Raw genomic sequence first — 56,061 nt, forward strand, 5'->3', positions numbered from 1 at the left:
CCGGGGCGCGGCGCAGATGCGGCACCACGAAGACCCACGCCTGGACGCGCAGCCGGTGCAGGAAGTCCGCGAGGTACGGGTTGCCGAACAGGCCGCTGAGCTCGCGCCAGAACCGCAGGTCGTACCCGATGAGCACATTCAGGTCACCGGCGCACGCGGCCCGCTGCGCCTCCTCGGCCCGGCGCTTCACGGAGACCAGCTGGTCGGCGAGGTGGCTCATGCCGCGCTCGGCGATGCCGCGGAACATGGACTCGGCGATGATGCTGCGGGCCTCGACCATGGAGCGGTAGTCGGCGACCGAGAACTCGTGCACGCGGAAGCCGCGGTGCTGCACGGAGTCGAGGAGCCCCTGCGCGGAGAGGTCGACCAGGGCCTCGCGGACCGGGGTCGCGGAGACGCCGTACTGCTCGGCTATCTCCTTGACGGTGAACTCCCGGCCGGGCTCGAGACGCCCGGCGAGCACTTCGTCGCGCAGCGCGTCCGCGATCTGCTGCCGCAGCGTGCTGCGCGTGACGGCGGGGCTCGCCGGACGGGCCGGGCCGGTGGCGGGGGCCGGGGCGGCCGGGCCTGCGGCGGGGGCGGCGTCGTTGCCGCGGGTGCCGCGCATGGGCGCTTCCCTCCCCCGTGTCGTGGTCGTCGGATGGTGGTGGGCCGGGGTCGTACGGCGGGCACGGTGCGCCCTCGTACGAACCCGTGTGGTCGTCCCGGCTCGCTGGTCATACGCGTCGGGTCATCGGGACACCCTAGCCCGCCCGGCGCGGGACGAGGTCCTGTCGTCAAACTCCCGCCACCCGGAGGGCGGCCCCGCCTCCGGAAACGCCGAGCGCCGGACGGGTGGCCTGGAGACCTCCCGTCCGGCGCCGGAAACGGTGCCGGAGTGGCGTTACACGGTGTGCTCGCCGGCCACCGACAGGGCCTCGTCCAGGATGGCGAGGCCCTCCTTCGCCTCCGCCTCCGTGATGGTGCAGGCGGGCACGGCGTGGGTGCGATTCATGTTGATGAAGGGCCACAGGCCGTTCTTCTTGCAGGCCGCGCCGAACGCCGCCATCGGGGCGTTCGCCTCGCCGCTCGCGTTGTACGGCACCAGGGGCTCGCGGGTCTCCTGGTTCCGTACCAGGTCGAGCGCCCAGAACGCGCCGAGCCCGCGCACCTCGCCCACCGACGGGTGCCGCTCGGCCAGCTCGCGCAGGCCCGGCCCGAGCACGTCGGTGCCGAGGCGGGCGGCCTGCTCGATGACGCCCTCCTCCTCCATGACGTTGATCGTGGCCACGGCGGCGGCGCAGGCCAGCGGGTGGCCGGAGTACGTCAGGCCGCCCGGGTAGGGCTTCTTCGCGAAGGTCTCGGCGATCTCGCCGGAGATGGCGACGCCGCCGAGCGGTACGTAGCCGGAGTTGACGCCCTTGGCGAAGGTCAGCAGGTCGGGCACGACGTCGAAGTGGTCGGCCGCGAACCACGCGCCCGTACGCCCGAACCCGGCCATCACCTCGTCGAGCACGAAGACGATGCCGTACCGGTCGCAGATCTCCCGGACCCCGGCCAGGTAACCCGGCGGCGGCACCATGATCCCGGCCGTGCCGGGGATCGTCTCCAGGACGATCGCGGCGATCGCGCCCGGGTTCTCGTACGCGATGGTGTCCTCGAGGTGCTGGAGCGCGCGGGCGCACTCCTCGTCCTCGGTGGTCGCGTAGAACGGCGAGCGGTACAGGAACGGCGCCCAGAAGTGCACGACCCCGGCGGTGCCGTTGTCGGAGCCCCAGCGGCGCGGGTCACCGGTGAGGTTGATCGCGGCGGCGGTGCCGCCGTGGTACGAGCGGTAGGCGCTGAGGATCTTGGGGCGGCCCGTGTGCAGCCGGGCCATCCGGACGGCGTTCTCGACGGCCTCGGCGCCGCCGTTGGTGAAGAAGATCTTGTCCAGGTCGCCGGGGGTGCGCTCGGCGATGAGGCGTGCGGCCTCGGAGCGCGCCTCGACGGCGAAGGCCGGGGCGAAGGTGGTCATCCGTCCGGCCTGCTCCTGGACGGCCGCGACGACCTTGGGGTGCTGGTAGCCGATGTTGGTGTAGACGAGGCCGCTGGTGAAGTCGAGGTAGCGCTTGCCCTCGTAGTCCCAGAAGTGGGCGCCCTCGGCGCCGGCCACGGCGAGCGGATCGATGAGCTCCTGTGCGGACCAGGAGTGGAACACATGCGCGCGGTCGGCAGCCTTGACGGCGGCCCCCTTCGCAGGGTCGGCAGGCGGAATCTGAGGGCTCAGGGGAGGCTGAGGGGTCATGTGCCGAGGGTAAGTGTCCGAGATCCGGACATTCCATCGGCGTCCTGTCTGTGGACAGGGGCGAGACGGGACAGTGTGTCGGGGTACGTCGGCCTGTCCGGGCGCCGTCCACGGTCGGGGCGTTTCAAGCCCCTAGGCCCGTCTCCGGTCTCGTCTCTAGTCGTCGTCCTCGTCTCTAGTCGTCGTCCTTGTCACGTACGGGCACCGCACCCGCCCGCCCCGACTCCCCGCACCGGATCGCGTACGTCAGGTCCTCGCCGTCGTCGCCGCCGGGCTCCAGCTCGATACGGGCGGACGGGGCGGGCCCCCGGGCGTACTCCTCGACCGAGTAGCCGTCGGTCGGGCTCCAGGACACCAGGTACACCGAGCCGTCGGCCCGGCACTCCGCGGTGGCGGTGCCGCCGGTGAAGCGGACGGTGGAGTGGTGCGGAGGCTTTGCGGGGTATGGCGACTCCGTGGGCTTCGGACCGGCCGCACCGGTGCCGGAAGGCGTCGGAGACCCGTGGCTCGGCCCCGCCGTCAGCGCCTCACGCACCGCCGTGTCGTCGAGCGGCCGGGCCCGCCCCCCGTCACCGTCGGAGCCCGCCAGGGACCACGCCCCGAGCCCGCCCGCGACCGTCACCGCCGCCGCCCACGCCGCGGTGACCGCCGCGCCGCGCCACCCACCACGCCACCTCATGGACCAAGCCTCCCGCACCGTTTCCTAACGCCCGGTTAAAGCCCGGACAAGGTGCGGCCGTCGCCACGGCGGAACGCCCCGCACCCCCTGCCGGGCCGCTGACCTCCCGCCCTACGGTGACTGCATGCCCCACCTACTGGTCATCGAGGACGACTCCCGGCTCCGCGGCGCCCTGGTGCGCGCCCTGCGCGACAAGGGGCACGCGGTGGCCACCGCGCCCACCGGCATGGCCGGTCTGGACGCCGCCGTGACCGACCGGCCCGACCTGGTGGTGCTCGATCTCGGTCTGCCGGACGTCGACGGGGCACAGGTCCTGCGCATGCTGCGGGCCGTCAGCGACATCCCGGTGATCGTGGCGACGGCACGGGACGAGGAGCCGGACATGGTGGCCCTCCTGGAGGCGGGCGCGGACGACTACATCGTGAAGCCGTTCGGCTCGGCCCAGCTGGACGCCCGGATCCGCGCGGTACTGCGCCGCAGCGGCGCCCCCGAGCCCGAGGAGCCGCTGCGCGTCGGCGGGCTGTGCGTCGACCCGGCGGCCCGCGAGGTCACCCTGGACGGCCGCGGGCTCGATCTGACGCCCCGCGAGTTCGACCTGCTCGCCCATCTCGCCCGGCGCGCGGGCCAGGTCGTCTCGCGGCGCGAGCTGCTCGCGGAGGTGTGGCAGCAGCCGCTCGGCGGCGCCGACAAGACCGTGGACGTCCATCTGTCCTGGCTGCGCCGGAAGTTGGGCGAGACGGCGCAGGAGCCGCGCTATCTGCACACCGTACGGACGGTGGGTGTGAAGCTGGCCCCACCAGGAGCGGACGCAGAGGCCGAAGAAGCCGCAGAGGCTGAAGAGCAGCGCCCTACCCCCGGAGGTGCCTGATGCGGCGCTGGCTGCTGCTGCTCACCGCCGCGACCACCGCCCTCGTCCTGGCCGCCCTGCTCGTACCGCTCGCCCTGCTCACCCGCAGCCACGCCGCCGACCGGGCCACGGCGGAGGCGACAGCGCGGGCGCAGTACGTGGCCTCCGGGGCGGGCACGATGATCGGCAGCGGTACGTCCACCGGGGACGAGGCGCGGCACGCCGCGGCCTCCTTCGTGGAGGGTGCCAACAGCCCCGGTGGGCCCGCCACATCCCTGATCCTCGCCGACGGCACCGCGCTCGGCGCGCCCGCGCGGGTCACGGACGCGGTCCGGCTCGCGCGCACGGGCCGGGCCTTCACCTACGCCCCGCCGGACGGCGGACGGACGGTCCTGGTGCCCGTGCAGGGCGCGCGGGGCGGCACGGCCGTCGTCCAAGTGGCGGTGAATTCACGGCAGTTGTACGACGGCATGCTGACCTCCTGGCTGACCTTCGCCGGGATCGGGGTGTGCCTGGTGCTGGCCGGGCTCCTGATCGCCGACCGGCTCGGCGCCCGGCTCGTGGGCTCCGCCCGCCGCCTGTCCGGCGTCGCCGAGCGGCTCTCCGCCGGGGACCTGGAGGCCCGGGCCGAGCCGCAGGGTCCGCCGGAACTGCGGCTCGTGGCCGGGGAGTTGAACCATCTGGCGGCCCGTATCGGGGAGCTCCTCGCGGCCGAGCGGGAGAACGCCGCCGACCTCGCCCACCGCCTCCGTACGCCGCTCGCCGCGCTGCGCCTGGACGCCGAGTGCCTGGGCGACGCCGACGGGGCCGAGCGGATCTGCGCCGGTGTCGAGGCCCTGGAGCAGCAGGTGGACGAGGTGATCCGGCGCGCGCGGCGGCCGCTGCACGACCGGACGCGGCACTCGGGCTCGCAGCGGGCCGACCTCGCGGCGGTCGCCCGGGAGCGGGCCGCGTTCTGGCTGCCGCTGGCGGAGGACCAGGGCCGGGAGGTACGGGTGGAGGTCCCGGACGGGCTCGTCCTGCCCGTCCCCGTACCCGAGGACGAACTGGCGGCGGCGGTCGACGCGTTGATCGGCAACGTACTCGACCACACGCCGCACGGGACCGGCTTCCGCGTGACCGTCACGGCCGCCCGGGACGCCGAGGCCGCCCAGCTCGGTCGGCCGGTCGTGGCCGAAGACGGCTGTCTCGTCGCGGCCGACGACGGCTGTCTCGTCGCGGCCGAAGGCGGCCGTCTCGTCGTGGCCGAAGGCGGCTGTCTTGTCGTGGCCGAAGGCGGCTGTCTTGTCGTGGCCGACGACGGTCCGGGGTTCCCGGTGGCGTACGCGGCCCAGCGGGGCCACAGCGCCGGGGGCTCGACGGGGCTCGGGCTCGACATCGTGCGGCGTACGGCCCAGGAGGCGGGCGGCGCGTTCGAGGTGAGCGGACCCGGGGAGCTGGGTGGCGCCCGGGTCACACTGACGCTCCCCGGCAACCGGCCGGAAACACCTCCCGCACCGGCCGCACCCACCGGTTGATCCCCAACTCCGGGCGCAGCACGGCGAACCCGCACGCGTACTTGGTGAACTCGGACGCCCGGAGCCCGAACCGGTGCAGCACCCGGTCGGCCTCGGTCAGCCGCCCCTTCGTCTTCGTCTCGACGAGGACGAGCCCACCGTCGGCCCGCGCCGAGCCGCCCCCAGCACTCCCGGCACCCCCAGCACCCCCGGCACCCCCAGCACCCCCAGCACCCCCGGCACCCCTGGCACCCCCGCCCGTCAGATCCCGCACCACGAGCCCCGCGTCGCACGTCACCCGCTGCCCGTCCGCCACGAACGTGGCCCGCAGATAGTCCGTCTGCAGCGAGGGCACCAGGCCCTCAGGCGCCTCGAGCCCGTACTCGGAGCGCAGCACACCCGCCAGGAAGCCGCGGCAGCCGTCGTCGAGCGCGTGCTCCGCCCCTTCGAGGCGCCGCCTCCGCTTCACCGTCTCCCCCAGCGGCCCCTTCAGCTTGATCTCGAACTGCCGCTCCCCGGAGTCCCGGTAGAGCCGTTCGCGGATCCGGAAGCGGAGGCGGCGGCCCTGCCGGGCGTCGTGGAAAGTGCGCAGGTCCGGGGTGTCGTAATAGACGGAGTGGTAGTCGAACCAGCGTCGGCCGTTGATGGTGAGCGCCCGGAACGGCCCGCTCGGCCGCCGCGGATCGGTGAGTAGCGCCGCGAACTCCTCGAACACCTCGACCGGCACGAGATAACTGTTGTCGAACCGGGCCAACAACTCGGCCCGCGCGAGGACTTCTGCGAGCGTGACGGGGTGCGCGGCGAGCGCGGCGCGCCCGATGGCACGTACGGCGGGATTCACGGAATCTCCTTCGAGGACGCACACGATCGGGTAAGTTGCCCGTCGTGCGGAGCGAGAACCAAACTCCGTACACGTGCTGATCGAGAACCAAGACAGCACAACCAGAGAGCTTTGCTCTACCAAACCGGGCAGGTTCCGTCCCGGCTGGTGTTGAGGGAGTAAGACCCTTTGAGGTGCTGCCTCGGGAGGCTTCCTGAGCCAGGAATCCCCCTGTTTCAGCTGGGGGAGGGTTCAAGCGAGTTCCTTGTAGGGATGCGGGCGGGTACGCGGGAGGTCCTGCGCGCCCGGCCCGACCCATCCTTCCGTCTCTTTCGGCTGCCGGAAACGCACTTCCAGGACCATCAAGTCCCGTACGTAGTCCACCTCCTGGACGGTCCAGCCGAGCGGTTCTCCAAGCCGCCGGGCCAGATCCGCGCGCAAAGCGGCCGGTTCGCGGTGCACCGCGTCGAGGGTGACGACCGCACGCCGGTCCCGGGCGAACAGCCGCGGGTGGTCGGCCGCGTACACGACCAGGAGCAGCACCCCGGCGAGCGCGGCGGCCGTACCGAGGGCGAGCCCGGGCAGGCCGCAGAGCAGGCCGAGCACGAGCGTCGTGAAGTAGTACGCGACCTCCTGGTGCTGCACGGTGTCCGACCGGAGGCGGATGATCGACAACACCCCGAACAGGCCGAACCCGAGCGCGAGTCCACCCCCGGCCCCGCCCGCCGTACCCCCGCGGGCGAGCGCCGCGACGACGGCGAACAGCGAGACGTTCAACGCCAGATACGCGGGGACGAGCTCGCGCCGACGGTGCCGTGGATAGAAGACCGCGAAGGCCAGCAGGGTCACGGCGATCAGATCGAGGCCGAGGTGGGCAGCGAGCATCGGCAGACTCTGAAGGTTCTCCATGCGCCGGAACGCTAGGAACGAACGGGTTAACACCGCCCCTACGACGGGTTAACGCACCCAGGGCACACATGGCGCCCGCCTCGGCGGCCCGACTCCGTCGGCCCGCTCTATGCTCGAAAGTGTCGGGATGAGGGGGTACGGACCATGGGGGCCTCGGAGTCACAGGAATCCACACCGTCAGAGTCGACGGAGTGGCTGAAGTACCGTGCGGGCGCGCGGAGTTCGACGCCGGACGAACGGAAGCCGGAAACGGATCCGGAGTCCTGGCCGTCACCCTGGGCCGCTCTGGAACCGGCCGACCCACGCGCGGCCGGTCCGTACGAACTCCTCGCCCGCCTCGGCGAGGGCGGCATGGGCCGCGTCTACCTGGCACGCCCCACGCGGCACGGGGACGCCCGGGACAGAGCCGCCCGAGACAAGGCCGCCCAAGACAAGGCCGCCCAGGACGAGTCCGCCCCAGGCATCGCACTCAAAGCCATCCGCCCCGAACTCGCCGACCACCCGGAGTTCCGCGCCCGCCTCCGGCACGGCGTGGCCGGGGCGCGGCGGGTGCCGGGGCCGTGGACGCCCCGGCTCGTCGACGCCGACCCGGACGCGCTGGTCCCCTGGGTGGCCACCGTCCGCATGCCGGGACCGTCCCTGGCCACGGTCGTCCGGTGCGCCGCGGCGCTCGGCCACGGCCCGCTGCCCGGTCCGGCGATACGTGTCCTCGCCGCCGGTCTGGCGTACGCCCTGCGCGACATCCACGCGGCCGGGCTCGTGCACCGCGCCCTCAAACCGTCCCACGTGCTGCTCACCGCCGAGGGGCCGCGCGTCATCGAGTCCGGGACCGCGGGCGCCCTGGAGACGGTCACCGATGGCGGCCTGACCCGCACGGGAACCCTGGTCGGCGCCCCCGGCTTCCTCGCCCCCGAGCAGATACGCGGCGAACCCGCCACCGAGGCCACCGACGTCTTCTCGCTCGGCTCGCTCCTCGCGTACGCCGCCACGGGCACGCCCCCGTTCGGCACTGTGTCCGAAACGGCCCAAGCGGCCCAAGCCGCCCAAGCGGCCCAAGCGGCCCAAGCCGCCCACGGGCCCGACCGGGCCGACGCGGCGCAAGCGGCGATGTTCCGCATAACCCAAGAGGAACCGGACCTGACCGAGGTGCCGGAGGCTGCACTGCGCGACCTCATACGGGCCTGCCTGGCGAAGGACCCCGGGGCCCGGCCGACGGTCGCGACGCTTCTGTCCCACACCGGCGCGGAGGAGCTCGTGCACGGCCACGGTCACCACGCCCGGATACGCGAGCCGTGGCTGCCGGACTGGCTGACGGATCAACTCCGTTCGTACGAGGCGGAGTCGGTCCCACAGGACAGCACCGACGGCAGCCACGGCGACGCCGCGGACCAACAGACACCCCCACACGCACAGCCCGACCCCGACGCCCCGGCCCCCCTGGGCTACGGCCACCCCTCCGGCACCACCGACCGGCCCGACGACCTCAACGGGCCGGACAAGCACCCGGCCCCGCACCTCCCCGGCCTCCCCGGCCTCCCCGGCCACCCCGGCCTCCCCGCACCGAGCTACCACACCCCGCTCTACGACCCGGCCCAGCTGGACCCGCCGCCCCGCCGCAATCGCCGGGTCACCGCGCTGCTGCTCGCGGTCGCGGCCGTCGTCCTCATCGGCGCCGGAGGCTCGGTGTACACGATGATGACCCGCGACCAGAGCCCGGCGGTCGACCAGCACGCGACCCCCGACTCCCCCTCGCCGACGGCCTCTTCGAGCCCGAGCGCCACCCCCAGCGAGAGCCCCAGCGGGAGCCCCGGCCGTGCCCCCAGCGGGAGCCCGACAAAATCGAACTGAACAACTCCCATACACCCCCCGAACCCCGCCCCCGCGCCCGCACACCCGTCCGATCCTGTCTCCGTGGACTGGTTGAACGCCGAAATCATCGTCGCGGTCGTCACGGCCCTGCTCAGCATGGCCGCCTCCACCGCTCTGCTGCTCTACGAGCGCCGCGTGCCGCGCCGCAAGCGCATCGGTTACCGCGTCCAGATGGACACGCCGATCGGCAGCAACAGCGGCAGTACCAACGCGGCCCGCCCGGACGGCCAGGACAACGTGCGCCTGGGCCTGTTCCACGAGGACCGCACGATGCGGGACGCGACCCTCGTACTCCTCCGGTTCGAGAACGACGGCTCGCAGAGCATCAGCATCGACGACTACACGGGCACCGAACCGTACGGCCTGACCGCCCAGTTCACCGGCCGCCAGGTGCACGGCATCTCGGTCACGCTGCCCGAGGGTGCCGAGCATCTGATGGGCCACTTCGCGCCGGGCCGCGGCCTGGGGCACCACGGCGAGACCCTGTACATCCCCCGCGTACGCCTCAACAGCGGCGAGTACTTCAAGATCCTCGTGCTGCTCCGCGGCGGCCACGTCGACGGCGACATCCACGTACGCGGCGGCCTCCAGGACGGCGAGCTGCACAAGAACCACAGCACCACGCCCGACGAGAAGCCGCCGCTGTTCAGCCGCCCGGCCCGCTGGCTGACGGCGCTCCTGATGGTCGGCGTCCTGCTCGTCACCACGCTCGTGATCGTGCAGGCGCAGCAGGACGCGCCGCCTCCGGTCGGCTGCGCGCGCGGCCGTCTGACGGTCGTCGGCTCGACGGCGTTCGGGCCGGTCGCGAGGGAGCTGGAGACGAAGTACGAGAAGGACTGCCCCGGTTCGGACATCGTGGTCGAGACCCGCGGCAGCTCGGCCGGAATCCTGGAACTGGCGCAGAAGGGCGAGGCGTCGAAGAGCTCCCCGCCCCTGGTGGCCCTCTCGGACGGCCCCAAGCCGCAGGGCCACCCGAGGCTGCGCGAGAACCGCCTGGCGATCTCGGCCTTCGCGATGGTCGTCAACGACACGGTGCCGGTGCGGAACCTCTCGCTCCGCGACCTCCGCCGCCTCTACCGCGGCGAGATCCGCGACTGGAAGGAACTGGGCGGCCCGTCGCTCCCGGTGGTCCTGGTGAGCCGTAACTCCAACTCCGGCACCCGCGTGGTCTTCCAGCGCCGCATCCTGGAGTCGTTCGAGCTCGCCGAATCGTCCGCCGACTGCCGCGAGCGCCCCGCCCGTTCCGCCCCCGTCTTCCGCTGCGAACTCGACTCCACGGACCAGGTCCTGGACGCGGTCGCCGACATCCCCGGCGCCATCGGCTACAGCGAGCTCCGCTCCACCACGACCCCGAAGGGCCTGCACCGCCTCAGCCTGGACGGCCACGCCCCACCGGCCGACGACCTGACGGACGTGGAGTACCCGTTCCGCGAGATCGAGTACGCCTACACCTACGGCCGCCCACCCGCCGACTCCCTGGCCTCCAGCTTCCTCAACTACGCCATGCGCGGCAACGGCCAGGACGTGGTCCGCATCCACGGCCACCTCCCCTGCTTCACCCCGGAGGGGTTGACGGCCTGCGCGGCTCAGTGAGCGGGGCACCGGGCCGCCAGCGCCTCACGGACCGCCGCCGCGCCCCTCAGAGCGGCCGCGACGAAGGTTCCTTCCTCGGCGGTACGGGGTGGCGGTGGCCGGAGCGCGTCGGGCATGGGGGCGGGGACGGGCGTCGGCGCGGGGGTGGGCGCCGGCACGGGGCGCTTACGTTCCAGGCGGTTCTTCAGCAAGCCAGCCGGGGAGTACACCGGAGTCGGCAGCCCCTCGGTGAGGGCGGCACGCACCGCCCCCGGCCCCACCCCGGCGGCGAACCACTCCTCGACGAGCGGCGCGAGCCGCACCACCTCCGCGACGCCGAGCCGCAGCCGCCGGTCGCGGCGCCCGAGCGACTGCAGCAACGCGGCCGCGCGGCCGGGGGGTGGTTCTTGTTCCCCGGTACTTTCTCCCAAGGGGAGCGAGCCCGAGGGCCCAGTGGGCTGCTCCCCGGAGGCCAGGTTTCGGCCATCTTCGGGTACGTCGGGCGCGCCGGGCTCGTCGTCGGGTTCACCGTCGGGTTCACCCTCACGGGGCTCGTCGTCGTACGGGGTGTCGAACACCTCGTACCGCGTGAAGAGCCGCCCGGTCTCGCGCTCCTTGTAGACGTCGCGCCGCAGATAACGGGCTTCCTCCAGCTCACGCAGCGCTCCGGCGATCCGGTGCCGCCCTTCCTTGCGCTGCTCGGCCAGCGAACGCACGCACGCGCGCGCCCCGTTGGGGAGGGAGAGGAGGTACATCAGTACGCCTGCCGCACACCACGAGATGCGTCGGTCACGGAGCAGAGCGTTGCCGAAGATGGAGAAATCGCGCACGGGCGCGGTACGGTAAATCCGCATCGGGAGGGTTCGACTCCTGGTGTCACGCCCCCGGATGTTGGCCCATCGCGGGGGCATCTCTATGTCTTGCTCGGTCGCGGCGACACTACGGCGGCGTCATATGCGCGATGCAAGTCAAGTCCCGTTATTTCAACCGTAGTTCACTCGCCAGAGTGACTAGCGCCGTGCGCAGCAGCAGTGTGTGGACGAAGCCGCCCTCGCCCGTCGGCCGATGGCGCCAACTGAGCGGCCAGGTCTGCCCGTTCAGCGCGGGAACCGGGATGTACGAGACGATCCCCGGCCCCGCCGCGAGGCGTGTGACGTACGGCGGCCAGGAGCGGTGCGCCGTACTCCCCGGCGCCACGAGGAAGTAGACCGAGCACCGCCCGTTCTCCTCGACCACGATCGGCCCGGGGTCACCGCCCGTCATCTTCTCCATCAGATCGGCCAAGCGCCGCCCGAGGACACCGTCGACCCGGATCGCGTCGAACTGGACGCCTGCCTTGCGCAGTTGGAACCCGGTGGCGGGGAGCCAACGTGGGGGTTGGTTGCTTTGTGCGTTCATGAGGTGAGTGTCAGTGGGGCGCGTTAGCGTTTTCCATAACTCTCCGTGGAGCGTTGAACACGGTTGAGGGGGCGTTGGGTTCAGTTGAACTTGGTTGAGACCGGTTGAGATCTGGTGGTGTTCGCAATGGCGCGAGCAGAGAACAAGACTGAAGTCGGAGTGGTGTCGCGGATCGTGAGCGACGTCGCGCGCATGATGCGCGAGATGCAGAACCTCTCCCAGGAGCAGGTGGGCAAGAAGGCGGGGTTCACGGGGGCGGCCGTGAGCGCAATGGAGACATGCGCGCAGCCCGCGAGCGACAAGATGCTGGAGAATCTGGAGCCTGTGATTGGGGCGGGGTACGGGTTCTTCGAGCGGGCGCGGGAGTACGTACGGCTGGAGAAGTACCCAGCCCAGTTCCAAAGCTTCGCGCCACTAGAGCAAAAGGCGCTCACGATCAGTTCGTACCAGACCATGGCGGTCGACGGCCTGTTCCAGACAGAGGAGTACGCACACTCCCAGATCAGCGGAAACTTCCCGCCGCTCAAAGCGGAGCGCGTCGACGAACTCGTTGCTGCCCGTATGGAGCGCAAGTCGCTCTTCGACCGCGAGCCTGTTGCGTGGCTGGAGCTGATCCTGGACGAGGCAGTTCTCAAGCGTGGCATCGGCAGCCGCGAGATCATGCGGCGGCAGCTACACCATCTCGTCGAATGCAGCGAGCGGCAAAACGTTGTGGTGCAGGTGCTGCCGCTGTGCCAGGGCTTCAACGGGAAGAACTCAGGGACACCGGGCCCGATGAAGCTGGTTGAGACCCTGGACAACGCCCGCCTGGTCTACCTAGAACCCCAGGACGAAAGCATGCTGATCAGCACTCCCGCAAAGGTGAGTGCGTACGCACACAGGTATGCGAAGATCCGGGCACAGGCCCTGGGCACGCAAGAGTCACTGGGCCTCATCAGACGGTTGGCAGGAGAGCTGAAGTGACCGGCACTTTGCGGTGGTTCAAGTCCAGCTACAGCACCAGCACAGGCGGCGACTGCGTCGAAGTAGCCCAAGAACACAGCGAGTTGGGGGCGGTCCACATCCGCGACTCCAAGCACCCCGAGCTCCCCCACCTCACTGTCCCGCCCGGGGCCTGGGATACCTTCCTCGCGTGGACCCGCTGACCCCACAAGACCCGTACTCCATAGGCCCCTACCGCCTCCTCTCACGCCTCGGCGCGGGCGGCATGGGCCGGGTGTACCTCGCGCGCTCCGAGGGCGGGCGCACCGTCGCCGTGAAGGTGGTGCAGGACGAGTTCGCCCAGAACCCTGAATTCCGGCGGAGATTCGCGCTCGAAGTGGCCGCCGCGCGGCGGGTGGGCGGGCGTTGGACGGCCCCCGTCCTCGACGCGGACACGGACGCGGCGACGCCGTGGGTCGCGACCGGGTACGTACCCGGGCCGGATCTGCACTCCGTCGTCGCCAGGGACCACGGCCCGCTGCCCGAGCGGTCGGTACGGGCCCTCGCGAACGGCCTCGCGCACGCCCTGCAGACCATCCACGGCGCCGCGCTCATCCACCGCGACCTGAAGCCGTCGAACGTACTGCTCACCATCGACGGGCCACGCGTCATCGACTTCGGCATCGCGCGGGCCCTGGACAGCGTGGCCGACGGGATCCGGACCTCCACCGGGGCGGTCATCGGCTCCCCGGGGTTCATGTCGCCGGAGCAAGTGCGCGGGCAGCGGCTCACGCCCGCGTCGGATGTGTTCTGCCTGGGCTCGGTGCTCGCGTACGCCGCCACCGGGCGGATGCCTTTCGGTACGGCGGACAGCGGTCTGCACGCCGTGATGTTCCGGATCGCGGAGGAGGAGCCGGACCTCACGGGCGTACCGGCCGGGGTGGTGGAGCTCGTACGGGCGTGCCTGGCGAAGGCGCCGGAGCAACGCCCGTCCGTGGCCGCGCTGTTGGAGTGGACACCGGACGCGGAGATCCGTCCCGGCGTCCCCTGGCTCCCCGGCCCGCTGCTCGCCCAACTCGGCTCGCACGCGGCCCGGCTCCTCGACGCGGACGCCCCCGCGCACGCGGACGCGTACGCCCGTACGCGCACGCCCGAACCCGCCCCGACACAGGCCCCCGGCACCCCACCCCCGGTTCACATCGCACCGACGCAGGGCGCGGCGCAGCACACGGGCGGCACCCGGCGACGGAGCGCCCGCGTCGCCGTCTACGCGGCCATGGCCGCCGTCATCCTGGCGGCGGGCGGTTTCGCGGCGATGACCCAGCTAGGCGACGAACTGGGAGGTGAGCCGGGAAGCGGCGACGGCAACAAGACCACCGGCTCCGGCGGAGGCGGAAGCGGAAGCGGAAGCGGCTCCGGGCCCACGGAACCCGCGGCCGGGAACTTCGGCGGCACGTGGGAGGGCCTGGTCCAGCGCACCGACAGCTCCGTGTCGGACGAGCACGAGTTTCTGCGGATCAGGGTCGACGGGAGGGGCGGGCCGGGCATGAAGGCGGCCGCCTTCACGTACCTGACCAAGGACGCGTACTGCAAGGTCGACGCGACGTTCGGCGCGAAGCGCGGGAACACGATGACGCTCACCTCGTACAAGGTCGTGAAGCAGGTACGCCACAAGGACTCGACGAGCAGCTGCAACCTGTCCCGCTCGAAGGCGCTGACCCTCTCGGGCGGCGAACTGCGGTGGTCGATGGGCGACCGGACCGCCGAACTGAAGCGGACTCCGCCGAAGCGGCAGCCCATCCACGCGAAGTTCCTCGGCACCTGGAAGTCGGAGACCCAGGGCACGTTGACGATCAAGCAGGGCCCGGCGGGCACGAGGGTCGCCAAGTACACCGGCTGGTCCATCGACTACCGCTGCAACGGCAGCGCGGAACTGGTCTCCGCCACGAAGAACACGGTGACCCTGAGCCCCCTGGAACTCGCCCCCACGACCCCGAAGAACATCGGCTGCCCCCACAGCGTCCCGGAGACCATCACCTGGAAGTCGGCCGACGAACTGGAGCTGCGCTACCCGGAGAGCATCTCGGTACGGCTGACGCGCGCGGGGTGACTCAGCAGACGTAGTTCTTCAAGGGCTCGGTGTCAAGGGTGATACCGACGGGGTCAGGCAGGACGGCGGCCTCACCAAAGGGAACGACATCCTGATGTCGGTATCGGCCCAGGTCGGTGTCCGAGTTGGTGTGGACGACGACCACGCACTCGTCCCGGTCGATGAGCAGGTAGAGCGGGATACCCGCAGCCGCATAAGCAGCGGGCTTCTCCTTTCGGTCGCGACGGTCGGTGTCCGAGTCGTACGAAGTGACCTCGACGACCATCAGTACGCCGTCGGCATCGGACCAATCACCCTGGTGCCCTGCGAAGTGACCATCAGGAGCCAGGATTCCGTCCGGCTTGGCACGGCCGCTTCGGTACTGCTCCACCTTCAGGCCACGATCCGGCGCGTACATCCAGAGATCGGGGCGGTGCTGCATGCAGAGCTTCTGCAGCCACTTGACGATCTCCATGTGATCCCCGTCCGGCACTGCCTTTACCTCGATCCGTCCGTTGATGAACTCCAACGTGACGGTCTCGGGCGCAGTGGAGGCGAGTTCCTCGAACTCTTCCACCGACATCTGAGACGTGCGCTCTGCCATAACCGTCATGTTGCACTCCCCTCCTGAGAGACGCCAGTGTCGCCGGACACAAGCAAGGGGTGGGTCGCTTTCCGGAGCGACCCACCCCTTCGAGTGAACGTGCGAGAAACCGCAGACAAGCGCAGGTCAGAGGAACGAGTTGATCTCGATCGTCTCGTCCCGGCCCGGGCCCACGCCGATCGCGGAGATCGGGGCGCCGGACATGTCCTCCAGGGCCTTCACGTACGCCTGGGCGTTCTTGGGGAGGTCCGCGAAGGTCTTTGCCTTCGTGATGTCCTCGGACCAGCCCGGGAGGTACTCGTAGACCGGCTTCGCGTGGTGGAAGTCGGTCTGGGAGTACGGGAGTTCCTCGACCCGCTTGCCGTCGATCTCGTAGGCCACGCAGACCGGGATCTGCTCCCAGCCGGTCAGGACGTCGAGCTTCGTCAGGAAGAAGTCGGTCAGGCCGTTCACGCGCGTCGCGTAGCGGGCGATGACCGCGTCGAACCAGCCGCAGCGGCGGTCCCGGCCGGTGGTCACACCGCGCTCGTGGCCGATGCTGCGCAGCGCCTCGCCGTCCTCGTCGAAGAGCTCGGTCGGGAACGGGCCCGCGCCGACGCGGGTCGTGTACGCCTTCAAGATGCCGATGACGCGGCTGATCTTCGTCGGGCCCACGCCCGCGCCCGTGCAGGCGCCGCCGGAGGTGGGGTTCGACGACGTCACGAAGGGGTACGTGCCGTGGTCCACATCCAGGAGCGTGCCCTGGCCGCCCTCGAAGAGGACGACCTTGCCGTCGTCGATGGCGTTGTTCAGGAGCAGCGTCGTGTCGGCGACGTACGGCTTGATCTGCTCCGCGTACGTCAGCATCTCCTCGACGATCTTGTCCGCCTCGATCGCGCGGCGGTTGAAGACCTTCGTCAGGAGCTGGTTCTTGGTGTCGAGGGCCGCCTCGACCTTCTGGTGCAGGATCGACTCGTCGTAGAGGTCCTGGACCCGGATGCCGACCCGGTTGATCTTGTCGGCATACGTCGGGCCGATGCCGCGGCCCGTCGTGCCGATCTTGCGCTTGCCGAGGAAGCGTTCCGTGACCTTGTCGACGGTGACGTTGTACGGCGTGATCAGATGGGCGTTGCCGCTGATCAGGAGCTTGGACGTGTCGACGCCGCGCTCGTTCAGGCCGCTCAGCTCGGAGAGCAGGACTGCCGGGTCGACGACCACGCCGTTACCGATCACGGGCGTACAACCGGGCGAGAGGATGCCGGAGGGGAGCAGGTGGAGCGCATACTTCTGGTCGCCTACGACAACCGTATGGCCGGCGTTGTTGCCGCCCTGGTAGCGCACCACATAGTCGACGGAGCCACCGAGCAGGTCGGTGGCCTTTCCCTTGCCCTCGTCACCCCACTGAGCACCGAGCAGCACAAGTGCGGGCACAGGCGTACACCCCTTCCGGGCGGGGCATGTCCAAGGCCAGGGGCGTGCACGGCTGCGCACACCGCGACCCTCGTTGGCCGCACCCGTCGGACCGGTGCCCCGGTATAGACGAAGCCCCTGGCGCAATAGCGCAAGGGGCTCTTGCACAAAGATGCTACCCGAGGAAGGACCGAGGTGTCGGCTCCGGAGCCCGCCGCGACCAGCGCCAAGCCGCTGCAGCCGCTACTGGTGGTCATCGACCCTCTTGCCCGCCGCAGTGACGGGGAGTCCGTCAGAATCGCGAAAGACGTGCTCAGCGCGGGCGGCGGCGCCGCCGGTCACGGGCAGCCCGTCAAGGTCTGCCTGCCGGACGGGCCCGAGGAATTCGCCCGCGCACTGGCCCGCCGGGGCTCGCGCCGCCCCGTGGTCATCGGCGACGACCGGGCCCTGATGCGGGCCGTGACCGCGCTGCACCGCGAGCGGGAGCTGGCCGACGCGGTGCTCTCCGTGGTCCCGGTCGGCCCCACGACCACGCTCACCCGGGCGCTCGGGGTGCCCGCGGGCGCGGTGGCGGCGGCGCGCGCGGCGCTCGACGGGGTGCCGCGGCGGCTCGACCTGCTCGTGGACGACAGTGACGGGGTGGTGCTCGGGCGCCTGGGCATTCCGTCGCCGGGGGCCGCCGCCGCGTCGCCGCCCGCCGAGGAATCCGACGGGGCGGAGGATCCCCGGGGGCCCTGGTGGGGGGCGCCGCTGCGCACCTGCCAGTCCCTGGTGCGGACCCTGGTACGGCCCGCGGCACCGCCCGCCGCCCGCTGGGGGACCGGCCCGTACCGGCTGCGCGTCGAGGTGGACGGCGTGACGCTGGTGGATCTGGACCAGCCGGTGGAGACCGTCTCGGTCCTGCCGGGCCGGGACGGGCTCGCGCGCGTGGAGGTGCGGCCCGCGTCGGTGGGCGCGGAGGCCACGCCGGTACGGGCCCGGGCCCGCTCGGTCACGGTGTCGGGGGCGGACTTCCGGTACCGGGCGGACGCGGCGACCTGCGGTCCGGTACGGACGCGGACCTGGGCGGTGCGGGCGGGGGCTTGGGAGCTCGTGGTGCCTTCTGACTAGCCGGAGGCTCTGGGTCTGGCTGCCTAGCCGGAGGTGCTGGATTTGGCCTGCTGACGCTCACGCCATTTCTCCATGATCCCTGGCAGCTCCTCCCGCAGGAACTCCAGGAACTCCGCCGTCTCCAGGAGCCGCTGGCCAGCCGGGGTGTCCTGGCCGAGGTGTGCGACGCCCTCGTGCATGGTGGCGGCCCAGCGCTTGAGGATGTAGTCGCGGTTGGTCATCGCCTCGTACCACTGGTTGTGCGTGACCCGGTATCGCTCGCGCCGTGAGCCCGGCTCGCGCTCGCGGTGGACCATGTTGACCTGGCTGAGGTAGCGGATCGCGCCGGAGACGGCCGCCGGGCTGACCTTCAGCCGCTCGCCCAGCTGGGCGGCGGTGAGCACGCCCTCGTCGGAGGTCATCAGGGCGGCGAAGACCCGGGACGGCATCCGCGTCATGCCTGCTTCCACCATCTGGGCGGCGAAAGTCTCGACGAAGCGCGAGACGACCGCCTCGTCCCGTCCGTACTCGTTCTGTTCAGCGTGCTCAGCGTGCTCAGCCATGACTCCGATCATCTCCCCTGGTCACCGGCCTAGCGCCGAGTTTATACGCTTCCTTAACTTCACAAATTTCTGAACGAAGCGTAATTTCGAAATCATGACGAAGGCAAACCGCGCCATTGAAGTATCCGGACTGCACAAGTCCTTCGGACGGACCCACGCGCTCGACGGCCTCGACCTCGACGTCGAGGCCGGCGAGGTCCACGGCTTCCTCGGGCCCAACGGCGCCGGGAAGTCCACCACCATCCGCGTCCTGCTCGGGCTGCTCCGCGCCGACTCCGGCGCCGCCCAGCTGCTCGGCAAGGACCCCTGGCACGAGGCGGTCGAGCTGCACCGACGGCTCGCCTATGTCCCCGGCGACGTAGAACTGTGGCCGAACCTGACCGGCGGCGAGGCCATCGACCTGCTCTCGCGACTGCGCGGCGGACTGAACAAGACGCGCCGTGACGAGCTGATCGAACGCTTCGACCTCGACCCGACCAAGAAGGGGCGGGCGTACTCGAAGGGCAACCGGCAGAAGGTCGCCATCGTCGCCGCGCTCGCCTCCGACGCCGAGCTGCTGCTCCTCGACGAGCCGACGGCCGGGCTCGACCCCCTCATGGAGGTGGTCTTCCAGGACGTCATCGGCGAGGCCAAGGCCGCGGGCAAGACCGTGCTGCTCTCCAGCCACATCCTGGCGCAGGTCGAGAAGCTCTGTGACCGGGTGAGCATCATCCGGCTCGGCAGGATCGTGCAGTCGGGCACGCTCACCGAGATGCGGCACCTGACCCGCACCACGGTCGAGGCCGAGACCGCGCGACCGGCCACCGGGCTCGACGCGCTGCCCGGCGTGCACCAGCTGAGCACCGACGGGGCGCGGGTGCGGTTCGCCGTCGATGGCACCGAACTCGACACCGTACTCAAGAAGTTGACCTCGTTCGGGATCCGCTCCCTGGTCAGCCACCCGCCGACGCTCGAAGAGCTGATGCTCCGCCACTACGGCGACGAGCTCGCCCAGAACGGTCACGGCAACGGCCGCGGCAGCAGCCGTACGGCCAAGAAGGAAGAAGTGCGATGAGCGGCACAAGCACCGGCGCAAGCACCCGCACCGGCACCGCCGCCAAGACCCCCGCACCCGCCACCGGGCGGACCGTCGCGGGCGGCAACGCCCTTGCCGGGACCCGCACCCTGATCCGGTTCGCACTGCGCCGCGACCGCGTCCGGCTGCCCGTGTGGATCCTCGCCCTGTTCATCGGCACCGTCAGCACGGCCAACAGCTACACGACGCTGTACGCCGAACCCGAGCAGCGCGACTCGGTCGTCAGGAGCATGGACAGCCCGGCCGGGCTCGCCATGACCGGTCCGCGCCACTACCTCGACGACTACAACTTCGGCGCCATGATGGGCCACCAGATGCTCGGCTTCATGGCCGTCATGGTCGGCCTGATGAGCGTCCTGATCATCACCCGGCACACCCGCGCCGAGGAGGAGACCGGCCGCGCCGAGCTGCTCCGCTCCACGGTCGTCGGCCGCCACGCGCACCTCGCGGCCGCCCTGACGGTGGCCGTGCTCGCCAACCTCGTCCTCGCGCTGCTCCTGGCCTTGGGCCTCGGCGGCCTGGGCGCCGAGGGCATCGACTCCGGCGGCTCGCTGCTCTACGGCGCCACGCACTTCGCGATCGGCCTCGTCTTCGCCGCGGTCGCCGCGGTCACCGCGCAGATCACGGCCCACACGCGCGGCGCCACCGGCATGGCGCTCGCCGCCATCGGCCTCGCCTACGTGCTGCGCGCCTCCGGCGACGCGGGCGGCGACAACGGCGCCCTCCTGTCCTGGCTCTCGCCGATCGGCTGGATCCAGCAGACGTACGTGTACGTCGACAACCGGTGGTGGCCGCTGCTGCTCTGCCTGGGCCTCGCGGCGCTCTGCGCCACGGCCGGGTTCGTGCTCTCCACCCGGCGGGACGTGGGCGCGGGCCTGCGCGCCGAGCGCCTCGGCCGCGCGACCGCGACGCACGCCCTGACCCGCCCGTTCGGCTTCGCGCTCCGGCTGCACCGCGGCATGCTCATCGGCTTCGGCGTGGGCCTGTTCGTGATGGGCGCGATGTACGGCTCGATCCTCGGGGACGCCGAGGACATGCTGAAGAACATCGACCAGATCCAGGAGGCCCTGCAGCGGGTCGGCGGCGCCACGGTCGCGGAGTCCTTCGCGTCGATGGTGATGATCGTCCTGACGGTGGTGGCGGCGGTGTACGTCGTCATGGCGGCCCTGCGGCCGCGCGCCGAGGAGACCGCGGGCCGCGCCGAACCCCTGCTCTCCACCGGGCTCTCCCGGGACCGCTGGGTCGGCAGCCACGTGACGGTGGCGATGCTCGGCGGCACGGTGCTGCTGCTCGCGGCCGGGCTGGGCATCGGCGTCGCGGGCGCGGCGTCGACCGGCGACGGCGGGCTCGTGCTCCGGCTGGCCGGCTCAGCGCTCGCGTACGCGCCCGCGCTGTGGGTGACGGTCGGAGTCGCGGTGGCGCTCTTCGGCTGGTTCCCGCGCGCCAGCGCCATGGCGTGGGTCGTCCCGGTGTACGCCTTCGTGGTCGGCTACCTGGGCGAGCTGCTCCAATTCCCCTCCTGGATGGACAACTTGTCCCCCTTCGGCCACGTACCGCAGCTCCCGGCTGCCGACCTGACCTGGACACCGCTGCTGCTCCTGACGGCGGTCGCGGCGGGGCTGACCTGGCTGGGGCTCGCGGGGTTCCGACGACGGGACTTGGAGCTGAAGTGACCCGGGCGTGACTCGGGGCAGACCCGTCATATGAACCCCTGAACCCCCGTCATACCTGAGAGCTACGCGGCAGGTGGGCTCTCGCGCGGGACGTGCGCGACACAGCGGCGTTCCTAGCTTTCTCTTCGTGGCCGAGCGGCCGGAACGTCCGGCCGCTCGGCCGGGAAGAGGGGGACCCACCCATGACGGACCGCCGCATGCCGTGGCCGCGGCTGCGCCGCACCGCGCTCGCCGCGCTGATCGCGGCCGCGATCGTGGTGCCGCTCTCCGGGGCCGTCCGCCCCGCCGTCCCCGCGCCCGAACCCGTGCGGCTCGCCGCCTCCGCGGGCCTCGCGGAGCGGTACGCCGCCCACCGCGCGAACGCCGCGCAGGCCGCCCGCCTCGCCGAGCGGGCCGGGGTCACCGGCCGGGCGGCCACCCTGCGGGCGATGGCCCGGCCCACGCGGCGGTTCCTGGAGTTCGACGCGCGCGGCGCGGGGCGTACCGCCGAGGTCTGGGGAGACCTGCGCCGCGCCGAACGGATCGCGGTCCTCGTGCCCGGCTCCGACACCGGCCTCGACACCTACGCCCGCTTCCGCCGCGGCGCCCAGGCCCTGTACGACCAGTCCCTGCACGACCGGGCCGGGCCACGGCTCGCGGTGGTCGCCTGGCTCGGGTACGAGACGCCCGGCACCGTCGCCCCGGAGACGCTCACCACCGGGCGCGCCGAGGACGCCGCCGTACAACTGACGCGGTTCGTAGGGGCGTTGCCGGGGGCACAGCCCGTCGCGCTGCTCTGTCATTCGTACGGGTCCGTGGTGTGCGGGCGGGCCGCCCCCGGGCTCGGCGGGCGGGTCCAGGACATCGCCGTGTACGGCAGCCCGGGCACCGGCGTCGACCACGCCCGTGACCTGCGCACCCGGGCCCGGGTCTGGGCCGGGCGCGGGGCCGGTGACTGGATCGGCGACGTACCGTTCACGCGGCTCGAACTCTTCGGCACCACCGTCGGGTTCGGCGCCGATCCGGTCGGCGCGGGCTTCGGGGCCCGGGTCTTCCCCGCGGGCGACGGCGGACACAGCGACTACCTGGAGCCGGGCTCGGTGGCACTGCACAGCCTCGCCCGGATCGCGCTGGGGTCCGTCCCGCAGGAGGCCGCGCATGCGTGATGTTCTCGCCCGCGTACGGCAGGCGGCGCGGCGGATCGATGCCGCGACGCCCGCCTCCCGGGACCGTTCCGTCGACGCGCTGCGCGCCCTCGCGATCCTCGGGGTCGTGCTCGGGCACTGGCTCGTCACCGCGCTGGTCGACGATGGTGCCGCGCTGCACGGCGCCAGCCCGCTGCAGCACCTGCCCCAACTGGCCCCGGTGTCCTGGGCGTTCCAGACGCTGGCCGTGTTCTTCCTGGTGGGCGGGCAGGTCGCGGCCCAGGGGTACGCCGCGGCGCGGGCGCGCGGGGTGGCGTACCGGCACTGGCTCGCCGCCCGGATGGCCCGGCTGTTCCGGCCGGTGGCCGCGCTGCTCGGCCTGTGGGCGGTGGCCACCGCCGGGCTGCTCGCGTCGGGCACGGAGCTCGACACCGTACGCACCCTGCTCAAGCTGGTTCTCTCGCCGCTGTGGTTCCTGCTGGTGTTCGCCGGGCTCACGGTCCTGACGCCGCTGGTGGCCCGGCTGCACCCGCTGTGGCCGCTGGCCGTGGTGCTCCACGTGGACCTGCTGCGCTTCGGGTTCGACTTCGAGTGGGACGGCGGGCCCGGGTGGGTGCGGGACCTGGGGTTCGTGAACGTCCTCGCGGGCTGGCTGGTGCCGTACTGCCTGGGTGCGGCGGTGGCCCGGGGCACGCTAAAGAGACACCGCCCAGGCTCGCGGTCCGTGGCGTGGGTGCTGTTCGCCGGGGGTGCCGGGGTGACGGCGGGCCTGGTGGTGTGGGGCGGCTACCCCGCGTCGATGGTCGGGGTGCCCGGCGCCGCGGTGTCCAACCTCTCCCCGCCGACCCTGGCGGCCGTCACGTTCGGGCTCGCGCAGTGCGGGCTTGCGCTGCTGCTCACCGGGGTGCTGCGGCGGGCGCTGCGCCGGCCGCTCGCCTGGGCGGCGGTGGCCGTGGTCAACCTGTCCGCCCTGACGATCTTCCTCTGGCACCAGACGGCGCTGCTCGCCGTGACCGCCTCCGGGTTGCTCGCGGGCCGGGGCGGCCCGCTGCCCGGTCTGCACACGGTGCCGGACGGGCCCGCCTGGGTCCTGGCCCGGCTCGCCTGGCTGCCGGTGTTCGCGCTGGCGTTGGGGGTCTGCTGGGCGGCGTTCCGGCGCGTCGAGCAGCGAGCGGGGGCGCGGCGGGGCGGGGGGACGGTTGTCGTACGCAGGCACATTCCCGAACACGGCCTAAGCTCGGATCGGCCCACGAGGGCCACCGGGGCGGGGGAAGCGTGACGAACACGATGAAGATGAAAACGGGGACGCGCACGAACACCCAAGCGCAGGGCCAAGCGCTGGGCCACGCGCTGCGCGCCCTGCGCCACGACCTGCTCACCCTGCACCGCGACCCGATGCCGCCGCTCACCTGGCCCCGCTGGCTCCGCCGACTCCCTCACGTCCTGTACACCCTGATCGCCCTGGACCTCGGCATCGTCAACGCCCTCACGACGTTGGAGAGCGAACGCCTCCCTCCGGGCGCGGTATGGCTGCTCGCCGCCCTGCACGCGGGCGCGGTCGTCCTCGCTCTGCTCCGCCCCGTCGCCGCCTGGTGGCTGGGCCTGGCCGCCGGGCTCGGCCTGGCCCTGCTGATCGCCGATCAGCCAACGTACAGCGGCATCCCGTGGCCGTGGACCGGCTTCGGCGTCGCCCTCCAGTGCGTCGTACTGCTGCTGCTTGCGCTGCGCGTACCGGCCAGGGCCACCGCCCTCGCGGTCACGGTCACGGCGGCACTCACGTACCTCGTGTCCGCGACGGTGCACGTCGACGGGGCGCATGGCCTCGCCTACGACTCCTCGCTCGCCGTCGTCCTGTTCGCCGTGGCGGCGGGCATCGGCGCGATCCTGCGCTGGGGGCGCGAGGCCCGTACGAAGCTCACGGCACAAGAAACCCTGACCGCCGAGGAACGGGCCCGACGCACTCTCCTGGAGGAGCGCAGCCGGATCGCCCGCGAACTGCACGACGTGGTCGCCCACCACATGTCCGTGATCTCCATCCAGGCCCAGGTCGCCCCGCACCTGGTGACGGACCCGCCGGAGGAACTCACCGAGAACCTCGCCGGGATCCGGGCCAACGCGGTGGACGCGCTCACCGAACTGCGCCGGGTGCTCGGCGTGCTGCGCGCGGACCTCGGCGCGGAGGGCGCGGACGGCGGCGCCCCGATCGCCCCGCAGCCGACCCTCGCCCAGCTGGGAGCGCTGCTCGACAACACCCGCGCGGCCGGGCTGACGGTGACGGACCGGTGCACCGGCCTCGACCGACCGCTGCCGCCCGGCGTGGAGCTCTCCGCGTTCCGTATCGTGCAGGAGGCACTGAGCAACGCGCTGCGGCACGCGCCCGGCTGCGACGTACGCGTGGAGGTCGCACGCGCCCAAAGCGGCCTGCGGGTCCGGGTCCTGAACAGTCGCCCGACCCGCGCCACGGCCGCCTCGCCCGGCGCGGGCCACGGGCTGCTCGGCATGCGCGAGCGGGCCGCGATGCTCGGCGGCGAACTCGCGACGGGACCGACCCCCGAGGGCGGCTACGAGGTGACGGCATTCCTGCCGCTGGAGCCACGGGAGGGCACCGCATGACGACGACCGCCGACGGCATGCCTCCGATCCGCGTACTCATCGCCGACGACCAGATGATGGTCCGCCAGGGCTTCACCGTGCTACTCAACGCCGAGACCGGCATCGAGGTGGTCGGACAGGCCGTCGACGGTCTGGACGCGGTCGCCCGTACCGCCGAACTCGCCCCCGACGTCGTCCTGATGGACATCCGTATGCCGGAGCTGAGCGGAATCGAGGCGACGCGCCGCATCACACGGGCGGACGGGAACGGGGCCGGGGCCGGGGCGAAAGTGCTGGTCCTGACCACCTTCGACCTCGACGAGTACGTCTACGAGGCCCTGCGCGCCGGTGCCTCCGGGTTTCTGCTCAAGGACGCGTCGGCGAGCCAACTCGCAGAGGCGGTAAGGGTGGTGGCGGCCGGGGACGCGCTGCTCGCGCCGGGCATCACCAAGCGCCTGATCGCGGAGTTCTCCCAGCTCGGCGCTCCGCGCGCGCCCACCCGTACCCGCTTGGAGGGCCTGACCGGGCGGGAGACGGAGGTACTCGCGCTGATCGCCCAGGGCTTGTCGAACGCGGAGATCGCGGAGCGGCTCGTGGTGGCCGAGCAGACGGTGAAGACCCATGTGGGCCGGATGCTGGTCAAGTTGGGCCTGCGGGACCGTACCCAGGCGGCGGTCTTCGCGTACGAGACGGGCTTGGTACGCCCGACCGGCTACTGACGGGACCGGGGGCTGAGTCGCCCCTTCAGAACGCCAACTGCGCGATCTCCTCCGCCACCACCGCGCACGCGTCCGCCGAAGGGTCGATCAGCGGAAAGTGGCCGACGCCCTCGAGGAGCGTGAGGCCCACCACCTCGCCCGCCCGGGCCGCCGCGTCCGCGAAGCCCTCCGCGACGGCGGGCGGCACCACGATGTCGTCACGGCCCTGCACCAGCGCCGTGGCGATGCCCGTGGGCAGCAGCAGCGACGGGTCGGCGAGGGCCCGGCGCTCCTCGAACCGGTCCTCGCCGCCGAGGAGTTGGACCGACGCCCCGGCGCAGACGTCGAGCTCGACCGCGCACCCGAAGTCCGCGATCGGGGCGAGCGCGACCACGCCGCGCAGCGGGGTCGGCCGCGCCAGATGCCACGGCGCGTCCTCGGGCAGCACATGCCGGGCCGCGGCCCACAGCGCCAGCTGACCGCCCGCCGAGTGCCCGGTCAGGACCGTGCGGCGCGGGTCGGCCTGCGGCAGGTGTACGGGAAGCAGCTTCGGCAGCGCGTCCAGGGCGGCGGCCACGTCGTCGAAGGTCTCCGGCCAGCGCCCGGCCACCGGCGCGTCCGCGTTCTGGTGCGGCACCAGGCTGCCCCGCCGGTACTCGACGTTGGCCACGGCGAAGCCCCTGCGGGCCAGGAAGTCCGCGAACGGGCTGAGGTGCATCCGGTCGTACGGGGCCCGCCAGGCCCCGCCGTGCAGCGCGACGACGAGCGGGGCGGGCGTGCGGGCCGCGCCCCGTGGCGCGTAGAAGTCGACCACCTGGTCGGGGTGTGCGCCGTAGGAGGCGGTGGCGTCGGGAGCGACCGGCGGGTGCCCGAACGCCGACTCGGCCTCCGCGGCATCACGGGCGACGGCGTCGTCCGACATAGGCTGACCGCCTTTCCGGGAGTGGGAGTTGGGGAGCCGGGGAGTTGGCGGAAGCGCCCGAGGGGCCGGGACCGACCCCCCCGGGCGCTCCACCACATTCAAGATCCGCCGGACGCTATCAGCCGAGGACTTCCCTGAGCACCCGGGCGGCCCGCTCCACCTCCGCGTAACTCACATAGAGCGGGGTGAATCCGAACCGCAGCACGTCCGGCGCGCGGTAGTCGCCCACCACGCCGCGCGCGATGAGCTCACCCATCACGGCCTCGGCCCCCTCGCAGCGCAGCGCCACCTGGCTGCCGCGCTCGGCGTGGGCCGCGGGGGTCAGCGAAGTGACCCGGCCCGCGGGCACGTACGCCTCGACGCACTCCAGGAAGAAGTCCGTCAGGGCAAGGGACTTGGCGCGTACCGCCTCGACCGACACCCCGTCCCACACCTCGAGGGCCGCCTCCAGGGCGAGCATCGAGAGGATGTCCGGCGTGCCGACCCGGCCACGCAGCGCACCGCCCGCGGGCTCGTACGCGGGCCGCATCCCGAACGGGTCGGCGTGCGAGTTCCAGCCCGGCAGCGGCGAATCGAAGGCCCCCTGGTGGCGTTCGGCGACATAGAGGTACGCGGGCGAACCCGGGCCGCCGTTCAGGAACTTGTACGTACAGCCGACCGCCAGGTCGACCCCGTGCGCGTCGAGCCCGACGGGCAGCGCGCCCGCGCTGTGGCACAGGTCCCAGATCGCGAGCGCCCCGGCGTCCCGTATCGCCGCCGTGATGCCGGGCAGGTCGTGCAGGCGCCCGGTGCGGTAGTCGACATGGTTGACGAGTACGGCGGCCGTGCGCGGGCCCACCGCCGCGGCGAGGTCACCCGGGGCGAGGGGGCGCAGCGTGCAGCCGGTGAGCCGGGCCGCGGACCGGGCGATATAGCCGTCCGTGGGGAACGTCGCCTCGTCGACCAGGATCTCGTCCCGCCCGTTGCCGGGCCCACCGGCCAGACGTACCGCGCCCACAACCGCCTTGAAAACATTGATACTTGTGGAGTCCCCGACCACGATCTGGCCGGGCGCGGCGCCCACGAGCGGCGCGATCCGGTCCCCGATCCGCTCGGGCGCGGTCCACCAGCCGGACTCCGTCCAGGAGCGGATCCGCAGCTCGCCCCACTCGCGGCGGACCACGTCCTCGACCCGCCCCGGCACGGCACGCGGCAGCGCGCCGAGCGAGTTCCCGTCCAGGTACACACCCGCGGCGTCAGCCGCATGATCAGACGCAGTATCGAGGACGAACTGCTCACGCAGCTTGGCCAGTTCGTCCGCGGTGTCGAGCGCCGCCGCCTTCGCTGCCTTCTCCGCCTCCGCTGCCTTCTTGGCATTCGTCTCAGACATGGCTGCGCGCCGTCCACAGCTCGGGGAACACGTTCTTCGTCGCGCGCTTCTCCAGCCAGGCGACCCCGGCCGAGCCGCCGGTACCGGCCTTGCTGCCCATCGCGCGCCGCGTCGCCACCAGGTGGTCGTTACGCCAGCGCCACACCAGCTCGGCGACGTCCGTCAGCGCCTCCCCGAGCCGGGCGAGTTCGGCGTACTCGTCGCTCTCCTCGGCCGCGTACACGGCGGTCCACACCGCCTCGACCTCGGGCGAGGGCTCGTACCGCTGGGACACATCGCGGTTCAGGACCCCGGCCGGTACGCCGTGGCCGCGCCGGGCGAGCAGCCGGAGCACCTCGTCGTACAGGCTCGGCTCGTGCAGCGCCTTCTCCAGCTCGGTGTGGACGCGGGGCGCGGCCCGGTGCGGCACGAGCATGGACGCGGACTTCTCGCCGAGCAGGAACTCCAGCCGCCGGTACATCGCGGACTGGAAGCCGGAGCCCTCGCCGAGGGCGGAGCGGTACGCGTTGAACTGGCCGGGGGTCAGCTGACCCAGCGGCCGCCAGGAGGCGTTCAGGGCCTCCAGTTCCCGCACGGAGCGCTTGAGCGCCGCCATGGCGGTGGGCACGTCGTCCCGGCGCAGGGCGCGGGACGCGGTCTCCCACTCGTGCACGATGACGGTGAACCAGAGCTCCATCACCTGCGTGGTGACGAGGAAGACCATCTCTCCTGGGTCGTCGGAGAGGGGGTGCTGGAGATGCGTGAGGACGTCGGCCTGGACGTAGTCCTCGTACGGGGTGGTGCCTGCGAAGTCGAGGTGCGGGGCCTCGGCCGTCTCGGCGGCGCCCCCTCCGGTTACCTCGTGGGACATCGCTGTCTCCTTGAACGAACTCCGGGTAGCGGTCCGCCCCTGCCGATGCCGGCACGGGGGCCCCGGTCCCCACCCGCATCTTCCGCAACACGCCCCGGTTCGAGCAAGCGCCGCCCCAGGCGTATACCCAGGGCAGCGCTCGCGTCGCTTCAGGCGTCAGCCCAGCGTGTCCGCGGCTTCCTGGGACGACTCCCGCAGGAACGTCGAGCAGCGCTCGTACTCCTCGGTCTCGCCGATCTCCCGCGCGGCCCGAGCCAAAGCGTGCAGCGCGCGCAGGAACCCGCGGTTCGGCTCGTGCCCCCAGGGGATCGGCCCGTGGCCCTTCCATCCGGCCCGGCGCAGCGCGTCCAGGCCGCGGTGGTAGCCGGTACGGGCGTACGCGTACGACTCGACGGTCCGGCCGCCCGCGAAGGCGTCGTCGGCGAGCAGCGCCCAGGCGAGCGAGGACGTCGGGTACTTCGCGGCGACATCCGCGGGTGCGGCTCCGCCCGCGAGCAGCTCGCGGGGCTCGGGCTCGTCGGGCAGGTGGGTCGGGGGCGGTCCCCCGAGCAGGTTCTCGTGAATCGACATGGCCCCAGTCTGCCTCGTCGGGGAACGGCGAAGGGCCCGGGTTCACCGTGGAGAACCCGGGCCCTGAAGCCGTACGAGGGCGACGTACCGCTTACTTCAGCTTGGTGCCGGTCGAGCGCAGCGACGTGCACGCCTCCGTGACGCGCTGGGCCATGCTCGCCTCGGCCAGCTTGCCCCAGGTGCGCGGGTCGTACGTCTTCTTGTTGCCGACCTCGCCGTCGACCTTCAGGACGCCGTCGTAGTTCTGGAACATGTGCGCCGCGACGGGGCGCGTGAAGGCGTACTGGGTGTCGGTGTCGAGGTTCATCTTCACGACGCCGTTCTCCAGGGCCGTGGCGATCTCCTCGGCCGTCGAGCCGGAGCCGCCGTGGAAGACGAAGTCGAACGGAGACGCCTTGCCGTACTTCTCGCCGACGCCCTGCTGGAGGTCCTTGAGCAGCTCGGGGCGGAGCACGACGTTGCCCGGCTTGTACACGCCGTGCACGTTGCCGAAGGAGGCGGCGAGCAGGTAGCGGCCCTTCTCGCCGAGGCCGAGCGCCTCAGCCGTACGAATGGCGTCGTCGACCGTCGTGTACAGCTCGTCGTTGATCTCGTGCGAGACGCCGTCCTCCTCACCACCGGTGGGAGTGATCTCGACCTCGAGGATGATCTTCGCGTTGCGGGCCTTCTCCAGGAGCTCCTGGCCGATGGCGAGGTTGTCCGCGAGCTTCTCGGCCGAGCCGTCCCACATGTGCGACTGGAACAGCGGGTTCTCGCCCTTGGCCACGCGCTCGGCGGAGATGTCGAGCAGCGGGCGGACGTACCCGTCGAGCTTGTCCTTCGGGCAGTGGTCGGTGTGCAGGGCGACGGTGATGTCGTACTTCTTGGCGACGATGTGCGCGAACTCGGCGAGCGCGACCGCGCCGGTCACCATGTCCTTGTTGTGCTGGCCGCCGAGGAACTCCGCACCACCCGTGGAGATCTGGATGATGCCGTCGCTCTCCGCCTCGGCGAAGCCGCGCAGCGCCGCGTGCAGAGTCTGCGAAGAGGTCACGTTGATGGCGGGGTAGGCGAACTTGCCTGCCTTCGCCCGGTCGAGCATCTCGTTGTAGACCTCGGGGGTTGCGATGGGCATCTGTCCGCTCCTTGTGATGTGCGGGTGTGGGTTTCTTGGCCCTGACCGGAGGGCCCCTCGCCACGGTGGGCTTCGCCGCCGTCGGCGCGAGGGAGCGACGTCATCGTCGACCCCATCTTTCCAGACTCGGCGGATTGCTCCAGCCGGTGCACGACGGGACACGACGGCTCCCGGCCAGGACTCGCCGGAACCCGCCGGAACCCGCCGGGAGGCTCAGTCGAGGCCCAGGTCCTCCTTCGAGTACGCGAAGACGTACGGCAGACCCGCATCGGCGATCTTCTCCGCCGCCCCGGTGTTCCGGTCCACGATGGTCGCCACCGCGACGACCTCGGCACCCGCCTCGCGCAGCGCCTCCACGGCGGTGAGCACGGAGCCGCCGGTGGTGGAGGTGTCCTCCACGGCGAGGACGCGGCGGCCCTTGACCTCGGCTCCCTCGATCCGCCGCTGAAGGCCGTGCGCCTTGCCCGCCTTGCGTACGACAAAGGCGTCCAGGGTCGTACCGCGAGCGGCGGAGGCGTGCAACATCGAGGTGGCGACCGGGTCGGCGCCGAGGGTCAGACCGCCCACCGCGTCGTAGTCGAACTCCGCGGTCAGATCGAGCATGACCTGACCGACCAGCGGCGCTGCCACGCCGTCCAGGGTGATCCGCCTCAGGTCGACGTAGTAGTCGGCCTCCTTGCCGGAGGAGAGCGTCACCTTGCCGTGCACCACGGCCTTGTCCTTGATCTGCTGCAGCAGCTCGCCGCGTACGTCACTCATGGCCGCCAGCTTACGGGCGCCGCCGCGGCCGCCTCACAGCCGCCGCCACGACCAGGTCATCTCGGCCTCGAGCGGCTCGATCGGGGTGACCAGGCGCGGGTGCGTGTTCAGACCGTTGGGCGGACCGGTCTGCGGCTCCACACAGACCGCCTCGGGCTGCTCGTCGTAGATCACCACCCACTGCTCCCGGCTCGCCACCTTCAGCTCGAGCTGCCCGGGCCAGGTGAGCGTGACGTCGACGCCGTCGGGCATCCCGAAGCAGTCGTCCCAGGGGCCCGGCTGTACGTCGACGCGCTTGCCGGTGGGGAGATGGTTCTCGCCGCGCTGCTCCTGCCAGGCGGCGTCGAAGGCGAGGTGTACGTCCGCGCCGTCCGCCTTGCCGTCTGCGGCATCGTCGGCGAGGCGCCGGTTGAACCAGGGGTGCCAGCCGAGCTGCGCCGGGAACGACTCCTCGTACGTCTCGATGCCCATCCGGACGGTGAGCCGGTCCGGGGCCAGCTCGAAGGTCTGGGTGACCCGGCCGCTGAACGGCCAGGGCTCGATCAGGTCGTACGTGAACGCCGCCTCGGTCTCCGTACGGCTCGCCCGGCGCCAGGCCCGGTCGCGGACGGTGCCGTGGATGGCGTGCGGGGGGTTGTTGACGGGCAGCTGGTAGCTCGTGCCGCCGTTGCGGAACCGGCCGTTCTCGGTCCGGCCGCACCACGGGGCCATCGGGAAGCTGCCGTAGCGGTCGCCTTGGCGCAGCACCTCGGTGCCGCCGATCCGCAGGCTGCCGATGCGACAGCCGTTCGCGCCCTGCACGGTCAGCTCGGCGTCACCGGCGATCAGGGTCGTCAGGGTGGAGGTGTCCTGTGTCGTCACGTACTCGACCCTACTGACGTGCTGCCGGAGGCCAGGTCCTGGCGTCGGACTCGCGCCGTCGCGGGCCACCTTCGCGGGCTCCCCTCACGGGCTCCCTTCGCGAGCTACCTGCGGCGGCGCAGGACCCGGCCCACGACGATCGCGGAGGCGACGACGAGTGCGGCGGCGGGGGCCGCCCAGCGCAGGGTGTCGGAGGCCGTGGCGGCCTGCGGCGCGGGCACGGGCGCGTACCGGCCGCGCGGCGGCGCGTGGTCGACCTCCTCGGCGCTGCGCCCGATCATCGTCCGGCGGGCGTGCGCGGCCTCGGCGGGCGGCGCGACGAAGGACGCGTCGGCGGCGTCCTGCTGGAAGGGGTCGAGGGAGGAGGGCGGGACGTCGGTCTCGAAGATCGAGATGTGCTCGTCCTCATCCGGCTCCGGTTCTTGCTGCGGTTCGGGCTCTTGCTGCTGCGAGCTCGGTTCCGTATCCGCGACCGTGGCGCCCAATGCCTCCGAGAAACGGTTGAGCAGCCGCTCGACCGCCCCGGACACCGCCGACGGCTCCAGCTCGGCCACCCGGCCGCTCCCCTTCCCCGCCCCGGAGAAGACGAGCCGGGTGCCGCCCTCGGCCGCCAACAGCCCTACCGTCAGGGCGACTTCGACCTGCCCGGAACCGCGGGCCTCGCTCGCGTCCCCTGTCACCTCGAAGGACCCGTCGTCCGCCGCGGTGACCCGCAGCGCGCCCCGGTACGTGATGGTGTGCCCCGCGATCCGCACCCGGAGCCGACCCGACAGGGGCTCGGCACCCTCCTGTGCGTCGCGCTGGAGTCCGGGGATGCTGCGCGCGACCCGCGCGGGGTCCGCCAGCGCCTGCCGCAGGGACTCTGCCTCCACCGGAACGAACACCTCATGCTCCATGCCCGCGAGACTACCCACGCAGCGGCGGTACGCACCCGGCTCTCGGCGCATTTCCTGCCGATCGCCGGACGGGCTTCCCTCCGATCGCCGGACGGGCTGGGTGGTGATCAGTACGCCGGATGCGTCAACGTCGAAGGAACCGCCCCCTCGACCCGTGTCCGCTCCACCGCACGCGCCCCCGCCCGCAGCGCCGCCCGGGTGAAGGAGTGGCGAGGTGGCTCGGAGCCGAGGGTCAGGGTCGGGGGCGTACGGGCGGCGAGGAGGAAGCCCCAGTCGCTCGGGGCGCGGGACGGGGTGAGGCGTCGGGCGGGGGCGGCGGTGGCGCGGTACGGGGCGGTGTGCAGGCCGGGTGCGCGGAGGCTGGCGTCGACGGTCCAGAAGGCGTGGGGGCGGGCGGACGGTGAGCCCGCGTGGACCGCGAGGCGTCCGTCGGGGGCAAGCAGCCGGGCGGCGAGGCCGAAGAATTCCTGTGAGTAGAGGCGGGTGGAGTCGGTGATGCCGGGGTCGGGCAGGTCCGAGATGACCACGTCGTACGCGCCTCGGCGGGCGCCGGTGGCGGACCGCTCGCGCAGCCAGCGGAACGCGTCCGCGATGGTGACCCGGAGCCGGTGGTCCTGGTACGCGTGCCGGTTCATGGCGCTGAGGGCCGGGTCGGTGCGGGCCAACTCGACGACGGCCGGGTCGAGTTCGACGAGGTCGACGCGGCGCACCCCGGGGTGCCTGAGCGCTTCGCGGGCGGCGAGGCCATCGCCGCCGCCAAGGATCAGGACGCGGGCGTGCGGGCCGCGCATCGCGGGGTGGACGAGGGCCTCGTGGTAGCGGTGCTCGTCCCGGCCGCTGACGGCGAGGCGGCCGTCGAGGAAGAGGTTGACCGGGCCGGTGCCGGTGCCGTGACCGGTGCCGGGCCCGCCGGTGACGGCGACCTCCTGGAGCCCCGTCTGCACGGCGACCCGTACGTCGGGGCCGTACACCGCCTCGCGCGCGGCCCGTTCGAAGGCGCCGACCCCGACGGCCGCCCCGGCGAGCAGCGCGAGGACGACGAGGTTGGCGATGAGCAGCGTCCAGCGGCCGCGCCGCGTGAGGTCGTACCGGAAGAGCCAGAGCACCAGGGCGCCACCGGCCACGGCGTTGACCGCGCCGGTGAGCAGGGCGCCGGTGAGCTGGCCGAGGAGCGGGAGCAGCAGGAAGGGGAAGGCGAGGCCGCCGACGAGGGCACCCACGTAGTCGGCGGCGAACAGGTCGGCGACGGCGCCGCCCGCGTCCTGTCTCCGTACGCGTTGGATGAGGGTCATGAGCAGCGGCACTTCGGCGCCGATGAGCACCCCGATGGCGAGCGAGAAGGCGACGAGCAGGACCCGGGTGCCGACGCCCGAGACGAACGTTCCGCCGCCCCAGACGAACCCGGCGTACAGGGCCATCGCACTGCCCCCACCGACGAGCGCGAGCGTCGCCTCGATGGCGCCGAATCCGGCCGCGGCGCGGCACCGCAGGCGCTTGGCGAGCAGCGAGCCGACGCCCATCGCGAACACCATCACGGAGAGCACGACGGATGCCTGGGTGACCGAGTCGCCGGTCAAGTAGGCGGCGAGGGCGACGAGTTCGAGCTCGTACACCAGGCCGCAGGCGGCGCAGACGAAGACCCCGGCGAGCACGAGGATCCGCCCGACGCGCGGCGACACGGGCAGCACGGCCGCACTCCGCGCCGCCGCCGACGGCCGGGCGACGGTCGGCGGCGCGACGGGTGGCGCCGTGCCTGCTGGTGAGGGTGCGGGATCCGTCGACGGTACGGCCGGTACGGCCGGTACGGAGGGCGCGCGGGGCACGGGCGGCGCGGGCGGTGCGGGTGGCGCGGGTGGTGCGGGCTCAATCACGACGGGAACGGTACGTCACCATACGGGCACGGACGGTAACTCATGCGTGTACCTCGGAGACCGGAGCGGCTCTCAGAGGAGCGGGCACGCGCGCCCCCAGGCGCGTTCGGGTGGCGACGAGTTGTCCCTCCTGGGGGTAGGCGTGCCAGGTACGCCAGTGGACCTGGCCCTCGTGCCGCTGGGCGAGCAGCGCCGTGAAGGCGTAGGGGCTGCCCGGGAACACCCCGGCGAGGCCGTGCGGATGGTCGGCGACGAGGGCGAGCAACTCCTGGGCGCGGCCCGCGAAGGAGCCCTGAGAGAGCAGTTCGACGCGGGCGGCGAACTCGTACTCCCAGTTGTCGACGCGCTTGGCGACGCCGAGCGGCAGCGGGGTGCTGCTGCCGGGGATGCAGGCCACGGTCTCCGAGCAACTGCCCTCCTCCTGCTCGATGAGGACCTGGTGCGAGGCACCGAGGAGTCTCAACTGAACCTTGGCACCGCCGAGTTCGAGGTCGAGGACGGCGAGCGCGGGCAGCGGCTCTCGCCCCAGGTCCCAGGCGAGGTCCGACGCGCGCGTGTCGGTGTAGGAGGTCTGAAGAGTCGTGAGCATGGGTCGGCTCCGCGAAGCACGAAGGGAGGGTGGGCCGGACCGACCGGATGGCGCACTGGAAGGCACACCGTGGGGGGTGATCGCCGGCTACTGCCCACGAGTGTCCGAGGGCTGTGGCGACGTGGACGTCGCCAAAGAGAAGCGAATCATGAACGGGGCCGCCGCCACAGCGTTTTTACCCAACTTCGCATGATTTCCCTCCCCAGGATGGCCCCGCAGTTCACCTGTTCTCAGGTCTTCTCATACCTTTTCGTTTTTCTGGGCCACGGCCCGGGGCATATCCCCCCACCATGTTCCGACCGGCGCGCGTTCGTTTTCGAGCGCCGCCCTCTGAACAAGGCGACGCCCGGCGGGAGTTGACCGCCCCGTCGCCGGGTCGGCCGGCTTCCGCCGGGCGTTGGGACAAGCTGCCCCGTGTCAGCCGTCCTGAATGCGGCTCAGCAACCGCCGCCGCCCCCGCCACCGCCGCCGCAGCCACCCCCGCCGCCGCCACCGCCGCCACCGCAGGAAGACCCGCCACCACAGGACGAGCCGCCGCCGTCACCGCCCCCGGCCCACCAGCCGCCACCGGCCGCGGAGCCACCCCCGTACGACCGGCGCCGCCGCTGGGACCCGGAGCCGGATCCGGCCTGGGCGACGAGCGCGATGAGCACCACTGCACCGACCATGACAAAGAAGAAGATCTCCATGACCCTCTCCCTCCTTTCCCCCGAGTTCCCCCTACGTTTTCCCGGAGCGGCTAGCCGCTCCGCGCTGTAGAAGGCGATTCCCCGGCGCCAAGGCGTCCCAAAGCAGAGTTGAGGAAGTCCAGAGGTTCGGCGCAGGATGACGCCCATGACCTCCTCGGGCACGACCTCCTCGGGCACGACCTCCACGGGACCCCACGACGGCGCGCGGCCGCTGCTCAACCGCCGCCTGGCCGAGTTCGGCACGACGATCTTCGCCGAGATGTCGGCGCTCGCGGTGCGCACCGGCGCGATCAACCTCGGCCAGGGCTTCCCCGACACCGACGGCCCCGAGGAGGTCAGGGAGGCGGCGGTCCGGGCCCTGCGCGACGGCCGCGGCAACCAGTACCCGCCGGGTCCCGGCATCCCGGAGCTGCGCACCGCGATCGCGGAGCACCAGCGGCGCCGGTACGGCCTGGCCTTCGACCCGGACACGGAGGTCCTGGTCACCGCGGGTGCCACGGAGGCGATCGCGGCCACGCTCCTGGCCCTGGTGGAGCCCGGTGACGAGGTGATCGCCTTCGAGCCGTACTACGACTCGTACGCCGCGAGCATCGCCCTGGCCGGCGGCCGCCGCGTCCCGCTGACCCTGCGCGCCCCGGACTTCCGCCCCGACCTCGACGCCCTGCGCGACGCGGTCACCGACCGCACCCGCCTGCTCCTCCTGAACTCCCCGCACAACCCGACGGGCATGGTCCTCACCCGCGAGGAGCTCACGGCCATCGCGGAACTGGCGGTCGAGCGTGACCTGATCGTCGTCACCGACGAGGTCTACGAGCACCTGGTCTTCGACGGCGAGCACATCCCGCTGATCTCGCTCCCCGGCATGCGCGAGCGCACGGTCTCGATCTCGTCCTCCGGCAAGACCTTCTCCTTCACGGGCTGGAAGGTCGGCTGGGTCACGGGTGCCGCCGCACTGGTGACGGCGGTCCGCACCGCCAAGCAGTTCCTGACGTACGTCTCGGCGGGCCCGTTCCAGTACGCGGTGGCGGAGGCGCTACGCCTGCCGGACACCTACTTCACGGACTTCCGCGCGGACCTGCGCGCCAAGCGCGACCTGCTTGCCGACGGCCTGACGGCGGCGGGCTTCACGGTACACCGCCCCCAGGGCACGTACTTCATCACCACCAACGTCGCCGCACTCGGCGAGCGGGACGCGGTGTCCTTCTGCCGCTCGCTCCCGGAGCGCTGCGGCGTGGTCGCGATCCCCAACTCGGTCTTCTACGACGACAAGGAGGCGGGGCGCACGCAGGTGCGGTTCGCGTTCTGCAAGCAGCGGGACGTCCTGAGCGAGGCGGCAGCCCGCCTTGGACGGCTCAAATGAGGCGGCTCAAATGAGAGGGAGTCCGGGGCATCAGCCCCGGACTCCCTTCTCATGCGAGAGGCGTTACGCCTCGTCGTCGGGCTTCTCGGCCGAGTCCACGTCCTCGACGAGACCGAGGTGGTCGACCAGCCAACGGTCGAACTCGATCGCCGCGCGCACCCAGCTGACCGTCGACGACACGAAGTGCTCAAGGCTGACGCCGGTGCCGATCAGCATCTGCGCCTCGCCGATGAGGCGGATCGAGGGCTTCGCGCCCTCCTCCGGCTCGTGGGTGTGGCTGTAGACCTTGGGCCACAGAGTGCGGCGGTTCCAGTCGTCGATCGCGTCCAGGATCTGCGGCTTGGACTCGATCGCGTGCGGCCGGTCGTAGAACGTACGCACAGAGAAGACCTGCTGCTCGCCTTCGCCGCGGAACATGAAGTACGTCCGGAAGTTCTCCCACGGCGCCGCGAGGTCCCCCTCTTCGTCGACGACGTGCTTGAGCTCCATCTGGTCCAGGAGCTGCTTGACGAGGTCCTGGTCCGGGACGACGGGGCCCGCCGGTCCTGCGCCCTGCTGCGGTTCGGGCTGGCCCCCGAAATTCGGAATCGAGGACGGGTCGATGCTCACCGTGTATTTCCCTTCGTACGGATCCGCCCATCCTCCACCATCCGGTGCGGGGGGATGCAAGCCCCGCCGCACCGCGCATACCGCTGTGGGTGCCGGTTCCGCCGAGGGCGGAACGGGTGGGCACAGCCCACGGCGCCGAGTCCGCTGACGGACGACGCTCACTGCGCACGTCCGACGAGCAATCCCGCGTCCCCGGCCACGTCGACCCGCACCGTATCCCCGTCGCGTACCTCCCCGGCCAGGATCTCCTTCGCGAGCCGGTCCCCGATCGCCGTCTGCACCAGGCGGCGCAGCGGCCGCGCCCCGTACGCCGGGTCGTTGCCCTCGTCCGCCAGCCAGGTCAGGGCCTCGGGCGTGACGTCGAGGGTGAGGCGGCGGTCGGCGAGGCGGCGGGCGAGCCGGTCGACCTGGAGCCGCGCGATGTGCCGCAGCTCGTCCTTGCTGAGGGCGGAGAACACCACCAGGTCGTCGAGGCGGTTGAGGAACTCCGGCTTGAAGGACGTCCGTACGACCTCCAGGACCTGCTGCTTCTTCTCCTCCTCACTCGTCAGCGGCTCGACGAGGTACTGGCTGCCGAGGTTCGAGGTCAGGATCAGGATGGTGTTGCGGAAGTCCACCGTGCGCCCCTGGCCGTCGGTGAGGCGGCCGTCGTCGAGGACCTGGAGCAGGATGTCGAAGACTTCCGGGTGCGCCTTCTCCACCTCGTCGAGCAGCACCACGCTGTACGGGCGGCGGCGCACCGCCTCGGTGAGCTGGCCGCCCTCCTCGTAGCCGACGTAGCCGGGGGGCGCGCCGACGAGCCGGGCGACGCTGTGCTTCTCGCCGTACTCACTCATGTCGATACGGACCATGGCCCGCTCGTCGTCGAAGAGGAAGTCCGCGAGCGCCTTGGCGAGTTCGGTCTTGCCGACGCCGGTAGGGCCGAGGAAGACGAAGGATCCGGTGGGCCGGTCGGGGTCCGCGATACCGGCACGTGTCCGGCGTACCGCGTCCGAGACGGCACGCACGGCCTCGGACTGGCCGATGAGCCGCTTGCCGAGCTCGTCCTCCATGCGCAGGAGCTTCTGCGTCTCGCCTTCGAGGAGCCGTCCGGCGGGGATGCCGGTCCAGGAGCCGACGACGTCCGCGATGTCGTCCGGGCCGACCTCCTCCTTGACCATGGTGTCCTTGGCGGCTTCCGCCTCCGCCTCGGCCTCGCTCGCGGCCGCCAACTCCCGTTCCAGGGCCGGGATCTCGCCGTAGAGCAGCTTGGACGCGGTGTCGAAGTCGCCGTCGCGCTGGGCGCGTTCGGCCTGGCCGCGCAGGTCGTCCAGGGTCTCCTTGAGCTCACCGACGCGGTTGAGGGAGGTCTTCTCCTTCTCCCAGCGGGCGGTGAGGCCGCGCAGCTCCTCCTCGCGGTCGGCGAGGTCACGCCGCAGCTTCTCGAGCCGCTGCTTGCTGCTGTCGTCCGTCTCCTTGCTGAGCGCCAGCTCCTCCATCTTCAACCGGTCGACGGAGCGCTGGAGTTCGTCGATCTCGACGGGCGAGGAGTCGATCTCCATCCGGAGCCGGGACGCGGCCTCGTCGACCAGGTCGATGGCCTTGTCCGGCAGGTACCGCGAGGTGATGTACCGGTCGGAGAGCGAGGCGGCGGCGACGAGCGCACCGTCCGAGATCTGCACCTTGTGGTGCGCCTCGTAGCGCCCCTTGAGCCCGCGCAGAATGGCGATGGAGTCCTCGACGGACGGCTCGGCGACCAGGACCTGCTGGAACCGGCGCTCGAGGGCGGCGTCCTTCTCGATCCGCTCCCGGTACTCGTCGAGGGTGGTGGCCCCGACCATGCGCAGCTCACCGCGCGCGAGCATCGGCTTGAGCATGTTGCCCGCGTCCATGGCGGAGTCGCCCCCGGCCCCGGCGCCCACGACGGTGTGCAGCTCATCGATGAACGTAATGATCTGCCCGTCGCTCTCCTTGATCTCGGAGAGCACGCTCTTGAGCCGTTCCTCGAACTCGCCGCGGTACTTCGCACCCGCGACCATCGCGCCCAGGTCGAGCGAGACGAGCCGCTTGTCGCGCAGGGACTCGGGTACGTCGCCCTTCACGATCCGCTGCGCGAGGCCCTCGACGACGGCGGTCTTGCCGACGCCGGGCTCACCGATGAGCACGGGGTTGTTCTTCGTACGCCGGGAGAGCACCTGCACCACGCGCCGGATCTCCTGATCCCGCCCGATGACGGGATCGAGCTTGCCCTCGCGCGCGGCGGCGGTGAAGTCCGTCCCGAACTTCTCCAGAGCCTTGTACTGGCCCTCCGGGTCCGGGGTCGTCACCCGGCGCCCTCCCCTGCTCTTCTCGAACGCGTCCAGGAGCTTCTTGGCGGTGGCTCCCTCCTGTGAGAGTACGTCGCCCGCCTTGCCGCCGTTCGCGGCGATCCCGATGAGGAGGTGCTCGGTGGACAGGTACTCGTCGCCGAGCTTCTTGGCGCGCTCGGCGGCGTCGTTGATCACGGCGAGCAGCTCGCGGTTGGGCTGCGGCGGCGCCACCGTGGAGCCGGTGACGCTGGGCTGTGCGGCGAGCACGCGCTCGGCGCCGGCGCGCACGGCGGCCTGGTCGGCCTCGACGGCGGCGAGCAGATCGGTGATGTTCTCGTTCTCCTGGCCCTCCAGGAGCGACAGAAGCAGATGCGCCGGGGTCAGGTCCGGGTGCCCGCCCGAAACGGCCCTGCTGGTGGCCGCATTGATCGCATCCCTGCTCCGGTTCGTCAGCTCGGCGTCCACGTGCGCTCTTCCTCCTCCTTGCCCTGCGGCCCCTTGCCCTCTCAAGGAACACTGACGGAGTCAACGTACACAAAGTTGAGTCTATTCCGCTCAAGGCGAGGGCGCACGGGTCCACTCGGAAGTAAGAGGCGGCAAAACGACAGCGGCGCCACCGTGACCTCAGGTTCACGATGGCGCCGCTGCGGGGGGAAGCGCCCGAGCGATCTACTACGACGGGGGAATCGCGTCAGGCACTGCGGGGGGTGGCGGGGATGGCTTCCGGCTCGACCAGTTCGTGGTCACGCTGGTCAAGGTTCACGAAGATCATTCCGTAGCGGATGGCACAGCGCACCGGCTGTGGCGCACCACGTGGCTTGCGGAGGCAGCGGTAGGCCCGGATGTCGTCCTCCTCGTCACGCGCGACGACGATCGGCTCACCGAAGAGGGTGACCATCAACGAGTCGCCGGGGCAGTCCAGGGCGGTGACGAGGTCGATGAAGTGCCAGCCGGAGCGGTAGGCGGAAGCCATCTCGCGGCGGAAACGTGTGTCTTCAGGGATGCTCATGCTGTCAGTCCCAGCCCGGGTCGGTGGTGGTGGCGACGATCCAGCCGGGGTCGCTGGCCGACGCGGTGCGCCAGCCGGGGTCGCTGGATGCCGCGACTGTGGTGGACGCCCGCGCACCGGCGTCCTCGGCCGACTCCACGATCCCCACCGCGGCAGCGGCGACGAAGGCGACAGCAATCACTGTGCGTATGAGTCTCTTGGCCATTACCGAGCAACCTCACTTGATGATGTCGCGTCCTAGCCCCCGCAGCAAAGACGATGGCCCACACTTTGCCCTCGACACCACCGAGGCCAGGCATCATGTTCCTGATATGCAGGAGCCTGGGGGTGTACAGATGAGGATAGAAGCGCACGATTCGGACCACCCTCATTCGCATACGGAGTTGTGCGAAGCAGGAAAGCAGCTCTATGCAAGCGCCCTGCGTACAGGCCGAATAGCCCGGTCAGAGGTGCAAGCCGCGCCCTGCCTCATCGACTTGGCGCTGCTCCACCCCGACCCCGACGACACGGACTGGCTCCGTCCGGTCCCGCCGTCCGCCGCGCTGGCGCAATTGCTTCTGCCGATCGAACGCGAGATCCAGGACCGCCGACGCCACACCGTCGCACTGGCAGATGCGTTTGAGCCATTCATGGCCATCAGCGCGATCGACCCACCAACCACCCACGCCATCACGGTGCTTGAGGGCATAGGGCTGATCAACGCGACCCTGGACCGGGTCGTCGCCGAGTGCTCCAAGGAGCTCCTGACGGTCCAGCCGGGCGGCGGGCGGCCCGCCAAGACGCTCAGCGAGGCCCTGAACCGGGTACAGCCGCTGCTCAACCGCGGCATCCAGATGCGCACCCTGTACCAGCACACGGCCCGGCACACCGAGCTGACCCTCAACTACTTGGAACACGTCGGCCCCGAGGTCGAGGTGCGCACCCTCGAGGAGATCATCGACCGGCTGATCATCGTGGACCGGAAGGTGGCCTTCATCCCGGCCCGCAGCGACCGCCAAGTGGCCCTGGAACTGCGCCACCCCGGGCTCGTGGAGTATCTCGTCGGCGTCTTCGAGCAGTTCTGGCGAGTGGCCGTGCCGCTGAACGGGGAGATCCCCTACGAGAACAAAATGGACGGCATCACGGGCGTCCAGCGCTCCATCGCGAAGCTCCTCGTGGAGGGCCACGTGGACGAGGCGATCGCACGCCGCCTCGGCATGAACGTCCGCACCTGCCGGGCCCATATAGCCAAACTGGCCCAGGTGTTGGGCAGCGGCAGCCGGGCGCAGCTCGGCTATCTCATCGCGCGGTCGGGGCTTCTGGAGGACGACCAGTGACTCCCGGCGGCGTGTCGAGACCGGCCTGAGCAATGCGTACGCCGAGCTGTGCCCGGCTCGAACTGCCCAGGGTCTCGGCCAGCTTGCGTATATGTTCCCGGCAGGTACGCACATTGATGCCGAGGCGGTGCGCGATCTCCGCATCTGCAAACCCCTCCGCCAGGAGTGCCGCCACGGAGTGGTCCCGCAGCGTGACTCCCGCGATGGCGGTACGATCCGGCAGCTTCACGGCCAGGGGCACGGCGATGCGCCACAGCCGCTCGAAGACGGTGCAGAGGTATTCCACCAGCGCGGGGTGACGGATCTCCAGCGCGATGGTGCGGTCCGCGTTCCCCGGAACGAACGCCACCGTGCGGTCGAACACCAGCAGTCTCTCAGGGACTTCCTCCAGGGTGCGGACCTCCGCGACGTCACCGATCTGTTCCAGGTAGGCGTACAGCCCTTGACCGTGCCTGGCGACATGGGTGTACAGGCTCCGCATCCGAATCCCGCGTCGGGCCAGGCCCCTCGCCTTGGTCAGGGCTTCGACCAGGTCCTCCTCCGGGCGGATTCCACCGGGCTGGATAGCCACGTTCTCGACCTCGCACCGAGCAGCGGCCTCGACTGTGGCTGCCTGGATCCGGGGCATGCCCTCGAGCACCCTGATCACCTCACCGCCACTCTCCCCGCCTCCCCCCAGCCCCGCGAACCGCTCCACCGCAGCCGCCGCCCCGGCAACCCGCCGATGCGCCGCGTCGACATCCGCCCGTACATCCCGCATCAGTCGGGATATGACCTCGCCGGGGCCGACAGGTAGCAGCCAGCGGTCGTCGCGGGGATCCGGGTGCAGCAGCCCGAGGTCGATCAGGCAGAGTGCCTCCGCGGCCTCCTCTCGGCCGATCCGCCCCTCCGCCACCGCAAGGGCATACGCCGCGTCCCCGGCCCCGCACAGCCGCTCCACCCCGTGCTCGTGCCCCTCACACGCATCCTCAGTCGCGGTACTCACGGCCGCAACGTACCCCCGGAGCACAGCAATTGCCGCTCCACGCGAAGAACACGGCAAAACGTCCCGCTCGTCCCCACCCCCGCCTCCGGCACCGCACCAACATGACGCTGGTAGGCGCCGCGGCCGCACGGCATCGTGGGAACCGGCCGGTTACCTGAGCCAGCCGCAGAGCGGGGCTCAACTCTGTGTCCGCAGGGGCGGGGGGAGCGGACACATACAGAGAGAGGGCCGGGAGATGTCGATCTCCCGGCCCTCTCTCGCTCAGGCGTTGGACCCCGCTACCTCGCTACGCCGCGATCCCGCTACCCCGCTACGCCCCTACTCCCCCGACTACTCGCCCGACGGCGACCGCTTGGGCCGCCACACCACCAGGGCACTCGTCGGGTGGGCCTCCTGGTACGGGACCAGGTCGCGGCGGTACGAGGCGTGGACCTGGGCCTCGCGTTGCTGCATCGCCGCGGCCGCGCCCTCGACGGCCGCCGAGAGTTCGGCGACCCGCTGCTGGAGGGCGGCCACCTGGTTCTCCAGCTCGATGATGCGCTTGATCCCGGCCAGGTTGATGCCCTCGTCCTGCGACAACTGCTGCACTTGGCGGAGCAGTTCGATGTCGCGGGCCGAGTAGCGGCGGCCACGACCGGCCGTGCGGTCGGGAGACACCAGGCCGAGGCGGTCGTACTGCCGCAGCGTCTGCGGGTGCAGGCCGCTCAGCTGTGCCGCCACCGAGATGACGTACACCGGGGTCTCGTCGGTCAGTTCGTACGGGTTACGACGACGGCCGTCCCTCGCCCTGGGGTCCATGGGGGTCACGCTCCCTTCGCGGCCTGGAACAGTTCTGCCCGCGGATCCTGGTCCGCAGTCGCCTCACGGTACGACTCCAGGGCCTCCTTCGCCGTGGCGGAGAGGTCCTTGGGAACCACCACCTCGACGGTGACCAGGAGGTCGCCGCGCGTACCGTCCTTGCGCACCGCACCCTTCCCGCGGGCCCGCATCGTGCGGCCGTTGGGCGTACCTGCGGGCAGCTTCAGGGTGACCGAAGGGCCGCCGAGCGTGGGCACCTTCACCTCGCCGCCGAGCGCCGCCTCCGTGAAGGAGACCGGCACGACGACGGTGAGGTTGTCGCCCTTGCGCCCGAACACCGGGTGGGCGTCCACGTGCACGACCACGTACAAGTCGCCCGCCGGGCCGCCCCGTTCGCCCGGTGCGCCCTTCCCGCGGAGCCTGATGCGCTGGCCGTCGCTCACGCCCGCCGGGATGCGGACCTGCATCGTCCGGGAGGACTTCGCCCGGCCCGAGCCCTTGCAGACCTCGCACGGGGTCTCCGCGATGAGGCCGCGGCCCTTGCAGTCCACGCAGGGGTCCGTGAGGGAGAAACCGCCGCCCCCGCCGCGCGAGACCTGGCCCGTGCCGACACACGTCGGGCACACCCGCGGCGTGCCGTTCTTGTCGCCGGTGCCCGAGCACGCCTTGCACGGCTCCTGGGACGACATCCGCAGCGGGACCGTCGCGCCCTCGATCGCCTCGGTGAAACTCAGCGTGACCTCGGACTCGATGTCCTGGCCGCGCCGCGGCTGGGTCCGGGTCGTGCCGCCGCGGCCGAACAGGCCGCCGAACACGTCGCCCAGGCCGCCGCCGAAGCCGCCCGCGGTGCCACCGCCGGTGCCCGGCGCGCCGCCGCCGAAGAGGTCGCCGAGGTCGAAGTTGAACTGGCCGCCGCCGGGCCCGCCGGGTCCCGGACGGAACCCGCCGTTGCCGAAGAGGGCGCGCGCCTCGTCGTACTCCTTGCGCTTCTTGGGGTCGCCGAGGATGTCGTTCGCCTCGGAGATCTCCTTGAAGCGCTCCTCCGCCTTGGTGTTGCCCTTGTTCGCGTCGGGGTGGTTCTCCCGGGCGAGCTTGCGGTACGCCTTCTTGATCTCGGCGTCGGTGGCGTCCTTGGGGACGCCGAGGACCTTGTAGTAGTCCTTCTCGATGAAGTCCTTGGTGCTCATCCCCGGCGTCCCTCCTCTCGCTTCTCCATGACGTCGGTGTGACCGCCGACGTCAGTTCTTCCGATCACGTCAGCCCTCGTCCGGGCCACCGCTCTCCTTGGTGTCGGCCGCTGCCTCGTCGCCCTTCTCGGCGGAGGCGCCCTTCTCGGCGGCGCCCTTCTTCTTCTCGTCGGACGCCTCGCCCTTGACGGTCTGCGCGCCGGGCTGCGGTTCGGCCACGGCCACCCGCGCGGGGCGGATGGTGCGCTCACCGATGCGGTACCCGGGCTGCAGGATCGCCACGCAGGTCGTCTCGGTGACGTCCGGCGCGTACGAGTGCATCAGGGCCTCGTGGATCGTCGGGTCGAAGGGCTCGCCCTCCTTGCCGAACTGCTGGAGGCCCAGCTTGGCCGCGACCGTCTCGGTCGATTCGGCCACCGACTTGAAGCCGCCCACCAGCTCGCCGTGCTCGCGGGCACGGCCGATGTCGTCGAGCACGGGCAGGAGTTCGGTCAGGAGGTTCGCCACGGCGATCTCCTTGACCGCGACCCGGTCGCGCTCGACCCGGCGGCGGTAGTTCTGGTACTCGGCCTGCAGCCGCTGAAGATCCGCGGTGCGCTCGTTGAGCGCGGTACGGACCTGGTCCAGCTGCGCCGTCAGCGCGGCCAGCCCTGCGCTGGCGTCTCCGGCCGGGGCCGCCCCCTCCTCCTGGGAGGGGGAGGCGGCCTTCGACTCGGCGGCATCGGGGGTGTCGCCGGAGGAGACGTCAGAGGGCTCGCGCTCGTCGAAGCCCGGTGTCTCCTCCGTCATGCGGCGCCACCCTTCGCGTCCTTCGGCTTGTCCTCGTCGACGATCTCGGCGTCCACCACGTCGTCCTCAGCCTTGGCCTGCTCGGCGCCCTCGGCGCCCGCAGCACCGGCACCGGCACCGGCACCGGCCGCGTCACCGGCCGCCTGGGCGTCGGCGTACATGGCCTGGCCGAGCTTCTGGGCGACGGCCTGGACCTTCTCGGTGGCGGTACGGATCTCGGCGGAGTCGTCGCCCTTGAGCTTCTCCTTCAGCTCTTCGACGGCGGTCTCGACCTCGGTCTTCACCTCGCCGGGGACCTTGTCCTCGTTGTCCTTGAGGAACTTCTCGGTCTGGTAGACCAGCTGCTCGCCCTGGTTGCGCGACTCGGCGGCCTCCTTGCGGCGCTGGTCCTCCTCCGCGTACTGCTCGGCCTCCTGGCGCATCCGGTCGACCTCGTCCTTCGGCAGCGAGGAGCCGCCGGTGACGGTCATCTTCTGCTCCTTGCCGGTGCCGAGGTCCTTCGCCGTGACGTGCATGATGCCGTTGGCGTCGATGTCGAACGAGACCTCGATCTGCGGGACGCCGCGCGGCGCCGGGGGCAGACCGGTGAGCTCGAACATCCCGAGCTTCTTGTTGTACGCCGCGATCTCGCGCTCGCCCTGGTAGACCTGGATCTGCACGGACGGCTGGTTGTCCTCGGCGGTCGTGAAGATCTCCGAACGCTTCGTCGGGATCGTCGTGTTCCGCTCGATCAGCTTGGTCATGATGCCGCCCTTGGTCTCGATACCGAGGGACAGCGGGGTCACGTCGAGGAGCAGGACGTCCTTGACCTCACCCTTGAGGACACCACCCTGGAGCGCGGCGCCGATGGCGACGACCTCGTCCGGGTTCACGCCCTTGTTGGCCTCCTTGCCGCCGGTCAGCTCCTTGACGAGCTCGGCGACGGCGGGCATACGGGTCGAGCCACCGACGAGGACCACGTGGTCGATCTCGGACAGCTGGATACCCGCGTCCTTGATGACGTTGTGGAACGGCGTCTTGCAACGGTCGAGCAGGTCCGAGGTGAGCTGCTGGAACTGAGCGCGCGTCAGCTTCTCGTCCAGGTGCAGCGGGCCCTCGGCGGAGGCCGTGATGTACGGCAGGTTGATGTTCGTCTCGGTGGACGAGGACAGCTCGATCTTCGCCTTCTCCGCGGCCTCACGGAGGCGCTGGAGCGCCATCTTGTCCTTGGAGAGGTCCACGCCGTGGCCGTTGTTGAACTGCTTCACCAGGTAGTCGACGACGCGCTGGTCCCAGTCGTCACCACCGAGGTGGTTGTCGCCGTTGGTGGCCTTCACCTCGACGACGCCGTCGCCGATCTCCAGGAGCGAGACATCGAACGTACCGCCACCGAGGTCGAAGACGAGGATCGTCTGGTCGTCCTTCTCCAGGCCGTACGCCAGGGCGGCCGAGGTCGGCTCGTTGACGATGCGCAGGACGTTCAGACCCGCGATCTCACCGGCCTCCTTGGTGGCCTGGCGCTCCGAGTCGTTGAAGTACGCCGGGACGGTGATGACCGCGTCGGTCACCTTCTCGCCGAGGTAGGACTCCGCGTCGCGCTTCAGCTTCTGCAGGATGAAGGCGCTCATCTGCTGCGGGTTGAAGTCCTTGTCGTCGATGTTCACCTTCCAGTCGGTGCCCATGTGACGCTTGACCGACCGGATGGTCCTGTCGACGTTCGTGACCGCCTGGCGCTTGGCTACCTCGCCGACGAGCACTTCACCGTTCTTGGCGAAGGCGACGACGGACGGCGTGGTCCTGGCGCCCTCGGCGTTCGCGATGACGGTGGGCTCACCGCCCTCCAGAACGCTGACGACGGAGTTAGTCGTGCCCAGGTCGATGCCGACCGCACGTGCCATTTCAATTCCTCCATGACTTGAGTGGAACAGGCTCAAGGATGCATGAAGGATTTCCCCTAGTCAACAGAGCTGAGTCGGACCGACTCAACTTTTATCTGGCGCTTAGGAGCAAGGGCGTGGCGGGTGGGGGGCAAGGGGCGGGCGTGGGCGGCGCTTTGGGGCTTGTGAGGCTCCTTGGGGCGTGCGCTGCTCTTTGGAGCTTGTGCGGGTTGCGGGGCTTGTGCGGCTCGTGCGACCTGTGCGGCTCACGCGACCCGTACGGCCCGGGTGGCCCGTACCGCTTGGATGGTGCCTTGGGCGCTACGAGGGTCAGCTCTGTCCAGCGTAGGAGCCGGGGGCGGGGAAGGGTCGCTCCTGCTGCTCCTGCTGCTCCTGCTGCTCCTTGCGGAAGAGGACCAGGTCGCATTGGAGCATGCGGCCGGAGTCCAGCGCGGTGCGGCCCGGCACTACGGACATCAGCGAGAAGCCGAGCCCGTCGCGGACCCGGTCCAGGGTCGCGTCGAGCAGTGCCCCTTCCAGGAACGTCTCGATCTGGAGCCCCGCGACCTCGTCCTCGTACTCCCCCAACCCGTCGAGCACGCGGGTCTCGTACCCCCGTACGTCGAGCTTGAGGAAGGGCCGCTCGCCGGGCGCCACTACGGACTCCCACAGCCCGTCGAGCCGCCGGATCTCCGCCCGCTGCCGCCCGTCCCCCACGAGCTTCAGGATGACGGTGCCGTTCCGGTCGCCGAGGGCGTACGGAAGGACGGTCCAGGCGGGGTCGTCCGCGACCCGGCGGTACAGCGCGACACGGGCCGCACCCAGCGGCTCGAAGGAGACGATCCGGCCGGTGTACCCGGCCCGGCGGAGCAGCGCGCCGTACCTACCGGTGTGCGCGCCGACGTCGAGCACGACGTCGACCTCATGGTGGCCGAGCAACCGAACGAGCGGCGGCTCACCGGCCCGCCGTACGGTGCCGTCGCCGAGGCGCTGCGCGGCGCCCCGCATCCGGTCGAGCAGGGTCGTCATGTGGGGGTTCCTTATCTTCGTACGTCTCATACGTCCCGTACATCTAATACGTCCCGTACGTCCCGTACGGCGCCGGTCAGCTCCGGGCCGGTGCCGCGGAATGACCGCGGCGGGCGGCGATGACGGTGCGACACTCGGGCTCGTGGGCGGCGCCCGCCCGGGTGGCGGGGCCGCCGCGCTCGGGCAGCCGGGCCGGACGGGACGACGGCACCTGCGCGTGCGGCCTGAGCCGGGCGGCACGCCCGTACACCGGCACCTTCAGGAGCGCCCACAGCGCCACGAGAAGCGCGGCGAGGAGCGGAAGGACCGCCGCGGGCCCGACCGTCCCGCGGTGCACGAGCACCCCCGCGACCGTGCCCACCAGCGCGCCCGCGCCGAGGACCACGGCCGCGCCCGGCACCGTGAAACCGACCCGGCGAAGCCGGTGCGCGACATGGTCGGTACCGCCGCGGAGCAGCCGGCGCCCGGCGCGGCGCCGGGAGAGCAGTACGAGCGCGGTGTCGGCGGTGACGACCGCGGTCAGGGCGAAGAGCCCGGCCGCACTGGGCAGCGCCTCGTGCCCGGTGTGCACGAGCACGGCGGCCGAGGCGAGCAGGAAGCCGGTGGACAGGGCACCGCAGTCGCCGAGGAAGATCCGCGCCGGGTGCCAGTTGAGGGTGAGGAACCCGATCAAGGCGGCGGAGAGCGCGACAAGCACGAGCGCCACGCCCGCCTCGCCCCTGGCGGCCGCGCAGAACGAGAGCCCCAGGGCGGTGACTGCCCCGACCGTGCCCACGGCGCCGTCGGAGTTGTCGAGCAGGTTGAAGGCGTTGGTGACGAAGACGATCCAGCCGACGGCGAGCGTCGCCGCGGCCGGTGAGAGTCCGCTGCCATGCACGACGTACAGCGCGGCCCCCGCCTCCACCGTGAGCCGCGGCAGCGCGCCGAGCGGCCGCAGGTCATCGATGAACCCGATCAGGGCCACCGCACCCGCGCCCCAGAGCAGCGTCACGGCCACGGACCCGAGCGGCGCGTAGCCGGTGACGCTGATGGTGACGGCGCCCGCGATGACCGCGACCCCGCCGAGGTGCGGGGTCGGGCGGCTGTGCACCTTGCGCCCCCCGGGCCGGTCGACGAGTCCGGTGCGCAGCGCCAACGGGCGCAGGATGCGGGCGAGTACGGCGGTGAGCAGCAGGGCGGCGAGCGCGGCCACGGTCCCGTACAGCATGGCGTTCATGGGCTGCCGTTCTCTTGGGGTCTCGGGGGTGAAGCGGTGCACCCCGCTCCGAGCCCTCCACAAGCTAGCCCTCGATGCCCCAATATGGGGTGAATAACACGATTTCTACCTATAAGCGACCCGACAACCCCGCCAAGCGACGTACGGAACGCCTCCCGCCCGCCGACCTGCCCGTCACTCAGGGTTGCCTCAGCGACGCAGATCACCGCCTGCCTGGCTACAGTGCGGCCGCATAAGTGGGTAGTCTCAGACGGACTGAGTAAGTTACCGCTTAGTAATGCCCGCTCTCGCAGGTTCGAGGAGCCCGCCCATGCAACTCGCCGCGATCATCGTGTCGCTGGTCCTGACCGCGATCGGCGTCGCCTTGCTGGGCCGCGCCATCGCACAGTTCGTGCGCTATTTCAGGCTCGGTCAGCCCGTACCGGCAGGCACCCGGACCGACAATCCCTACCAGCGCAGCGTCACCCTGGTCCGGGAGTTCCTCGGCCACACGCGCATGAACCGGTGGGGCATCGTGGGCATCGCCCACTGGTTCGTCGCGGTCGGGTTCCTGACGCTGCCGCCGACGATCGTCACGGCGTACGGCCAGCTCTTCAAGGCCGACTGGACCCTGCCGATCCTCGGTGGCTTCCTGCCGTACGAGATGTACATCGAGTTCATCGGCGCGATGACCACCCTCGGCATCGCCGTCCTGATGGTGATCCGGCTGCTGAGCCTGCCGTCGCGGGCGGGCCGCAAGTCCCGGTTCACGGGCTCGAAGATGGGTCAGGCGTACTTCGTCGAGTACGTCATCCTCACCATCGGTCTGGCCATCTACGTCCTGCGCGGCCTCGAAGGCGCCCTGCACCACGTCGACCACTACGAGGCCGCGTACTTCGCCTCGTACCCGCTGACCCTGCTGCTCAAGGGCCTGAGCGTGGCGACGCTGCAGAACCTCGTCTACTTCACCGCCATGGTGAAGCTGGGCACCACCATGATCTGGATGATCACGGTGAGCCTGAACACCAACATGGGCGTCGCCTGGCACCGCTTCCTCGCCTTCCCGAACATCTGGTTCAAGCGCGAGGCGACCGGTGGGACGGCCCTCGGCGCGCTCCAGCCGATGACCTCCGGCGGCAAGCCGATCGACTTCGAGGACCCGGGCGAGGACGACGTCTTCGGCGTCAGCCAGGTCGAGCAGTTCTCCTGGAAGGGCCTGCTCGACTTCTCCACCTGCACCGAGTGCGGCCGCTGCCAGTCGCAGTGCCCCGCCTGGAACACCGGCAAGCCGCTCTCCCCGAAGCTCCTGATCATGTCGCTGCGCGACCACGCGCACGCCAAGGCCCCGTACCTGCTCGCCGGTGGCGGCAAGACGATGGAGGGCGAGGAGAAGGCGTCCGCCGAGCAGCTGGCGGACGTGCCCGCCGCCGCCCTCGCGGAGGCCGAGCGCCCGCTGATCGGGACGTTCGAGGAGAACGGGGTCATCGACCCGGACGTGCTGTGGTCCTGCACCACCTGCGGTGCGTGTGTGGAGCAGTGCCCGGTCGACATCGAGCACGTCGACCACATCGTCGACATGCGCCGCTACCAGGTGATGATCGAGAGCTCCTTCCCGTCCGAGGCGGGCACGATGCTCAAGAACCTGGAGAAGAAGGGCAACCCCTGGGGCCTGGCGAAGAAACAGCGCCTTGAGTGGACCAAGGAGGTCGACTTCGAGGTGCCGGTCGTCGGCAAGACGATCGACGACCTGACCGAGGTCGAGTACCTCTACTGGGTCGGCTGCGCGGGCGCGTTGGAGGACCGGGCCAAGAAGACCACGAAGGCCTTCGCGGAGCTCCTGCACATCGCGGGCGTCAAGTTCGCGATCATGGGCGGCGACGAGAAGTGCACCGGCGACTCCGCCCGCCGCCTCGGCAACGAGCCCCTGTTCCAGGAGCTCGGCATGGAGAACGTCGCGACGCTGAACGCGGCCTTCGGCGAGGAGATGGACGACGAGGGCGAGGTCACCCCGGAGTCCAAGAAGCCGAAGTCGGCGAAGAAGATCGTCGCGACCTGCCCGCACTGCCTGAACACCCTCGGCAACGAGTACCCGCAGATCGGCGGCGACTACGAGGTCATCCACCACACCCAGCTGCTCCAGCACCTCGTCGACGAGGGCAAGTTGATCCCGGTCACCCCGGTCGAGGGTCTGATCACCTACCACGACCCCTGCTACCTGGGCCGCCACAACAAGATCTACACGCCCCCGCGCGAGATCATCGGCAAGGTCCCGGGCCTGCGCAACGAGGAGATGCACCGCCACAAGGAGCGCGGCTTCTGCTGCGGCGCCGGCGGCGCCCGGATGTGGATGGAAGAGCGCATCGGCAAGCGCATCAACACCGAGCGGGTCGACGAGGCCCTTTCGCTGAACCCCGACATCGTCTCGACGGCCTGCCCGTTCTGCCTGGTCATGCTCACCGACTCGGTCAACGGCAAGAAGAACGACGGCAAGGCCAAGGAGTCCGTGCAGGTCGTGGACGTGGCCCAGCTGCTCCTCGAGTCCGTCAAGACGCCGACCGACCCTGCCGGGAGCGATGAGGCCGCGGACGCGCCGGAGCCGGAACCGGTCAAGTGACCTGGTTCTGAGGGCCGTTCGGCTTTCGGGTTTCTGAGGCGGTACGGGCTTCGGGGCGGTCGGGCCCCTGAGGCCGTACGAGAAGGCGGGCGCCTGGATCCAGGCGCCCGCCTTCGCCATGCGGTCCGTGTGTACGTCAGGCCATGGGTACGTAGGCCGGGCCATGACAGTCCATGGATACGTACGCCGGGCCATAGGTACGTTACGTCCGGCCGTTGGCCCGTCAGTCCCGTCAGACCCGTCAGTCCGTCAGTCCGTCACGCGCCGCCGAAGCAGGGCGAAGCCCAGGCCTGCCGCGCCGAGGGCCGCGATGCCGCCGCCCGCGGCGACCATCGGGGCGCTCCCGACCTGCGGCTCGGGCGTCGTCGCACCAGCGCCCTCGGCCCCGGCCCGTACGCCGCCGGTCGGCGTGGTGGGGTTGGCCACGGCGACCTTCTTGCCCTTGGCCGACGCCGGGGAGGTTCGGCTCCCGTCCTTCCGGACGGTGAACTTCTCGATCAGCTTGCCTTGCACGTCGTACGCCCAACTGCTGATCTCCGCCTCGAACCGGCCCTCGCCGACCCCGTAGACCTTCGCGACCGACCCGTCCGCCAGCCTGGTCGTACCGACGAACTCACGGAGGCCGGACCGCTCCCCGGCGGACGGGGACGCGGACGCGGTCCCCGAGGGCTCGCCCGTGGCCTCGCCCGCGGCCTCGGCGAAGGCCGCCTGGGCGGGCAGGCCCAGGGCCGCGACGGCGCCCGTCACGACGGCTGCGGTACGGATCGTCCGGCGGATGGCGCGCATGGTGTCGAAGTCCTCATGGCTCTCGTGGCTCGGCAGGAACGTGGCTCGGCAGGTACAGGTGATCCCGAAGTTAAGCGCGCCATGTCTGCGTATCCCGTACGGAATGTAACGACGGGACTCAGCCTTCCCGGCAACCTCGTAAAGCCCCGCTAAGCCCAGGTTCCCCAGGAGTGCCCGGCAGACGCCCCCAGGAGTGCCCGGCGGCGCCCCGGGAGTGCGCCCGGGAGTGCCCAGGAGCCCCAGAAGGGTCCCCTAAGTCCCGATCCCCCGAGGTCCCCTAGGGGTTGTCACAGCTCAGCAGCAATGCGTCCGGAAGACGACCGTGGTCCCACGCCACCCCCGGGGACCAGGTACGTTCGATGAGTGGCTGGATTCAGGATGGGACGCAACCGCCGGGACAATCGCCCCCCGCGCCCGCAACAACACCCGCAGCAGCAGCCGTACGGCCAGGCCGCCCCGCAGCAGCCGCCGTACGGCGGCCCGCCCGCGCCCCCGTACCCGCAGCAGCAGTGGCCGCAGGCGGGCGGCCCGGGCCCCGGCCGGCACGGCGAACCGGAGTACTTCACGGACCCGTACCACCAGCAGGCCGGCGGCGCCCCGCACGACCCGTACGCGGCCAACAACCCGGGCCACACCCAGGCGTTCTCCATCGGCGAGGGCCCGTACGGTCAGGGGGACACCTACCGCGCGGGCAGCGCCCCGGCCCCGGTCGGCCCGCGCCTGCACTGGAAGGAACTCCTGAGCGGAATCGTCCTCCGCCCCGGCGAGACCTTCCTGCGGATGCGCGACCACGCGATGTGGGGCCCGGCCCTCACCGTCACGTTCATCTACGGCCTGCTCGCGGTCTTCGGCTTCGACCAGGCCCGCGAGGACGCGATCAGCGCGACGCTCGCGACCAGCATCCCGATCGTCCTGACGACCGGCGTGGCCATCGTCCTGAGCTCCCTGGTCCTGGGCGCCGTCACGCACACCCTGGCCCGCCAGATGGGCGGCGACGGCTCCTGGCAGCCCACGGTCGGCCTCTCCATGCTGATCATGTCCCTCACGGACGCCCCACGCCTGGTCTTCGCCATGTTCCTGGGCGGCGACGCCCCCCTGGTCCAGGTCCTGGGCTGGGCAACCTGGGTGGCCGCGGGCGCGCTCCTCACCACCATGGTCAGCAAGTCCCACGACCTGCCCTGGCCCAAGGCCCTGGGCGCGTCCGCGATCCAGCTGATCGCCCTGCTCTCGATCATCAAGCTGGGCACGTTCTGACCCACGTACGTATACGAGTGCGGCCCGGTGGAAACCACCGGGCCGCACCGCAGACTGATCGTGGACTAGGCGTCGAGAACCTGCCCATCCCGCTTCACGACGGGAGCTTCAACACTCCACGGAAAATTGATCCACTCATCGGTCCGCTTCCACACGTACTCGCATTTCACAAGCGAATGCGACTTTTCATAGATGACAGCGGACCGCACCTCGGCCACAGCGTCGAGACAGAAGTCATGAACGAGCTTCAGCGTCTTACCGGTATCGGCAACGTCATCCGCGATGAGAACGCGCTTGTTGGAGAAATCGATGGCGTTGGGCACAGGCGCAAGCATCACAGGCATTTCAAGAGTGGTGCCCACACCGGTATAGAACTCGACATTCACCAGATGAATGTTCTTGCAGTCCAGCGCATACGCAAGCCCGCCCGCGACGAAGACGCCCCCGCGGGCGATGCTGAGCACTATGTCCGGCTGGTACCCGTCATCCGCGATGACCTGCGCAAGCTCACGCACCGCGGCACCGAACCGCTCGTACGTGAGATTCTCCCGCACGCCCCCGACGCCACTCGCCGCAATGCCCACCCCGTCACCCATACCGCTGCTCACACCTGCGTCCTGTGAAAATTGACGTAGGACCGCGAGGCTGTGGGACCGCGCTGCCCCTGATAGCGCGACCCGTACCGCTCACTCCCGTAGGGGAATTCGGCGGGCGAGGTGAGCCGGAACATGCACAGCTGCCCGATCTTCATCCCCGGCCACAACTTGATCGGCAGCGTCGCGAGATTCGAGAGCTCGAGCGTCACGTGACCGGAGAACCCGGG

General features: G+C 71.1%; 53 protein-coding genes (1 of these 53 only partly in view). 18 read left to right on the forward strand and 35 right to left on the reverse strand.

Going from position 1 to position 56,061, the window contains the following annotated elements; all coding sequences use genetic code 11:
• From ACWD10_RS32265 to ACWD10_RS32275, 3 genes are all read right to left on the reverse strand, one after another.
• A partial coding sequence (locus ACWD10_RS32265) for a GntR family transcriptional regulator (RefSeq protein WP_451097211.1) occupies window positions 1–607 on the reverse strand: 607 nt, incomplete at its 3' end.
• 276 nt (window positions 608–883) lie between these two features.
• Window positions 884–2,266: an aminotransferase class III-fold pyridoxal phosphate-dependent enzyme gene (locus ACWD10_RS32270; protein ID WP_451097212.1), complete on the reverse strand. Its 1,383-nt coding sequence runs from the start codon at window positions 2,264–2,266 to the stop codon at window positions 884–886.
• A gap of 175 nt (window positions 2,267–2,441) precedes the next feature.
• Entirely contained in the window at window positions 2,442–2,945 is a 504-nt protein-coding gene (locus tag ACWD10_RS32275) for a hypothetical protein (protein WP_451097213.1), read from the reverse strand.
• Window positions 2,946–3,069: 124 nt separating this feature from the next.
• Here ACWD10_RS32275 and ACWD10_RS32280 point away from each other — a divergent pair, with 124 nt between their 5' ends.
• Window positions 3,070–3,813 carry a response regulator transcription factor gene (locus tag ACWD10_RS32280; protein ID WP_451097214.1) on the forward strand — a complete coding sequence of 248 codons (744 nt, stop codon included), beginning with the start codon at window positions 3,070–3,072 and terminating at the stop codon, window positions 3,811–3,813.
• A complete protein-coding gene (locus tag ACWD10_RS32285) occupies window positions 3,813–5,309 on the forward strand; it encodes a sensor histidine kinase (protein ID WP_451097215.1) in 1,497 nt (498 codons plus the stop codon). The genes ACWD10_RS32280 and ACWD10_RS32285 overlap by 1 nt, the downstream gene beginning before the upstream one ends.
• Here the strand turns inward: ACWD10_RS32285 and ACWD10_RS32290 are convergent.
• Window positions 5,245–6,129, reverse strand: a complete 885-nt coding sequence (locus ACWD10_RS32290; protein ID WP_451097216.1) for a VTC domain-containing protein — start codon at window positions 6,127–6,129, stop codon at window positions 5,245–5,247. The genes ACWD10_RS32285 and ACWD10_RS32290 overlap by 65 nt on opposite strands.
• 231 nt (window positions 6,130–6,360) lie before the next feature.
• Window positions 6,361–7,017, reverse strand: coding sequence for a DUF4956 domain-containing protein (locus ACWD10_RS32295; RefSeq protein ID WP_451097217.1), 657 nt, complete (start codon window positions 7,015–7,017; stop codon window positions 6,361–6,363).
• A 144-nt stretch (window positions 7,018–7,161) separates the two neighbouring features.
• On the opposite strand from ACWD10_RS32295, the gene ACWD10_RS32300 reads away from it, so the two are divergent.
• Window positions 7,162–8,865 (forward strand): serine/threonine-protein kinase, encoded by a 1,704-nt coding sequence (locus ACWD10_RS32300; RefSeq protein WP_451097218.1) that lies wholly within the window; start codon window positions 7,162–7,164, stop codon window positions 8,863–8,865.
• 63 nt (window positions 8,866–8,928) lie between these two features.
• On the forward strand, window positions 8,929–10,479 hold the full coding sequence (locus ACWD10_RS32305; protein WP_451097219.1) for a substrate-binding domain-containing protein: 1,551 nt from the start codon (window positions 8,929–8,931) through the stop codon (window positions 10,477–10,479).
• On the opposite strand, the gene ACWD10_RS32310 is transcribed toward ACWD10_RS32305, so the two are convergent.
• Complete coding sequence (locus ACWD10_RS32310) at window positions 10,473–11,312, reverse strand: hypothetical protein (protein ID WP_451097220.1); 840 nt, start codon at window positions 11,310–11,312, stop codon at window positions 10,473–10,475. The two genes, ACWD10_RS32305 and ACWD10_RS32310, sit on opposite strands and share 7 nt — an antisense overlap.
• Window positions 11,313–11,436: 124 nt before the next feature.
• Window positions 11,437–11,856: a hypothetical protein gene (locus ACWD10_RS32315; RefSeq protein ID WP_451097221.1), complete on the reverse strand. Its 420-nt coding sequence runs from the start codon at window positions 11,854–11,856 to the stop codon at window positions 11,437–11,439.
• 126 nt (window positions 11,857–11,982) lie between these two features.
• Between ACWD10_RS32315 and ACWD10_RS32320 the strand changes: the two genes are divergently transcribed.
• Genes ACWD10_RS32320 through ACWD10_RS32330 form a run of 3 tightly spaced genes read left to right on the forward strand, consistent with a single transcriptional unit; the run spans window position 11,983 to window position 14,887 of the window.
• Complete coding sequence (locus tag ACWD10_RS32320; RefSeq protein ID WP_451097222.1) at window positions 11,983–12,819, forward strand: Scr1 family TA system antitoxin-like transcriptional regulator; 837 nt, start codon at window positions 11,983–11,985, stop codon at window positions 12,817–12,819.
• Window positions 12,816–13,001, forward strand: coding sequence for a DUF397 domain-containing protein (locus ACWD10_RS32325; RefSeq protein ID WP_451097223.1), 186 nt, complete (start codon window positions 12,816–12,818; stop codon window positions 12,999–13,001). Before ACWD10_RS32320 ends, ACWD10_RS32325 begins: the two co-directional genes overlap by 4 nt.
• A complete protein-coding gene (locus tag ACWD10_RS32330) occupies window positions 12,989–14,887 on the forward strand; it encodes a serine/threonine protein kinase (RefSeq protein WP_451097224.1) in 1,899 nt (632 codons plus the stop codon). The genes ACWD10_RS32325 and ACWD10_RS32330 overlap by 13 nt, the downstream gene beginning before the upstream one ends.
• A gap of 1 nt (window position 14,888) precedes the next feature.
• Here the strand turns inward: ACWD10_RS32330 and ACWD10_RS32335 are convergent, their stop codons facing one another.
• Window positions 14,889–15,479 (reverse strand): Uma2 family endonuclease, encoded by a 591-nt coding sequence (locus ACWD10_RS32335; protein WP_451097225.1) that lies wholly within the window; start codon window positions 15,477–15,479, stop codon window positions 14,889–14,891.
• Between the two features lie 117 nt (window positions 15,480–15,596).
• Window positions 15,597–16,880 carry an adenylosuccinate synthase gene (locus ACWD10_RS32340; RefSeq protein WP_451097226.1) on the reverse strand — a complete coding sequence of 428 codons (1,284 nt, stop codon included), beginning with the start codon at window positions 16,878–16,880 and terminating at the stop codon, window positions 15,597–15,599.
• A gap of 174 nt (window positions 16,881–17,054) precedes the next feature.
• On the opposite strand from ACWD10_RS32340, the gene ACWD10_RS32345 reads away from it, so the two are divergent.
• Window positions 17,055–17,969, forward strand: coding sequence for a diacylglycerol kinase (locus tag ACWD10_RS32345; protein WP_451097227.1), 915 nt, complete (start codon window positions 17,055–17,057; stop codon window positions 17,967–17,969).
• Between the two features lie 23 nt (window positions 17,970–17,992).
• On the opposite strand, the gene ACWD10_RS32350 is transcribed toward ACWD10_RS32345, so the two are convergent.
• Window positions 17,993–18,511 (reverse strand): GbsR/MarR family transcriptional regulator, encoded by a 519-nt coding sequence (locus tag ACWD10_RS32350; RefSeq protein WP_451097228.1) that lies wholly within the window; start codon window positions 18,509–18,511, stop codon window positions 17,993–17,995.
• A gap of 94 nt (window positions 18,512–18,605) precedes the next feature.
• On the opposite strand from ACWD10_RS32350, the gene ACWD10_RS32355 reads away from it, so the two are divergent.
• The 6 genes from ACWD10_RS32355 to ACWD10_RS32380 all read left to right on the forward strand — a co-directional run bounded on the left by ACWD10_RS32355 (window position 18,606) and on the right by ACWD10_RS32380 (window position 25,694).
• Window positions 18,606–19,565, forward strand: a complete 960-nt coding sequence (locus tag ACWD10_RS32355) for an ATP-binding cassette domain-containing protein (protein WP_451097229.1) — start codon at window positions 18,606–18,608, stop codon at window positions 19,563–19,565.
• Window positions 19,562–21,259 (forward strand): ABC transporter permease, encoded by a 1,698-nt coding sequence (locus tag ACWD10_RS32360; protein ID WP_451097230.1) that lies wholly within the window; start codon window positions 19,562–19,564, stop codon window positions 21,257–21,259. The genes ACWD10_RS32355 and ACWD10_RS32360 overlap by 4 nt, the downstream gene beginning before the upstream one ends.
• Window positions 21,260–21,441: 182 nt before the next feature.
• Window positions 21,442–22,404 (forward strand): alpha/beta hydrolase, encoded by a 963-nt coding sequence (locus ACWD10_RS32365; RefSeq protein ID WP_451097231.1) that lies wholly within the window; start codon window positions 21,442–21,444, stop codon window positions 22,402–22,404.
• Complete coding sequence (locus ACWD10_RS32370; RefSeq protein WP_451097232.1) at window positions 22,397–23,662, forward strand: acyltransferase family protein; 1,266 nt, start codon at window positions 22,397–22,399, stop codon at window positions 23,660–23,662. The genes ACWD10_RS32365 and ACWD10_RS32370 overlap by 8 nt, the downstream gene beginning before the upstream one ends.
• Window positions 23,659–24,996 carry a sensor histidine kinase gene (locus tag ACWD10_RS32375; protein WP_451097233.1) on the forward strand — a complete coding sequence of 446 codons (1,338 nt, stop codon included), beginning with the start codon at window positions 23,659–23,661 and terminating at the stop codon, window positions 24,994–24,996. Before ACWD10_RS32370 ends, ACWD10_RS32375 begins: the two co-directional genes overlap by 4 nt.
• The gene (locus tag ACWD10_RS32380; protein WP_451097234.1) at window positions 24,993–25,694 is read left to right on the forward strand and encodes a response regulator; all 702 of its coding nucleotides are present in this window, start codon (window positions 24,993–24,995) and stop codon (window positions 25,692–25,694) included. Before ACWD10_RS32375 ends, ACWD10_RS32380 begins: the two co-directional genes overlap by 4 nt.
• Before the next feature lie 25 nt (window positions 25,695–25,719).
• On the opposite strand, the gene ACWD10_RS32385 is transcribed toward ACWD10_RS32380, so the two are convergent.
• The 11 genes from ACWD10_RS32385 to ACWD10_RS32435 all read right to left on the reverse strand — a co-directional run bounded on the left by ACWD10_RS32385 (window position 25,720) and on the right by ACWD10_RS32435 (window position 36,163).
• Window positions 25,720–26,595, reverse strand: a complete 876-nt coding sequence (locus ACWD10_RS32385) for an alpha/beta hydrolase family protein (RefSeq protein ID WP_451097235.1) — start codon at window positions 26,593–26,595, stop codon at window positions 25,720–25,722.
• Between the two features lie 118 nt (window positions 26,596–26,713).
• Window positions 26,714–27,964, reverse strand: a complete 1,251-nt coding sequence (gene kynU, locus ACWD10_RS32390) for a kynureninase (protein ID WP_451097236.1) — start codon at window positions 27,962–27,964, stop codon at window positions 26,714–26,716.
• Window positions 27,957–28,814, reverse strand: a complete 858-nt coding sequence (locus ACWD10_RS32395; protein ID WP_451097237.1) for a tryptophan 2,3-dioxygenase family protein — start codon at window positions 28,812–28,814, stop codon at window positions 27,957–27,959. Before ACWD10_RS32395 ends, kynU begins: the two co-directional genes overlap by 8 nt.
• A gap of 156 nt (window positions 28,815–28,970) precedes the next feature.
• A complete protein-coding gene (locus tag ACWD10_RS32400; RefSeq protein WP_451097238.1) occupies window positions 28,971–29,384 on the reverse strand; it encodes a DUF3151 domain-containing protein in 414 nt (137 codons plus the stop codon).
• Window positions 29,385–29,475: 91 nt separating this feature from the next.
• Window positions 29,476–30,498 (reverse strand): class II fructose-bisphosphate aldolase, encoded by a 1,023-nt coding sequence (gene fbaA / locus ACWD10_RS32405; RefSeq protein WP_451097239.1) that lies wholly within the window; start codon window positions 30,496–30,498, stop codon window positions 29,476–29,478.
• Window positions 30,499–30,711: 213 nt separating this feature from the next.
• Window positions 30,712–31,257 (reverse strand): orotate phosphoribosyltransferase, encoded by a 546-nt coding sequence (pyrE, locus tag ACWD10_RS32410; RefSeq protein ID WP_451097240.1) that lies wholly within the window; start codon window positions 31,255–31,257, stop codon window positions 30,712–30,714.
• A 33-nt stretch (window positions 31,258–31,290) separates the two neighbouring features.
• Complete coding sequence (locus ACWD10_RS32415) at window positions 31,291–32,118, reverse strand: aldose epimerase family protein (RefSeq protein WP_451097241.1); 828 nt, start codon at window positions 32,116–32,118, stop codon at window positions 31,291–31,293.
• A 104-nt stretch (window positions 32,119–32,222) separates the two neighbouring features.
• A complete protein-coding gene (locus ACWD10_RS32420; RefSeq protein ID WP_451097242.1) occupies window positions 32,223–33,014 on the reverse strand; it encodes an SRPBCC domain-containing protein in 792 nt (263 codons plus the stop codon).
• 107 nt (window positions 33,015–33,121) lie between these two features.
• A complete protein-coding gene (locus ACWD10_RS32425) occupies window positions 33,122–34,885 on the reverse strand; it encodes a polyamine aminopropyltransferase (RefSeq protein ID WP_451097243.1) in 1,764 nt (587 codons plus the stop codon).
• Window positions 34,886–34,925: 40 nt separating this feature from the next.
• Window positions 34,926–35,474: a DUF2617 family protein gene (locus ACWD10_RS32430; protein ID WP_451097244.1), complete on the reverse strand. Its 549-nt coding sequence runs from the start codon at window positions 35,472–35,474 to the stop codon at window positions 34,926–34,928.
• Between the two features lie 437 nt (window positions 35,475–35,911).
• Window positions 35,912–36,163 carry a hypothetical protein gene (locus tag ACWD10_RS32435; RefSeq protein ID WP_451097245.1) on the reverse strand — a complete coding sequence of 84 codons (252 nt, stop codon included), beginning with the start codon at window positions 36,161–36,163 and terminating at the stop codon, window positions 35,912–35,914.
• A gap of 145 nt (window positions 36,164–36,308) precedes the next feature.
• Between ACWD10_RS32435 and ACWD10_RS32440 the strand changes: the two genes are divergently transcribed.
• Window positions 36,309–37,523 (forward strand): pyridoxal phosphate-dependent aminotransferase, encoded by a 1,215-nt coding sequence (locus ACWD10_RS32440; RefSeq protein WP_451097246.1) that lies wholly within the window; start codon window positions 36,309–36,311, stop codon window positions 37,521–37,523.
• 63 nt (window positions 37,524–37,586) lie between these two features.
• Here ACWD10_RS32440 and ACWD10_RS32445 read toward each other — a convergent pair whose 3' ends face one another.
• The 4 genes from ACWD10_RS32445 to ACWD10_RS32460 all read right to left on the reverse strand — a co-directional run bounded on the left by ACWD10_RS32445 (window position 37,587) and on the right by ACWD10_RS32460 (window position 41,634).
• A complete protein-coding gene (locus ACWD10_RS32445) occupies window positions 37,587–38,132 on the reverse strand; it encodes a YbjN domain-containing protein (protein ID WP_451097247.1) in 546 nt (181 codons plus the stop codon).
• Between the two features lie 158 nt (window positions 38,133–38,290).
• Window positions 38,291–40,885: an ATP-dependent chaperone ClpB gene (gene clpB, locus ACWD10_RS32450; protein WP_451097248.1), complete on the reverse strand. Its 2,595-nt coding sequence runs from the start codon at window positions 40,883–40,885 to the stop codon at window positions 38,291–38,293.
• A 226-nt stretch (window positions 40,886–41,111) separates the two neighbouring features.
• On the reverse strand, window positions 41,112–41,429 hold the full coding sequence (locus ACWD10_RS32455) for a (2Fe-2S)-binding protein (RefSeq protein ID WP_451097249.1): 318 nt from the start codon (window positions 41,427–41,429) through the stop codon (window positions 41,112–41,114).
• Window positions 41,430–41,433: 4 nt separating this feature from the next.
• Window positions 41,434–41,634, reverse strand: a complete 201-nt coding sequence (locus ACWD10_RS32460; RefSeq protein ID WP_451097250.1) for a hypothetical protein — start codon at window positions 41,632–41,634, stop codon at window positions 41,434–41,436.
• A gap of 130 nt (window positions 41,635–41,764) precedes the next feature.
• On the opposite strand from ACWD10_RS32460, the gene ACWD10_RS32465 reads away from it, so the two are divergent.
• Complete coding sequence (locus ACWD10_RS32465; RefSeq protein ID WP_451097251.1) at window positions 41,765–42,745, forward strand: helix-turn-helix transcriptional regulator; 981 nt, start codon at window positions 41,765–41,767, stop codon at window positions 42,743–42,745.
• Here the strand turns inward: ACWD10_RS32465 and ACWD10_RS32470 are convergent.
• From ACWD10_RS32470 to ACWD10_RS32500, 7 genes are all read right to left on the reverse strand, one after another.
• Entirely contained in the window at window positions 42,708–43,730 is a 1,023-nt protein-coding gene (locus ACWD10_RS32470; protein ID WP_451097252.1) for a LuxR family transcriptional regulator, read from the reverse strand. The two genes, ACWD10_RS32465 and ACWD10_RS32470, sit on opposite strands and share 38 nt — an antisense overlap.
• A 330-nt stretch (window positions 43,731–44,060) precedes the next feature.
• A complete protein-coding gene (locus tag ACWD10_RS32475) occupies window positions 44,061–44,528 on the reverse strand; it encodes a heat shock protein transcriptional repressor HspR (RefSeq protein WP_451097253.1) in 468 nt (155 codons plus the stop codon).
• A gap of 5 nt (window positions 44,529–44,533) precedes the next feature.
• Window positions 44,534–45,715: a molecular chaperone DnaJ gene (gene dnaJ / locus ACWD10_RS32480; protein WP_451097254.1), complete on the reverse strand. Its 1,182-nt coding sequence runs from the start codon at window positions 45,713–45,715 to the stop codon at window positions 44,534–44,536.
• Between the two features lie 69 nt (window positions 45,716–45,784).
• Window positions 45,785–46,504, reverse strand: a complete 720-nt coding sequence (grpE, locus tag ACWD10_RS32485) for a nucleotide exchange factor GrpE (protein WP_451097255.1) — start codon at window positions 46,502–46,504, stop codon at window positions 45,785–45,787.
• Window positions 46,501–48,381 carry a molecular chaperone DnaK gene (dnaK, locus tag ACWD10_RS32490; RefSeq protein ID WP_451097256.1) on the reverse strand — a complete coding sequence of 627 codons (1,881 nt, stop codon included), beginning with the start codon at window positions 48,379–48,381 and terminating at the stop codon, window positions 46,501–46,503. Before dnaK ends, grpE begins: the two co-directional genes overlap by 4 nt.
• A 309-nt stretch (window positions 48,382–48,690) precedes the next feature.
• Window positions 48,691–49,389 carry an FkbM family methyltransferase gene (locus ACWD10_RS32495; RefSeq protein ID WP_451097257.1) on the reverse strand — a complete coding sequence of 233 codons (699 nt, stop codon included), beginning with the start codon at window positions 49,387–49,389 and terminating at the stop codon, window positions 48,691–48,693.
• Window positions 49,390–49,465: 76 nt separating this feature from the next.
• Complete coding sequence (locus ACWD10_RS32500) at window positions 49,466–50,605, reverse strand: MraY family glycosyltransferase (RefSeq protein WP_451097258.1); 1,140 nt, start codon at window positions 50,603–50,605, stop codon at window positions 49,466–49,468.
• 310 nt (window positions 50,606–50,915) lie between these two features.
• Here ACWD10_RS32500 and ACWD10_RS32505 point away from each other — a divergent pair, with 310 nt between their 5' ends.
• Complete coding sequence (locus ACWD10_RS32505) at window positions 50,916–53,198, forward strand: (Fe-S)-binding protein (RefSeq protein WP_451097259.1); 2,283 nt, start codon at window positions 50,916–50,918, stop codon at window positions 53,196–53,198.
• Window positions 53,199–53,447: 249 nt separating this feature from the next.
• Here ACWD10_RS32505 and ACWD10_RS32510 read toward each other — a convergent pair whose 3' ends face one another.
• Window positions 53,448–53,984: a hypothetical protein gene (locus ACWD10_RS32510; RefSeq protein ID WP_451097260.1), complete on the reverse strand. Its 537-nt coding sequence runs from the start codon at window positions 53,982–53,984 to the stop codon at window positions 53,448–53,450.
• Between the two features lie 363 nt (window positions 53,985–54,347).
• On the opposite strand from ACWD10_RS32510, the gene ACWD10_RS32515 reads away from it, so the two are divergent.
• Window positions 54,348–55,238 (forward strand): Yip1 family protein, encoded by an 891-nt coding sequence (locus tag ACWD10_RS32515; RefSeq protein WP_451097261.1) that lies wholly within the window; start codon window positions 54,348–54,350, stop codon window positions 55,236–55,238.
• Between the two features lie 65 nt (window positions 55,239–55,303).
• On the opposite strand, the gene ACWD10_RS32520 is transcribed toward ACWD10_RS32515, so the two are convergent.
• The gene (locus ACWD10_RS32520) at window positions 55,304–55,834 is read right to left on the reverse strand and encodes a phosphoribosyltransferase (RefSeq protein ID WP_451097281.1); all 531 of its coding nucleotides are present in this window, start codon (window positions 55,832–55,834) and stop codon (window positions 55,304–55,306) included.
• An 8-nt stretch (window positions 55,835–55,842) separates the two neighbouring features.
• Window positions 55,843–56,061: the final stretch of a dCTP deaminase gene (gene dcd / locus ACWD10_RS32525; RefSeq protein WP_451097262.1), read on the reverse strand. It continues 357 nt past the right edge of the window; only the last 219 of its 576 coding nucleotides appear in the window; its start codon lies off the right edge, out of view; it ends in the stop codon at window positions 55,843–55,845.

This window comes from Streptomyces sp. NPDC002851 (assembly GCF_053591935.1).

What these genes read in the sequence shown, in the direction of transcription:
- ACWD10_RS32270 (WP_451097212.1), bottom strand. Translation starts at nt 2,266, where the DNA reads ATGACCCCTCAGCCTCCCCTGAGCCCTCAGATTCCGCCTGCCGACCCT.
- ACWD10_RS32275 (WP_451097213.1), bottom strand. Translation starts at nt 2,945, where the DNA reads ATGAGGTGGCGTGGTGGGTGGCGCGGCGCGGCGGTCACCGCGGCGTGG.
- ACWD10_RS32280 (WP_451097214.1), top strand. Translation starts at nt 3,070, where the DNA reads ATGCCCCACCTACTGGTCATCGAGGACGACTCCCGGCTCCGCGGCGCC.
- ACWD10_RS32285 (WP_451097215.1), top strand. Translation starts at nt 3,813, where the DNA reads ATGCGGCGCTGGCTGCTGCTGCTCACCGCCGCGACCACCGCCCTCGTC.
- ACWD10_RS32295 (WP_451097217.1), bottom strand. Translation starts at nt 7,017, where the DNA reads ATGGAGAACCTTCAGAGTCTGCCGATGCTCGCTGCCCACCTCGGCCTC.
- ACWD10_RS32300 (WP_451097218.1), top strand. Translation starts at nt 7,162, where the DNA reads ATGGGGGCCTCGGAGTCACAGGAATCCACACCGTCAGAGTCGACGGAG.
- ACWD10_RS32310 (WP_451097220.1), bottom strand. Translation starts at nt 11,312, where the DNA reads ATGCGGATTTACCGTACCGCGCCCGTGCGCGATTTCTCCATCTTCGGC.
- ACWD10_RS32315 (WP_451097221.1), bottom strand. Translation starts at nt 11,856, where the DNA reads ATGAACGCACAAAGCAACCAACCCCCACGTTGGCTCCCCGCCACCGGG.
- ACWD10_RS32320 (WP_451097222.1), top strand. Translation starts at nt 11,983, where the DNA reads ATGGCGCGAGCAGAGAACAAGACTGAAGTCGGAGTGGTGTCGCGGATC.
- ACWD10_RS32335 (WP_451097225.1), bottom strand. Translation starts at nt 15,479, where the DNA reads ATGACGGTTATGGCAGAGCGCACGTCTCAGATGTCGGTGGAAGAGTTC.
- ACWD10_RS32350 (WP_451097228.1), bottom strand. Translation starts at nt 18,511, where the DNA reads ATGGCTGAGCACGCTGAGCACGCTGAACAGAACGAGTACGGACGGGAC.
- ACWD10_RS32355 (WP_451097229.1), top strand. Translation starts at nt 18,606, where the DNA reads ATGACGAAGGCAAACCGCGCCATTGAAGTATCCGGACTGCACAAGTCC.
- ACWD10_RS32360 (WP_451097230.1), top strand. Translation starts at nt 19,562, where the DNA reads ATGAGCGGCACAAGCACCGGCGCAAGCACCCGCACCGGCACCGCCGCC.
- ACWD10_RS32365 (WP_451097231.1), top strand. Translation starts at nt 21,442, where the DNA reads ATGACGGACCGCCGCATGCCGTGGCCGCGGCTGCGCCGCACCGCGCTC.
- ACWD10_RS32370 (WP_451097232.1), top strand. Translation starts at nt 22,397, where the DNA reads ATGCGTGATGTTCTCGCCCGCGTACGGCAGGCGGCGCGGCGGATCGAT.
- ACWD10_RS32380 (WP_451097234.1), top strand. Translation starts at nt 24,993, where the DNA reads ATGACGACGACCGCCGACGGCATGCCTCCGATCCGCGTACTCATCGCC.
- ACWD10_RS32385 (WP_451097235.1), bottom strand. Translation starts at nt 26,595, where the DNA reads ATGTCGGACGACGCCGTCGCCCGTGATGCCGCGGAGGCCGAGTCGGCG.
- kynU (WP_451097236.1), bottom strand. Translation starts at nt 27,964, where the DNA reads ATGTCTGAGACGAATGCCAAGAAGGCAGCGGAGGCGGAGAAGGCAGCG.
- ACWD10_RS32395 (WP_451097237.1), bottom strand. Translation starts at nt 28,814, where the DNA reads ATGTCCCACGAGGTAACCGGAGGGGGCGCCGCCGAGACGGCCGAGGCC.
- ACWD10_RS32400 (WP_451097238.1), bottom strand. Translation starts at nt 29,384, where the DNA reads ATGTCGATTCACGAGAACCTGCTCGGGGGACCGCCCCCGACCCACCTG.
- fbaA (WP_451097239.1), bottom strand. Translation starts at nt 30,498, where the DNA reads ATGCCCATCGCAACCCCCGAGGTCTACAACGAGATGCTCGACCGGGCG.
- pyrE (WP_451097240.1), bottom strand. Translation starts at nt 31,257, where the DNA reads ATGAGTGACGTACGCGGCGAGCTGCTGCAGCAGATCAAGGACAAGGCC.
- ACWD10_RS32420 (WP_451097242.1), bottom strand. Translation starts at nt 33,014, where the DNA reads ATGGAGCATGAGGTGTTCGTTCCGGTGGAGGCAGAGTCCCTGCGGCAG.
- ACWD10_RS32430 (WP_451097244.1), bottom strand. Translation starts at nt 35,474, where the DNA reads ATGCTCACGACTCTTCAGACCTCCTACACCGACACGCGCGCGTCGGAC.
- ACWD10_RS32435 (WP_451097245.1), bottom strand. Translation starts at nt 36,163, where the DNA reads ATGGAGATCTTCTTCTTTGTCATGGTCGGTGCAGTGGTGCTCATCGCG.
- ACWD10_RS32440 (WP_451097246.1), top strand. Translation starts at nt 36,309, where the DNA reads ATGACCTCCTCGGGCACGACCTCCTCGGGCACGACCTCCACGGGACCC.
- ACWD10_RS32455 (WP_451097249.1), bottom strand. Translation starts at nt 41,429, where the DNA reads ATGAGCATCCCTGAAGACACACGTTTCCGCCGCGAGATGGCTTCCGCC.
- ACWD10_RS32460 (WP_451097250.1), bottom strand. Translation starts at nt 41,634, where the DNA reads ATGGCCAAGAGACTCATACGCACAGTGATTGCTGTCGCCTTCGTCGCC.
- ACWD10_RS32465 (WP_451097251.1), top strand. Translation starts at nt 41,765, where the DNA reads ATGAGGATAGAAGCGCACGATTCGGACCACCCTCATTCGCATACGGAG.
- ACWD10_RS32475 (WP_451097253.1), bottom strand. Translation starts at nt 44,528, where the DNA reads ATGGACCCCAGGGCGAGGGACGGCCGTCGTCGTAACCCGTACGAACTG.
- dnaJ (WP_451097254.1), bottom strand. Translation starts at nt 45,715, where the DNA reads ATGAGCACCAAGGACTTCATCGAGAAGGACTACTACAAGGTCCTCGGC.
- grpE (WP_451097255.1), bottom strand. Translation starts at nt 46,504, where the DNA reads ATGACGGAGGAGACACCGGGCTTCGACGAGCGCGAGCCCTCTGACGTC.
- dnaK (WP_451097256.1), bottom strand. Translation starts at nt 48,381, where the DNA reads ATGGCACGTGCGGTCGGCATCGACCTGGGCACGACTAACTCCGTCGTC.
- ACWD10_RS32495 (WP_451097257.1), bottom strand. Translation starts at nt 49,389, where the DNA reads ATGACGACCCTGCTCGACCGGATGCGGGGCGCCGCGCAGCGCCTCGGC.
- ACWD10_RS32500 (WP_451097258.1), bottom strand. Translation starts at nt 50,605, where the DNA reads ATGAACGCCATGCTGTACGGGACCGTGGCCGCGCTCGCCGCCCTGCTG.
- ACWD10_RS32505 (WP_451097259.1), top strand. Translation starts at nt 50,916, where the DNA reads ATGCAACTCGCCGCGATCATCGTGTCGCTGGTCCTGACCGCGATCGGC.
- ACWD10_RS32510 (WP_451097260.1), bottom strand. Translation starts at nt 53,984, where the DNA reads ATGCGCGCCATCCGCCGGACGATCCGTACCGCAGCCGTCGTGACGGGC.
- ACWD10_RS32520 (WP_451097281.1), bottom strand. Translation starts at nt 55,834, where the DNA reads ATGGGTGACGGGGTGGGCATTGCGGCGAGTGGCGTCGGGGGCGTGCGG.